Source organism: Butyrivibrio sp. FC2001 (genome assembly GCF_000424125.1).
Classification (GTDB): Bacteria; Bacillota; Clostridia; order Lachnospirales; family Lachnospiraceae; genus Butyrivibrio.
The window spans coordinates 57,672-115,342 of sequence record NZ_AUJH01000014.1; the positions used below are offsets into that span (position 1 = coordinate 57,672).

A 57,671-nucleotide genomic window follows, 5' to 3' on the forward strand; every position below is an offset into this window, starting at 1 on the left:
ATTAACATTATTATATATTTATGAGGGTTGTATGGGAAAAGATGATGTTATTGAAATTAATCTGGGTGAGTTGTTTGCAGTTCTGATCGGACGTGCCTGGCTTATCTTAAGCGCAGGAGTGTTCTTTGCATTACTGTGTCTTTTTGTCAGTAAATTCGTACTGACTCCTTTATATTCCTCAACTACAAAGATTTATATATTGAACAAGGAAGAGGGTGCTACGGTAACCTATTCGGATGTGCAGATTTCCACGCAGCTGACGCAGGATTATGCACAGCTGATTAAGAGCAGATATGTGCTCGAGGAGGTTATCCAGACACTTCACCTTGACATGGAATACGATGAGTTCAACGACCATGTATCTATCAGCACTCCTGATGATACCCGTATCGTTGCCATAACAGTCAGGGATTCGGATCCCATGATGGCTATGAAGGAAGCTAACTGCGTGCGAGAGGTTGCATCAAAGCACATTCAGAATGTTATGGATATTGATGCTATCAATATAGCAGAGCTTGCTAACATGCCTACAGAAAAGTATAGTCCCAGTCCCAAGAGATGGACTATGATAGGCGGAATCGCAGCAGTTGTGATTGTTTCAGCGGTGATAATCCTTAACTATCTTATGGATGATACCATTAAGTCCAGTGATGATATCGAGGCTTATCTTGGTCTTAGTACGTTGGCAATGATACCTTCCATAACGGATGAGCAGACCAGTAAGAAAAAGCATAGTAAGTCAAAGAGCAGGAATACTGCATAAATGGCATTTTTCAAAAGGTTACGTTAGATAGAAAAAATGCGACATGAGGGGAATATATGCAGCAGACTACATTACATTTTAGTGAATCCGAAAATAACTACCAGATAAAGGAAGCCTACAAGACGCTTCGAAGTAACGTCGAGTTCAGTGGACAAGACATGAGGGCAATCTCAATCACCAGTTGTACACCCGGTGAGGGTAAGTCCAGCGTGTCCATGGCACTTGCAAGAGCCTTTGCAGAGGCTGGAAAAAAGACAGTGCTTGTGGACGCTGACATGAGAAAGTCGGTCATGGTAGGACGATATAAGACAGGATCTGTAAGACTTGGGCTTACACACTGTCTGGTTGGTCGTGAAAAATTGTCAAATGTAATTTGTGAGACTGATACTCCAAATCTTTATGTTATCTTTTCAGGACCTATTCCTCCAAACCCCAGTGAGCTTTTGGGTGGACAGATTTTCAGCAAGATCCTGGACAATATGAAAAATGTATTTGATTACATAATCATCGACACACCGCCCCTTGGAAGTGTTATCGATGCCGCTGTTATCGCAAAGCAGTGCGACGGAACAGTTATGGTTATAGAGGACAACGCCATAAGCTACCGTTTTGCACAGAGGGTAAAGAGCCAGCTTGATAAGGCGGGAGCAAAGGTTATTGGTGCCGTTTTAAATAAGGTGGATATGACAGGCGGTGTTTATGGACACTACGGAAAGTATTATGGCAGATACTACGGCAGATATTATGGCAAGTACTACGGAAAGGATGATTCATCTGATAATGGAAGCATGACAGGTGGTAATCCCAAACGAGTTTTCCAACCACAGAAGGCTGCTGAGAGGCCGACTCCAAAGCCTGCATCAACAAAGGGTAATCTGGATGAGCTCGACTATATCGAGGGCGTTGTTAGAAAGGATTGAGTGAGCTTATAGTGAAAAGTAATATTCTGGCATTCTTTTTTACAATAGGTAGCATAGTGATGGCGGTTTTCATAGTCTGGTTTTATAACATGTCAGACAGGATTGAGCCCGAGATGAGATTCTCTGCGTATGATCTCACTTATAATGGGGAGACCAAGGAAGCGGATCTGTTAAACGGCGTAGTTGCCTATGATGCGGTGGATGGAGATATCACCGACCGTATAGTAGTTGAGAAGACTATTCTTAACGAAGAGCAGAGCGCTGCTGTGGTTTACTATGCTGTAAGCGATATGTCCGGTAATGTGACGAAGCAGTCCCGCGTTTTTAATGCGGATGTTGACAGTCTCAGAGGAACATACAATGAGTTTATGACAAATGCTCCGGATTACGAAGCTTTTGATGATGGTGAAGAGGGCTTTAATACTGAAGGCTTTAACACAGAGGGATTTACTCAGACCACTTTGTTTACGGAAGGTGAAAACACAGAAGGTGGTTCTAATTCTGAAGAAGGTAGTAGTGCGAACACTCAGGAGGGTGAATCGACAGGTAACTAATGTATGAGGAATCGTGTTAACAAAATCCTGCTTATATGGTGCATAGTGGTAACACTGATACTTGTCGGCCTTGGAGCTTTTGAAGTTACAAGGGTGGTTGGTAAGTCTGGCCTTTTTGCGAAAAATGCCAAGAGTGCGCCGGTTACCACAAGCACAGAAGTACTGACTCAGGCAGAGAATGCCATGCAGTGGCAGGATGACTGGATTAAGCATGATGGCGTTATATACGACTATAACGAGGACATCATGACGTTTCTGGTCATGGGAATTGATAAAACAGATGAAGAAGTGACTCCGGTGTATGGCGAGATCAATGGCGGACAGGCGGATGCACTTTTTTTGCTTGTTTTTAATCCACACGATAAGACCACGAAGGTTATCGGAATCAACAGAAATACCATGGCTGATGTGGAGATGTATGATGAGTATGGGAATTATGTGAATACCATCAAGGCGCAGATAGCAGTTCAACATGGCTTTGGGGATGGCGTTGAGGGATCATGTGATCTTGAGAAAAGAGCGGTTAGTAATCTTTTCTATCAGCTTCCAATCCATGGATACGCTGCAATAAATATGAGCGCAATACCAACAATAAATGATGAGGTGGGTGGTGTTGATGTGACACCGACCTTTGACTTTGCCAGTGGGGATTACGAGTTTAAGGCAGGAGAAACAGTTCATCTTGATGGTGATGCAGCTTTTGCGTTTTTGCAGAATAGAGATCTGGAACAAATCGGGTCTGCGGATAAAAGACTTGCCAGACAGAAAGTATACCTTACAGCGTTTATCAGGCAGGTAATTGAAACCACAAAGAGTCAGCCTACACTTGCAGTAGATATCTATAAGGCAATCAGTAAGCAGATGGTAACAGATGTATCAGTTGACCAACTTTCATACATAGCGTCAACAGTTGCAGGATATGATTTTAATGAGGACAGCTTAAAGCTCCTTAAGGGGGAGACGAGACTTGGCGAAAAATTTGAGGAATTTTATCCAGACCAGAATGAACTATATGAATTGTTTCTTGATACTTTTTATGAAAAAGTTGATGTGCAGGGGTAAAGGAAACAGATATATGTGTCGATATAAAGAATGGACAGCGTATAAGATGCTGAAAGGCGGGGGAATATTTCTGATTGGTATGACCATGGCGGCAGTTCTTGCGTCATGTGGAAATCAGGCTAAGTCGTCTAATTCCGGAAGCAGTGGAACTTCGGATAAAGAAATTATGCAGAAAATAGAAAATGCGCATGATCTTGTTGAAAGTAATCCTGACATTTTTGGGTGGATTATTATACCTGATACTGGAATAGATTATCCTTTAGCACAGAACCTTGATGGTGATGATACTTATTATGAGACGCATGATATTACCGGAAAAAAGAAAAGCAAAAAAGGCGGGATATATATTAAGTCATTTAACATGAATGATATGTGTGATTTTAACACTGTTATTTACGGGGCTACAACAAAAGATGGCGATATGTTTTCTGAGCTATGGAATTTTGCAGATGAAAATTTCTTTAACAAACATGACACATTGCTGATTGCGATTGAGGATAATATTCTGACTTACGAAGTATGGACTGCATATGCAAGAGATAATACTGATGTTATGCAGCAATATGATTTTACTGAAAAGACAGAGTGCCAGCAGTATCTTTATGACATGAAAAAAGATTGGACTTCTGCAACTAACATTCGTAGTGGATGGGAAGATGGTGTTACACCGGATAATTTCTTAGTGAGCCTTGTTACTGTGGATTCTGAACATCCTGATAAGCAATGGGTTGTGGTGGGCTGTCTTGTTGAAGATCAGAATGGTACGATTAATCGGGAAACGCTACAGTTTGATGAATAAAGCCAGGAAAAATCTGCAATATAGGTATATTAATCGTTATTAAGTGAAAATAAACTCAGTATTCATGCAGATTTTATGAATTTTTAATAGTTTATAGTTCGAATTTTTGATAATATTAATTTAGACTTTCTTATGATATTTGCGTCGTAAGATGCAGAAAGGGGAATTGCTATGAAAAAGATAATGGCTTTATTGTTGGCGGGGGCATTGATGATTTCTACATTGAAAATTTCAGCAGTGGCTGCTGTGAGACCTCCAAGGCCAGATTATATTCCATCAGCCGAAGCAGCTTCTTATTATGCAGGATATTTTGAAGGTGAGGTTGATGCTAAGGATCAGCATATTGCTGATTTAAAGAGGAATGTAACGGAGCTTTCCGGGATGGTTAGAGAACTATACAAAAAACTTGATGAGAAAACTAAAGTAGAAGTTACTGTTAAATATAAAAAAGGCTCAGACAGTAAACCAAAGGTTACGGTTAAAAGCGTTGGATCTTCATCAGGAGGGGGTGGCAATAATACACCGCAGCCAACTTATGTAAATACTGTACTAAATGCTCCAGGGTTGGATAAGGTTTGTCCTGTTGGACAAGGGGGAAAATTAATAATCAATGGAGTTAAGACCAGAGCAACCTTTGTAATGAGTGAAACAACAAGTGGAAAGGTTGCGTCAGCAAAGATTCTTGCTGCTGGTATCGGCGGTACTGTAAAAAATGTGGTCGAGACATATGCACCTGGTGTGCGTTTCAGCAAGGCACAGGTTAACTTCAATGTATATTGCGCAAAGAACGGAGATATATATAAGGTTTACCAAATGGGACCTAATGGTACTTGGCAGGAAGTTCAAGTGGATGAGGTTCGCGAGGGACACGTAATTTGTACAGTTTATAAAGCAGGAACATTTGCTTTTATAAAAATGAATTGATCTTCCAAGGATGATTAAGCAGAGTTATAGGATATAAGTTATAGCTCAAGGAAGGGCAAAAGCTCTGGATGTAAGTTTTGTTACATAAATCCTTTTTCGTAAAAGAGAAAGGTGCCAGCAGTATCGGCGTATGAGGGGAACAATATGAATGATAGCGCACTTATGAGGCAGGAGCAGGACATCTCTGTGGTGTCAGGCAGGAAGATTATTAGCTTAATTTATCAGGAGGTTTATGACCACAAAGCAAATATTTATAAGGGACTCAAGAGAGTCTTCGATGTGGTTGCAAGCAGTCTCGCCTTGATTGCGTTATCGCCCATTTTCCTGATTACGGCGATAGCAATTCTGTTAGAGGATGGTGGTCCGGTTTTCTTTACTCAGGAGAGGGCGGGAAAGGATTTAAAACCCTTTAAGATTTATAAGTTCCGCAGTATGTACAAAAATGCGGAGGCACAGTTTAAACGTATGCAGGCTCAAAATGAGCAGACAGGACATGCGTTCAAGATTAAGGATGATCCCAGAGTAACACGTGTTGGTAAGTTCATTCGTAAGTATTCAATTGATGAGCTTCCCCAGCTTATAAATATCATCAAGGGTGATATGAGTATTGTGGGACCAAGACCGATTCTACTTAGCCAGATGGAAGAGTGTAATGCTTATGAAAAGCAGCGCCTCATCGTAAAGCCCGGACTTACATGCTACTGGCAGGTAGGCGGACGCGCTAATATCAAGTGGGATGAGTGGGTTGAGCTTGATCTTAAGTACATTAAGGATATGAGCGTTACCACAGACATAAAACTTATTTTAAAAACTATTCCGGTTGTATTTGAATCGGAAGGCGCATATTGATAAAATAGTAATAGGCAGACTCCTCCGCAGTTCTTGCGGGGGAGTTTTTTTGATATAATAATCTGTAATGACATTGCATTTATTAAGCCTTCTCCTTGGGGAGAAGGTGTCAGCGAAGCTGACGGATGAGGGGAAAAACAGGAGGTTTCTATGAAAAATATTACATTGGGAAGTACAGGAATAACTGTTCCGCAGAATGGATTTGGAGCACTTCCGATCCAGAGAGTTACGCAGGAAGAGGCTGTTAAATTGCTTCGCAAAGCTTATGATGGTGGCATGCGATTTTTTGATACAGCGAGAGCATATAGTGACAGCGAGGAGAAAGTTGGAGCGGCCTTTGGAGATGGCTATGTAAAACGAGAAGATATCGTTATTGCAACCAAGACGGGTGCCAAGACACCGGAGGAGTTCTGGCAGCATCTTGAAACATCGCTGAAGAACCTGAGAACTGACTATATCGACATTTATCAGTTCCATCTTATGGGACAGTGCTGGAAGCCCGGAGACGGAACCGGTATGTATGAGTGCATGCTTGAAGCAAAGAAGCAGGGCAAGATAAAGCATATCGGAGGAACCGCTCACAAGATTGGAGTTGCAAAGGAATTGGCTGAATCAGGATTGTATGAGACAGTTCAGTATCCTATAAGTTACCTCGCTACTGATCAGGAGATAGAGCTGATTCATATATGTAACAAAAATAATGTGGGTGTTATCTGCATGAAGGGCCTGGCAGGTGGCCTTATAACCAACTCAAAGGCTGCTATGGCATTTGTTAATCAGTTTGAGGGAACTGTGCCGATTTGGGGAATCCAAAGAGAGTCAGAGCTGGATGAGTGGCTTTCATACATGGATAGCACACCTCAGATGGATGATGAGATAAAGGCGTTTATTGATGCTGAGAGAAAAGAGCTCATGGGCGATTTCTGCAGAGGATGTGGATATTGTATGCCTTGCACTGTTGGTATTCAGATAAATCAGTGTAATCGTATGTCACTGATGCTTCGCCGCGCTCCAAGTGATGCATGGCTCTCTGAGTACTGGCAGGGTGAGATGAATAAGATTGAGGAATGTGTAAGATGCGGTGCCTGCCTTAGTAAGTGCCCGTATGAGCTTCAGATTCCGGATCTCCTCAGAAAGAACCTTGAGGATTACAGAGAGGTTCTGGCTGGGAACAGGAAAGTAAAATAAGTAATAAGAGGTGTAAATTGGGAAGTAGTTCACTGGATTTTCTTAACATGATAAAGAACACTAAGGAGGTTGTTAGCGCAGTACCTGATAGTAGAGAAGAGATAGTAGCTGGTAGCAAGCTATTCGCTGTGATAGATACTGAGACCAACTGGAATAACGAAGTAATGTCGCTTGGCGTTGCTATAGCAGATGAGGATAGTCATCAATGTGTAGCTAAGAAATATTACATATTTGAACCGGAGTGTCTGATTGGCGGAATGTTCTCAAATGTGCTCTATAAGGGAAACATAAAAGCTGTTAAGTGCAGAAGAGATGATGCATTAGCTGACCTTAGCAGATATCTGGAAAATATGGGCGTAAGTAAAATCTTCGCATATAATGCAAGGTTTGATCACGGATTATTACCGGAGCTGGATGACTTTGAATGGTTCGATATCATGAGAATCGCAGCTTATAAACAGTATAATCACGCAATTCCGGAGGGCGCTCTGTGTTGCAAAACGGGAAGGCTAAAGAGTAACTATGGAGTAGAGCCTATACTCAGGATGCTTAGCGGAGATACGAGATACTGCGAGACACATAATGCAGTTAACGATGCTGTTGATGAACTCAGGATCGTAGAACTGCTGGGGCATGAGCTTTCAGTTTATGAATGTGGCAGGATTAATTGATGAAAAGCGGCTAATTTTTTAGAGTTAGCCGCTTTTACTATATATGGACGTTAATGTTTGATTCCGTTATCTTCTAAGAGCTTTGTAAGACGCGATATCTCTGCAGAAAGAGAAACTGATTCTGCAGTTAAAGTCTTGTTTTGCGCGGAAAGATTTTCTATTTGCCTTTCCTTTTCTTCAAGTTGTTCTTTTTGGTATTTTTCATGTGCAATAGCATCTTCTCTGGCGCGGCATTGTTCCTGAATAGCAAAATCGGAATTAGAAAGATATATAGACTCAGCTGCGGAGTCCATTGAAGGATTATCCTGTGTAATCATTTTGATTTCCTCCCAAGTTCTAGCCTTGAAAAGCTTAGCCCATTTGTCTATACCAAGGCGCTTATCGTTGTCAGTTGCTATGTTTGTATGATTTAATTCTATCACGTACAGATTGAAATTGTTAGTGTACAGATAGTTGTCTATTGCGTTTCTAACCTGGTATTTTGCAAAGAATTCAGGATGATCTTCAAATAAAGTAAAGTCAAGAAAACTTACGTGATAGACAGGCTTTATTGTATTGTAATCCTTTCCACGGGCAGCATTGTCAAAACGTCTGCAAAGATAGGCAAGAGAGCGATTGGTCCAGTTATCGTAATTGACAACCTGCATCTCAAGATTGATATAAGTGTTACCGTTTAGTAGTACAAGGATATCAAGCTGATACTCTTTATCGCTTATAGCTTTTCCGGGTTCAACGGAGTTCTCTATTTTTACATCTTCAATTACTGATAGTGGAAGGTCAAGCACAGAGCTAATAAGATTAATCAAAGTATTTTTATCTCTCTGTAAAACCATTCGAAACATATAGTCGTTGGTCATATTGTATTTTAGCTCTCCGGTGGCATTCATATATTGGTAATGCATATCGGAGGAGCTTTTTATATTACTAATTGGCATAAAATCTCCTTGTTAAAAACTTTTTCCTCATTATTGCGCGCAAAATAATAACATTGGAAAATACGAATGATTGAAAATCATTTCGGTGCATCAGGAATGATGCCAGAATAAAATAACACAACTAAAATAATAATGCAAGCATCTGATTACAAATTAATGACAATGCATGATTGTGGGCACTGTTACAGATATTTACTGACTTTTTGGGTGCATAGATACCTGATTTAGGTTCTTAAGATTTTCTTAAGGCACTTGCTTTCTATTTTGAAAAGTGATATTTTCGTTATCACGTCATTTCTTGACGTGGCTGCTGTTAGACAAACGGCAGATAATATCCCGGATATTTTTTATTTGTTACGTAACTGAAAAAGAAAAAACAGGAGGATAATTTTGTAAATGAATATTAAAGCAGTCAGAAGGCTAAAAAGAATGGCTGTAGCTATAGCTGTATCGGGGGCAGTTTTTCTGTGGACACCAACACCGGCTGGCACTGTGCATGCAGAAAATTGTGCACATGAAAACTATGAATGGGTCACATTGGTCAAACCGACATGCAGCAAAATGGGCAAAGACGTCAGAGTATGTCAGGATTGCGAAGAGATTCTGGAAACAGAATATATTGAAAAGAAAGAGCATAAGGGAAAGTGGGAACGAACAAAAGAGCCCACATGTGCTTCTGTAGGCATTAAGTCTTATATATGCAAGAACTGTAACGCAGTGATTGAAACAGAAGTAATACCAACAAAGAATCATAAGTTTGTGAGGATTGATACCATAGGTGCAACCTGCAAGGCTCCGAAGGTTATCAAAAAAGAATGTAGTACGTGCGGTCTTAAGACTACTGAGCAATCAGGCAATAAGCTAGATCACAAATATGGAAACTGGTCCATTAAGTCGATTAAAGTAAAAGGCAAAAATGTAAAGGTTACGCAGATTCGTACGTGCACAAGATGCAATGAAAGCAGCCAGATAGTGGCAGGTACATCTGCTGCATTATCAGGGAAGCACGGGAAAAACAATTATTTCTATAAGCTTACTAAGAGAAGTGGAAGGATTACAGTGCTTTGCGCGCAGTGCCACCAATCTGTTACAGGGAAAATATCAGGTGGAGTAATTAAGTTTACAAGACCCAAAAGAGATAATTCAAAACATACGGCAAAAGCATGGAAGGCATTGAAGAAATAATGCTGTTATCGGATATAGGATTATTGATGTTAAGTCAAATTATGTAAAAACATGAAAAGAGGATGAATTCTGTAATAATTGTTGGCACTCTTATAATAAGATTGATAATTTTAATGCTTGATTTTTTGGCTACTATGTCATATGGATTGACATCATTATACGTGATAATATTTTTTATACACTAGCTAGTTTTAATAATAGCCGGGAGGATACAGAATGAATACCGATGAAAAATTTGAAATTATATTAAACAAATTAGATACAATAGATAACAGACTCGATACAATGGATAACAGGCTTGATAGGATGGACAGCAGGCTTGATGCTATGGATGGTAAGATATCTGTTCTGGAAAAGGATATGAGTGATGTCAAAAGGGATGTTACAAGTATAAAACTCCAAATAGAAAATGAAATTGTTCCTAATACACAAAGAGTTGCTGAAGGCCATCAGGATTTACAAAGACACCTTGCGGAAGTGGTTACTTATAGGTCTGAATATGAAACACTTGTGCTTAGAGTGAATCATCTTGAAACAATAGTTGAAAATATTCAGAAGAAGATATGTTGAGTTCTATTTTTGTAGGAATGATATCTTGAGAAGGTCAAATAATGGCTTGTTTTCAATGACAAATGCCTATTTTTAGCGTATAATATCCCTATAGAGCACAAGGCTCTATGGGGATTTTTTCTTATGAGACACACCTGATGAGGCGGGTGTATAAACTTTATGAAAAGAGTTTATATGGGGAGCATGAATAACGATTAATTAGGCAGCAGCGCGTTGTGATGCTTCATGACGTGTATGCTGCTTTTTATATTACTTATACGTAGCTTTTCGTGGGAACAAGTAACCTAACGGTGCTTTTCTGGGGCATTAGATTTAATGATATAGTAGGACGATATGAAAGATATATTTTTAAATACAATATATTTTTTTGCAGAAAAAGGTAAAAAGATTGGGATAAACAGGGAGAAGATAAAGGCATGCTTTTTCCCACTTTATCGTTTCTTTTGCTGGATAGAATATAAGTGGTTTAATAATATCTATTTATATCATGTAGAAATTCCCGTTACCCAGCGATGTACATTAAAATGTAAAGACTGTAGTTTTATGATGCCGTATTTTGAGCATCCTAAGGACTACAAAGTAAATGATCTGCTTACATATATGGACAGGCTTTTTGAGTGTGTTGATACCATTCAGATCTTTAGAATTTTGGGTGGGGAACCGTTTGCCTATAGGGACTTGGATTCGATTATTATCAAGGCACTGAGTTGTCCCAAAGTCAGGACGGTTGATGTTGTGACAAACGGAACGTTAATACCTTCGGAAAAAGTATTAGCTGCAATGAAGAATAACAAGTTAACAGTTCAAATTAGTGATTATGGGGATATTTCCTATAAGAAAAACGAGTTACTAAAAATATGTGAAGAAAATGGGATAAAATGTGTTATTCGAAGTATGGCAGATAAAAACTGGTTCTCGGCGGGAGATTTGCATTTTAGGGGGAAAGTGGCGAAAGAACTTAAGATACAGCTTAAAAAATGTGGTGGTATATGCCGAAGCTTTCAGAATGGGAAACTGTATTTTTGTCCAAGAGCATCATTTGGGGCTCTGTTAGGAATACCTGATCCTAAAAAAGATTTTGTTGATTTTACAAAAAGTGGAGATGTAAAAGAGCTAAGAAGGCAAATATTCGAGTTAAATCAGAGAAAAGCTTTTTTGGCTTGTAATTACTGTGATGAGGGGACTGATAATTACAAACCGATCCCGCCAGCTTTGCAGATAGAAGAACAAACACAAATTACTAACTGGAAAAAGACAATTTCTAAGTAAATGCCATAAATAAAATGGCAAACAAGGGGATCTGATATGACAATAGTATATGTAAGTGATGACAATTATGCACACTTATTGGGAATATCTCTAACATCTCTTTATGAAAACAATAAGCTTGAGCGTACCTTGAACGTTTTCATTATTGATGACGGGATATCTCAAAATAACAAACAGAAAATCGTAAGAACAGCAGCACGTTATGATCGAGAAATAAAATTTTTTGATGTAGATATTTCATTATCGCTAAATAATATGGGAAAGTGGCCAAAGAATATTTTTTATCGCTTATTTTTTCTGTCCATTTTTGGAAATGAATTAAAGGATGATAGAATTTTATATTTGGATTGCGATACGATAGTTGTGGATAGAGTTGGGGAGCTTTGGGATATAGATATGAAAGGAAAAGCTTGTGCTGCAGTGTATGAATGTATGGGTAAGCGGCATAAGAAGAATTGTTGTTTGAAAGATGAATTGCCGTATTTTAACTCTGGAGTTTTACTAATTGACGTTAATAAATGGAAAGAGCAAGAACTTGAAGAAAAAGTTCAGAAAATTCTTTCTTTAAACTCAAAAACAAGAATGGAATATCCCGATGAAGGAATAATTAATTATCTTTTAATAGAAAATATTATGCCATTAAATCCGCGATATAATCTAACTACCATAAAATGCGTGTTTACATTTAAAGAACTGAAAATGTATAGAAAATCAAAGATTATGTACGCGGAAAATGATTATTATGAAGCTAAAGATAGACCATGTATAATTCATTACACGAGTAATTTTTTGGTAAGGAGGCCATGGCAAGAAGGTATGTTTTATGAACATCCACTAGCGCAAAAGTATTTGGAATATGAAGAGAAATCGGAGTGGAAAAGATCCTATATGTCTGAGGAACATTTAGGGTTAGGAAAATTAATACTAAGAAAGCTATTCAGAATTGATGGCATGTTGTGCGCGATTATTGCTGGATTTATTTATTCGTATATAAAACCATTACAATATGATATATTGAGTGTCCCTAAAAATGAGATATAGGTATTATGAGCATATATAATGCCTGCTTTGCGGAGTTACGACATGATTGTCTCAAAAAAAGAAGAATTATATAAGAAAAGTTTGGATGCGAAGTTGGTTTCTTTTGACATATTTGGCACGCTTATAACTAGAGATGTTGTTGATCCTAATGATATTTTCAAAATAGCAGGTGCTGATTTGCATAAAGGAATAGATACAGTTGAGAATAAGACTCATATTGAAAAATTATTCGAAATAGACATGTCGTTGGTTCATCCGAAAAATAATATGATAGATCTCTTAAAAAAAATAAGAACAGATGGCAAAACAGTCATTTTGACATCAGATATGTATTTGAATGAACAAATGATAGGCACTATTTTGGAGTATGTTGGAATTATTGCGAAGAATGATTATGACAGAATATTTGTGTCTAGTGAATACGGATGCACTAAAAAGGATGGTGGATTATTTAAAATAATCAAGGAGCAATATAAAGTTAATTATGGAGATATTTTGCATATTGGTGATGCCTTAAGAAGCGATTACTTGGTTCCAACTAAGTTGGGAATTAGTGCTATTTGGGTAAACGAAAAAAAATGGAGAATTCATTTCCATAGAAGCGTTGAAATTAATACTTTGAGTAGATTTATTTTAAACCATACCATAGGTAAAGGTTATGAGTATTCTTTGGGATATCGGTGTTATGGACCGCTTATGTATGGATTTTGTTTGTGGCTGGCAGAGAGGATAAAAGATTATAAAGGACAAATTTATTTTCTAGCTCGAGAGGGATACGTAATTTATAAAGCATTAGATATTATGGGATTTAAACGTAATAATATGCATTATATGTTGGTTTCGAGAAGAGGAATTACTGGGGCACTTTTGTGGACATGTAATAATGTTGATGAAATGGTGTATAGTTTGAGAATTGAAAAAAGTATTTCTTTAAAAAAAATAGCATCACTTTTGGACATAAGTGATTGTTTAGAAAAGGAAGATAATGGTGAAGAGTTACAAAAGATGATGTTTGCTAGTGCAGATGAAATATTAAGAGAACCAAAAGCTGTAGGCTTTATTTCTAAGTGTTTTCGTCAGATAAAAGATCGTTCATGGATACAGTATGAGTGTATGGAGCAATATTTCAAAACTATCGAATTTGATAAGCCAGATAACTGTACGGTCATTGACATAGGGTGGTCAGGAACGATGCAACATTATTTAAACAAGTATCTTCAAATAAAAAAAAGCAATAAGAAAATAAATGGTTTATACCTAGGAGTTCGTACAAATAAATATATTGGAGATGCTAAGGAGGGATTTCTATTTAATGGAGATAGTGTAAAAAAACAGAAGGAAATTTTTACATTTGTAGGCATGCTTGAATGTATTTTATCTGAGCAACATGGAAGTGTTAAGCGCTATTGGAAAATGGATGAATGTGATGAACCGGAACGATGCTGTTATGAATTTTTAGGTGATGATGCTAAGAAAATAGCTACAATTCAGGATGGTATCTTGAATTTTGTAAAAGATATGAATTTAAGTCCTATTAAACGCATCTTGAAGTTTGACTCGTTCTTATCATCATATAACGTGATTAAATATGGAAATCATCCATCAAAAGAAGATCTAGATTTCTATAGAAATCTTACTATCTGTGATGATTCTTATGGTTTGAATTCGGATTTTGGAATTAAGGAATGGACTATAGAGAACATTGGAAATAAATTGACAAATAGTATTTGGAAAATTGCCTATTTAAAATGTACATTTGGGAGGCTTTTTCCAGCTAAAGGACTTTATGATTTTCTATATTGGATTAGGCGTGATAGATGACAAAAAATGTATGTTTTAGATTAGGGGACATGTGCATATGAATGTGTATACTCATGTGTTGGTGATTATTGTATTACTAAGTTTTTTTGAAGTTCGAATTATTAATAATGAAAACAAAGTTCTTCTGAATATCAGCAGAGCAGTTTTGCCATGTGCTTTTTTGTGTTGTATGGCGGGAGTTAGATCTTTAAATGTTGGAAAGGATACATATCCCTATTCTCGTTTTTTTTTAGGTATGACATGGGAAAAAGTTCATGTGTTTGATCATAATTATTATTGGGCATATAATTTATGGGATTATGTATTAAGATATTTTACTGATAATGTATTTATTTTCAATATTTGTTGTGCAATTTTTATTTATATTGCACTTTATAACTTTATTCAGAATTATTCATGTGATGCAAGGGTATCGCTTTTTTTATTTATATCAATGGGGGTCTTTTTTACCTCAATGAATCAAGTCAGGCAGACAATGGCAACTGCATTGTTATTGTTTGGGTTCAAATATGCTGTTGAAAAAAATATATTTAAATCAATGCTGATTTGTTTTCTTGCTATTTTTGTACATAATGTCGCGGTTGTTATGATTCCAGTATATGCATTACTATGTTTAATTCCTCGTGTCAGTACAAAAACGGTTATGCTATTTTCACAGTTCTCTTTGGCGATAATACTACTATATAACAGGTTAATTAGTCTTTTTGTCAGCATTTTTCCAAAATATAAGAGCTACCTTAAATATGCAAGATTATTTGTAGAAAAGCGGAGCATATATAGATATGGTGATTTTTTATTAGCATTGTTTGTTCAGATAGTATTTGTGTGGGGGATATATAGAAGTAGAGCGAAAGAAGTTGCTATAAGTGAAAAAAATCATATAGAAGGAAATGCTGAGGGGAATAAAACTATAAAAGGTAATGACAAAGAATTTGGGAATATTCTTGCATGTATGAATGCATTATATTTATGCATGACATATTTGATATTGAATGGAGATATTTTTAATAGACTAAAATCAACATTTGTTTATTGGGTTTTACTAACAATTCCATACATTATAAAAAAATTTTTTAACGATAATAGATTATTAAAAATTATTGTATGCTTAGCTTCGATAGCATATATGTGGAGACTAGGTGTTCATGATGGAGATGGTATTATTCCATATAGCGTTTTCTTTGATTGGAAACGGATTACTTTTTTTAGCTAGTATGTTTTGGTGGTATTGAATATATTAAACCAAGGTGTATTACTGGTTATGAATTGCTAATAAAGAGTCAATAAATCGTGGTGGGGACATGAATATTCTGTATATTTCTGATGCGGACAATAAATATGGTGCGTCAAAGTCAATGCTATATACAATAAAGGGATTAAAACAACAATATGGCAATGATATAAAAATTTTTTTGTTGATACCATATCGATTACGTAATAACCGAAAAATGTATGAAGAATATTGCGAAGTGGTAATATGCAAAGTCTTTGGGCAATACTTCCAAAATAGACCATATAATAAATGGATATTTCCGATAAAACTTATTATAAAATTCTTGGAATATATCTTGGGCATAATCAACTTATCGTTGTTTCTAGATAAGGAAATTAGTTTCGAAGAAATTGATATAATACATAGTAATTCATCACGAGATGATACAGGAATTCGATTAGCAAGAAAGTATAATAAGCCATTGGTATGGCATATAAGAGAATATGGAGATAAAGATTTTAATTGCTTTTGTTTTAGAAATGATTACATAGATCTAATGAATGACAATAGAGCGACACTTGTCGCAGTATCAGAGGCTGTTCGTAAACACTGGATAAATAAAGGGATTAGTCCAAATAAGATTATTACAATTTATAATGGAATTGAGTTGACGGAATGTAAGGATTATGCCAATTTAGATAATTCAAAAATTAGAATATTGATGCTAGGGGGGATAAGCGATGCGAAATGCCAAAAACATCTTATAGAAGCAATTGCATTACTTGATGATTCAGCTAGAAAGCATATATCTATTGATATAATTGGAGATGGAAACAAGAAATATTTTACCGAGATAAAAAATCTTGTTAAGGTATATGGATTAAATTCTATTATTTCCTTTAAGGGGTACATTCCTAATCCAGAAAGATATATAAAACAGTATGATGTCGGAGTGATTTGTTCTAAATCAGAAGCTTTTGGAAGAGTAACAGTTGAATATATGATGAATGGATTATTAGTTATAGCTCCTGATAGCGGGGCAAATCAAGAGATTATTCAAGATGGAGTTGAAGGATTTATTTATAAGTGGGGAGATTATTCTGAGCTTGCATTGTGTATTGATAGAGCGATATCGGATAAAAATATATTATCAAGATATGGAAAGAATGCACATCATCGAGCAATGACCGAATTCTCATTAAAAAAATATATAGAAAAAATTTATAGCCTATATATGGAATTAGTTTAGTTTTGGCTTTTTATTATTGGCAATCAAATGATAATACAATGGTTTATTCAAAATACTGCATAGCGAAATGGTGCAGAAGGATTGTTTGCTCGTTTTTATTAAGTTCATCAACAGGGTCATTGAATTTTGTGATCGCATTATTGGGGTAATGGTTATTACATTTGGAGATTAACATTTTAGAATTTATGAAATATAAAGAAGAAATGTGCAATATATTACTGAGCATTCACAAAATCAAACTACCTCTTAAAACTTATATTTTTAGTGCATGATAAAAGGCATTAGTAGAAATATATATGTACTGAAAGTAAGTGATGATTCGCGGCTTTTGAATGATCAATAGTTAGTATCAGCAGTAATGCTACTGGTTTGGTATTCTGGAATTAAAGCAGAAATGATAGATAAATCCGCTTTTCTGGTATGTAGAGGAAAGAATTAATTATGATGTCTGATTTAAAATCTATGCTCAAACATTTCTTGGCAATTTCCATAGGGACTATTTTTAATATGATAATAGGGGTTGTTTCTGTGCCCATTATTACTAGATTAGTTGATACCGGTACTTATGGATCGCTATCTTTATTTAATTTGTATTCGGATATTTTGGTTATGGTGCTATGTTTAGGCCTTGATCAGGCTTATGTAAGGTTTTATTATGCGAAGGAAGGTGTTGGTTACAAAGCGTGTTTGTTAAAATATTGTTATAGCTTGTCTATTTTCGTTGCACTTATTGTATCAGCAATTTTTGTTTTTATTGTTTTTGTTTTGGGAATTACTATTGGCTTTTCTTTTTTTTTCATACTTTCCCTAGCTATATATGTTTTAATTGGACTCACTAGCAGATTTAGTTTTTTAACATTAAGATTAGAATATGATTCAAAAACATACTCGTTATTGAATGTGATACATAGATTTTTGTTTGCATTACTGGCAGTTGCCATATTATCACTAAGAACGAGGGAAAAGTTTGAAACATTGGTTTTATGCACTATTATATCTTTGCTTATACCAATGATTATTAGTATTTACTTAAAAAGAAATATTTGGATGTGTAAGAAAAATGATCAGGTAATAATTGGAAAAGAAGTATTGGCATATGGATTGCCATTTATTTTTTCAATTGGAATTGTAACCTTATTTAATGGAATAGATCGACTTACATTAAATGCATTTAGTGGAACCAAAGAGGTTGGAGTTTATGCGAGCGCTCAAGAATTATTGAAGGTTTTTGCTATTATACAAACTAGCTTCAATATAATATGGAAGCCATATGCTATGGAGCGTCACGAGAAGAAGCCTAAAGATAAAGATCATTATGCACAGATATTTGATTTTGCCTGTGCCTTGATGTTTCTCTTTGGGATTACTATTATTTTGGGCAAGGATTTTTTTGCATTGATTCTAGGAGAAAAATATAGAGAAGCAGCTTTCGTTATTCCTTGTTTATGCTTTTACCCGATGATGTATACGATTTCGGAGATTTCTTCGGTAGGAATAGATTTTTCAAAAAAAAGTTCAAATCATATATGGGTTGCAGCGATTTCTTGCATAGTGAATATAGTTGGAAACGCTGCTCTCGTTCCAATTTTAGGGGGGAAGGGGGCAGCAATTTCTACTGGGGTATCATATATTGTGTTTTTTTCTTTGAGAACATTTTTTTCTGTAAAGGCCTACGGGATGATATTTCGTTTACATAAAGTAACAATAGTCATTTTCCTTTCGTTTATGTATGCATTGTATAGCACATTTAATACGGTAAATATTTTTGGATTATTGGCGTATTGTCTGAATGTTTGTGTGATTCTGATTCTATATTGGAAACAGATAAGTCTTGCTTATTTACATGTTTTAGCGTTTATTGGGAGGGGGAAGTCGTGATAGTTCATATTTTTGTGTATGATAAATTTCATATTAGTTATATAAAAAAAATAAATAGTCTATTTGATAATCATACTTTTTTTGTTTACGATCCTCATAAAAAGAAGACAGGAGCAGAAAATGCTATAAAAAATGCATGTTATAGTTCTGATTTCAAATCAACTAAGAAATGGATATATAGTTTGGAGACAGCAATAGATCAAGCAGAGAGAGTTATATTTCATTCGATATTTAGCACAAGAATCCTGCTAAGTGCAGTAAAAAAAATACATGATAATAGTCAAAAATACTTCTGGGTTATCTGGGGCGGGGATTTATATAACGCTTATTGGAACAGAAATAATAGTCTGCCTATGATTTGTCGTGAATTTATACGAAGATATTTTATTAAAAGGATTGATTCTGTGGGTATAGTTAAAGGCGATTACAGATTTTTAAAAAAACACTATAAGACCAATGCGACATTCTATCTTGCTTCTTACACGTATGATTTACTTCCTTATAGTGAAAAAAAAAATCAAAATGAAATGACATCTATTTTATTAGCCAACTGCGCAAGTAATACATGTAGATATGAAGATATAATTATACGTCTTTCAAGGTTGAATACTAAGAACTATATTGTTTACTGCATTTTGTCATATCCAAATAACCAGGAATACATAGAAAAGATATGCAAAATGGGAAGAAAAATGCTTGAAGATAGGTTTATACCTGTTACAGAATTTATGGACTATAATGATTATATGAGATTTTTGGAAAAAATAGATATAGCAGTTTTTAATCATGATAGGCAGCAAGCATTAGGGAATATAGCTAGTCTTATATATTTGGGTAAAACAGTATTTATTAACCATGATAATTGTTGCGGTGAATTTTTTGAAGATATGGGAGCTGTTATCTTCCCTGTCGAAGAGCTATCTGAGAAGTGGATAAGCAAACCTTGCATGACAAAGGAAATTCGTAATTCAAATAAACAATGTATAGAAAATTTTTTTAGTGATGAAGAGTTCAAAAAAAGATGGGAGAGAATTTTTTATAAGAAAAAAGAAAATGTGTGATAATGTGAACTTCCGCGGTAATTAACAGTGATCTTCCATAGGATTTTCGACTAAAAGGAATTCCGCCTCGAAAAATGCACTTTGAAAATCGAAAAACTCGGTAACATGTGCATTTAAGCCCCGGTTTTTGTTGCTGGAAACAACTTCCTGTGGGAAATTATATTTAGTTGGAATTCTGACTAAAACTACAGGAGAAAAATACAAGTATCTGGATGCTTATGTGAAAGTGCCTGAGATAAAGGGCAAGATAACTTTCAGAAAAAATGGTAACACACCATATGTCGAGTTTGAGTATGACGGAATCTATAGCATGGAGAAGCAATATATGGATGTCAGGAGGAAAAATATTATCGAAGGGACATTTCCGTTGTAAATTTATGCAAGAAAGTTGCAATTGTAGGAAGTGCTCTGATACGGCACTTTCTTTTTCGAAAGTAGCAGGGAAAATGCATAGTTGTCATGCCCGGAGGACTTGATGAGATATATCCTAAGAGTAATGAGAGGCTTGCTGAATGGATCATTGAATGTGGTGGATGTTTGATTAGTGAGTATGAGCCTGGGATAAAACCTCAGAAGTATACTTTTGCAAAGCGTGACAGATTGCAAAGCGCTTTAAGTCAGGCTGTATTAGTTATTGAGGTTGAGTTAGAAAGCGGAACCATGCATACTGTTGATGCTGCATTAAGACAGGAACGTCGAATGGCTGTTTATGCTAATGAAATTGCATTTAGAACAGGGAATAAATTTGCTAAAGAAAAAGGTGCAGACTCTATTTTTGACGAACAATCGTTGAGGGAATTTTATATGAATTTAGAAAATGAGATAGTTTATGAGCAGATGACATTGAACCTATAAAATGTGCAACATTTTTTTTAGGAGGTGAAACTCTCTATGAAACTAACCACTGATCAGCAACGAGCTCTAAAAGTCATGCGTTCCGGCGTTAACGTTTTTCTATCTGGCGCATCTGGTACCGGAAAATCTTTTCTAATAAAACAATTCATGGAAGAAAATAAGAATAAGAACATTATCATCTGTGCGCCTAAAGGGATGGCGGCAGCAGGTGCAGGTGATGATACGCTGCACAGCGTGTTTGCGATTCCTAAGGGGATACTTAAGGTTGGTGACTATAACTCTAAGCCTGAGAAGGCCGTTATGGATGCTGACATCGTTATCATTGATGATATCAGTATGTGCAGGATTGACGTGTTTGAGTATGTGGTTAGGACACTTCTGAATATCAGGAAAAATCTGAAGCTTGAAGGTGACATGGATCACTATGAAAAGCAGATAATTTTGAGTGGGGATTTTTACAGAATGCCACCTGTGATAAATCGCGAGGACAAGCATGATTTCCTGGCTAACTGGGGATTTAAGAGAGGCGAGGATCGCTTCGCGTTTAATTCATCTTTGTGGGATGAGTTATCAAAGGTTAACATAATTTTGGGAGAACAGGTATAGCTCAAAGTACGATAGCGGATTGGAAAAGGAGGAAGACTAATCCGGCTGCTGATAAAATAATGCTGATTTGTGATGTGCTTAATATTTCACCATATGAATTATTGCAGGATTCCAAGAGGCTGAATGGTGGTTATGGATGGCTGCTTACCACTGTTCCAACAGGAGAAGCGCATTGGGTTGTTATTAAAACGGATAAAGATAACTTAGAGATTATCGAGATAATTATGAGGAAGAAAGCGGAGGATCATATTGAAACTTGTTTATGGGGAAGCGAGGAAGCGTAATTCAGAGAAGAGGTAACAAGCTCAAAGTTGCACTCTCGTAAAATAAATGCTAATCTATCAAAGCAATTCCTTTTTGAATGCCCGAAGAAGCACGTCAGAAAGGAGAAATATGCTATATAACAATTTTATCAATGACAAAGATTTAGAATTGGATCAGAGTCAGACAAACAGTGGAAGTACGCCATATGATGACGTCTTCCGTACCCTTGTAGTTGAGCACAAGGGGCTTCTTCTCAAACTGCTAAATGAGATGTTTGCAGATACTCATTATGTAGGTGATGAAGAAGTGAATTCACTCAACAATACTTATTTTGCAAACCGGAGTGATGGTAATCAAGACAAGATGATAACGGATTCTGCTGTGGAGATTATTGATCATAACGGTTACAGAAAGCTTTTTCATCTTGAGTGTCAGAGTGACAGCAAGGGGACTATGGTCCTTAGGATGTTTGAGTATGATGTGCAGATTGCAATAAAGGATGATAGTACCGTTGATGGGGCTAGTCTGATTGTTAACCTTCCTGCATCCGGCGTGCTTTATCTTAGGAGTAATTCTAATACATCGGATTATATGGATATTACTGTTAATGTTCCGAGCGGAGAATCTGCGAAGTACCAGGTGCCCATAATGAAACTTAAGGATTATTCTTGCAATGATATTATTGATAAGGAACTATATTTCCTTATTCCGTTTTATCTGTTTAACTTCGAAGATGACTTTGATAAAATAGAGTCACAGGATGAAACTTTCCTTAAAAATTTTAGAAAGCGTTACCGGGAGATTTATGATAAGCTTCGTGAAAAGCTAGAAAGCGGACAGATTGATGTTTTGACTCATCATTCTATTATAATGTTGTCAAAGAAAGTAATTGCTGCACTAACGGCGCAGCGGAAAATCGTAAAAGAGGAGGCCGAGAGAATTATGGGTGGACAGGTACTTGATTACGAGACGAAGGAACTGATTCGTACAGGAATAGAACAGGGAATAGAACAGGGAATAGAACAAGGAATGTCTAAGCAAAGTGCTGATGATATTCAAAAATTGAAGGCTTTCTTTCTGAAAACTAATCCTGGAATGACTGACCAAGAGGCTTTGGAAGAAGCAGAAAAAGTATTAAATAACTAAATCATTTTTCTTAAATGAGTTGCAGCCGGCAGTTTTGCCGGCTCTTTTAATAGGCGGCCAAAGGGATAGAATCAATTCTTTATTATGGGTAGCCCTTTTTTCTCATTACGGAAACATGTAATATAGTAATGTGCTCAACGAGATTTTGAGCACATTAGGGGGAACAATAATAAAGGAGAGACAGAGAGTATGAAAAAAGGATTAGTAGTTTTGCTATGCTTGACCATGGGGATTTCACTTTTTACTGTGGGGTGCGGAAAGGAAAAAGAAGTTATAGTTCCAGAGGAAATTGTAGAGGAATCTTCTGTCGTGTTAGAAGAAGAGAGTGAAGATGAAAAAGATGTAGATGAAAATGGTGTAGATGGAAAAAGTGAAGCTGAAGGTGATTCCGAAACTGATTCTGCAGTAGATATGGATGAGCTACAAAAGAATCTTGAAGCTGCAAAGGCTGAAGGTGACGCATATATTCAGGAGCTTGATACTAAGATTGAAGAGACTCTTTCCGGTTGCAATTTAAGTATTGATAATAAGGACTCATTTGATGAGACTGTAGCTAAGGAAATGCAGGTAGACGCAATCAATGGAATTTCTGTCGCCAAGATGGATGCAGGATTTGATAAGGATGTTCACTGGACATTACACCTTCATGAATCAAGTGTGAAAAATGATTTTCCTTCATATGATGAGCAGGATACTGTTTTCAAAATGACCGTTGCGGAGAATGAGAGCATTCAAATTAAAATCAGTTACACGATAAATGATGGATATGGCTTCAGCATAAATGTTTATAATCCGGAAAAAGATTATGTTGCATGGGTTAATATAACTGATAATACGGCGATGGTATCCGCGGAAGGTAACGTAGGTGATTTTAAGGATTTTTATAGTGACATAGACATAGGCGGCGGTGAAGCAGATGCAGTTGCAGATTATGACAATGTTCCGATAGATAACAGTATTCATAATTATGTTGGCTGCTTTATCTCTTCTATTGAGGGCTCCACTAACATGATTATTAAGGACAAGGATGGTAATAATGTTGCTCTTGTTACCTGTGAAGATAATTATAATGATTTTCATGATATACCAATTGTTGATTGGGAGGAGCTTTCAAAATGTGCCTCATGTGCTGATGGATTGAATTTCCAGGTCGGCTATGATGAGAATGGAAAGGTGATCTGTATAGGATAAAAGTGAATAGTTAATTGTCAGAATATAGAGCATCTTCACATAAAATCAAATGTGGAGATGCTTTTTCGTGGGAAAATTTATATAATATAGATAGATTCTACAGATTATACACTTGTTCATATTTCATCATAACGAAAGTAGGGGGTCGCTTATGAGGGATGGTTTAAATGTATTAACACATGATCAGCAGAGGGCAATGCAGGTTCTGAATTCCGGACTGAATGTGTTTTTGTCCGGGACAGCAGGTACCGGTAAGTCTTTTTTAATAAATGAGTTTATAAAAGGAAAGAAAAATAAAAACGTTATTCTTTGTGCGCCTACCGGGGAAGCTGCGGAGCGCAATGGAGAAGAGGACCTTCAAAAAATATTTGAGATGCCTGACAGGATTCTGAGGGTGGGCGAATATAATGTTGATCCCAGTCAAAGGCTCGACCAGGCAGACATAATTATTATTGATGATATAAACAGCTGCAGGGTTGATATGTTTGAGTATGCTATCAGGACGCTGCAGTTTATAGCTAATTTAAAAGAGCTGGCATCTTCATACGACCATGCCGATAAGCAGATAATTCTTGTGGGAGATTTTTACCGTCAGCCACCGAAGATAGCGGAAGAGTACAGATCACAGTTTATATCAGAGTGGGGAGTGAAGAGAGGCGAGGACCGCTTTGCCTTTAATTCGTCACTTTGGGATGAGCTGCTGTTGGCAAATGTGATTTTGAAGGCTCGTATAAAGAAGGACGAAGTGCCCGAATACATGGAAAGAGTCAACATCATCAAGACATGCTACGAAGCTGGTACGGATCTTTATATGTATGATCAGACTCTCAGAACTACAAAGGTTGTATTTGATTTCTACGAGGGTATTGCTATCAGGAATTATCCTAACGTTGACAGGTTAAGACAGGTCAACGCAAAGACGTATATTGACTGGAATGACGCCGAGGATGCTGAGCTCAGGGACGAGTGGGCCATGGGAGTTGGAATAGACGAGATAGCCAAGGCTCACGACAGGACTGTGGGAGCAATCAGATCCAGGCTTTTGAAGATTTCTTGATTTTTGATTTTGCTTGCAAGAATCAAGGAAATAGTGGAACAATATGGTTTGGACAATTTTATTTTGATGCTCTAAACTTACGCAAAGGACGTTAAACATTGAAATACACCACTATTACACCTGCAATTTTCATATCCCGCCCAAACCGCTTTATTGCCAGGGTTAATCTTGATGGTGAGGAGCTTGCTGTTCATGTGAAAAACACCGGGCGTTGCAAGGAACTCCTGATTCCGGGATGTAAAGTGCTCCTGGAGAAGGCTGCGAATCCCGAGAGAAAAACACCCTATGATCTTGTGGCGGTTGAGTATGATGGGTGCTTTATCAACATTGATTCCCAGGCGCCTAACGCTGTTGTTAGAGAGTGGCTCCTTAAGAGTGGTGAGTATGATCTTGTAAAGCCTGAGTATAAATTTGGAGATTCCCGCATCGATTTTTATATGGAAAAAGCTGGCGAGAAGTTTCTAATGGAGGTGAAGGGGTGTACACTTTTTAAAGATGGAGTCGGGTATTTTCCGGATGCTCCGACTGAGCGCGGAGCAAAACATTTGCGAGAGCTTGCAGGTGCGATAAAGGAAGGTTACAAAACAGCTGTCGCCTTCGTAATTCAGGGAGAGGGTATTAACGAAGTACGACCTAACGAAGAGACGGATCCTGAATTTACAGCCGCTTTTCATGAAGCAGTGGCAGCAGGGGTTAAGGTGATTTTCTACACTTGCAGAGTGACTGAAGATGAGATAGAGATTATTGGTTTGGGACCGAAGAGTACAATTTAATGGCTATTCTATAAGATAAGAGCAGATGGTTGACTTACCATCTGCTCTTAATTACATCTCCTTTGAGATATAGGTTTCCTTTTACATTTTCTTTAATCGGAGTTAGAAGGTTCTGCTTATTTAAATAAGTAATGTTTTGGCGAGAGCATTTAAGCTCGGCACATGAATCGCTGGTGTCGTAAAGGTTTTTCTGTACAAAAGAGATAAAATCCTTGTATTGTAATGGAATGGTCAATCCTTCTTTATATAGCTTCCATGCAGGAATATCAATGGAATCATTGAAGGTGGCATAATATCCACCGGTACCAAGCTTGCAGGAGTTGAATAATCGTTCGTTTGTAAGGATTTTTTCAATTTTGCTATTACCGGTAAATGATTGTAGGTCCACTTTTTTTACGGTCATATCAGTAAAAAAGCATAAGAGATGATAGCCTTCTAAGGCCACGATGTCTATCAGGTTTTTGAGTTGTCTTTGGCGTACATAGTCAGGAATAGATTCGATTTTTTTTATGTATAAAGCGTCCTGAGAACAGCGACCATCGGCAAGTTCCAATAATTTCATCTCATCATAGGACTTGAGCTTGTGATGAGTCAGGATTGATCCTATGTTTTGGCGGCCCCTTGGGATTACTCTTTCCTGAACCCATAAAAAGCTGATGTCTCTGGGGATGGTGTAGATACCTTTTTTGACAAAGCTTGTCAAAAGAAGTGGTGCTGTCCATTCATCCAACTCGTCACTCAGTTCTATAATGCAGGTCTTGTCTTTTTCGTAGTACAAAAGAATTCCTATAAATAGTTTCTCTGCTTCGTCATTGATTTCAAAGATTTTCATATATTTTGTACCTTTCAAAAATCATGTTCCAGGTCTTATCAATACGGGTTTCTGATATGATATCGTGAAGATCGCCGAAAATAATATCTTTATCTGATGCATGGAGTTTGTGTCGCAGTGGTTTATGCTTAGGGTCCATCAGCGAGAGATTATCAAGGCATGAAAAGCTGCCTATAAAATTGTTGCATGACTTATCTGCCAATATATCAAAGCTTTCTAAATCATCCTGCGTGTAACATGAATTAAGAAGTGACACACCATGGTCAAATAAAGGAGCTATTCTAAGTGTGTGCGCACGGGAATTTCTTAGGATTTCAATATTTGCTCCGTGTCTATCTCTATTCAGAATAATAAAATCGATGGCTATCATGGTGTCGATATAATTTTTCCATCCCTGACGAACGCAGAAATCATAATGGGATTCTCCTGGTTCGCAGTTTGTTCTGTAGTAATCATCTAAAGCTATTTTGCTTTCTCCTGCTTTTTTGAAATCTGTAGAAGCACAGAGATATGTGTTAAAAATGCTGTCTTCAATTTCTATATCAGCATTGATGAGTTCATATGGCAGATGCTCCACGCCAAATATATCAAGCAACCTATCCACTATAATTTCATTTACACATTCATATCCGATGACGCCTTTTACGGAATCAAAATTGGACAGCTTATAGTATTTTTTTTCACCATCAAGAGTAGAGGTGGCCTTAAGGAAAGTACCTGCTGTGCCGCTTGAACTCCTTACATGAGACCATTGAAGATATGTGAGATTCTGTTTTTCTTTGATGATTGTAGCCATAGTATCACCTCATGATCTGTATTTGACGTACGTCAAATATATATGCATAGTATATCAGCTTTATTTGACGAGCGTCAAATGAAATATAAATTAAAGAAATAAAAGTGCCTATATCCCGATGCAATTCCATCCCAGCAAAACATAATGGATACTAACCATCAAAATAATGGTAAAAATTGCTTTACACACCATCATTTTGATGGTTTAATTGTGTTATGAAGACAATAAATTATGTAACTCCGAATTCAATAAAGGCAGAGGATATCAAGGCTCTAAGGGCAAAGCTTAAAATGACGCAGAAAGAATTTGCCCTTTTTTGTAATGTGTCAAAGCCGACTGTAGAACGCTGGGAGATGTCTGATAAAGATATAACCGGTCCAGTGACACTTTTGGCACAGATAGTGTTGCGACATCCGGAGATTGCGGAGGAGCTGGCGCTGCCTGAGAAGAAGTGTCCTATGAGGTTGTGGTATTACTACCTGAATACAGTGTGTACAATTATAGATGTTGACACAATAAATCAGAGAGTAGAAATAAAGAATTACACAGATAATCTGATTTTCCGGGCGTTTGGAAGGAATGAGCATCCGACGTTTGAGGATTATGAACAATTTCTGAGGTCTAGATGTTTTCCGGAAGAACGTGACAAGATGAAGCTTATGCTAAGGGAATTGGATATTCCGTTTTATGATCCTCTAATGATAATTGAGAAGACAAACGGTCGTATGGCAGAGGACGATTTTTGGATAAAGATTGAGAGATAGTATGATAGAACTTTTTGAGAAGGATAAAAAGGATTTTAATAGGAAATCTTCTAAGGGGAACCAGATAAAATGGGAGAAGGATGATATCTGGTACAAGGCTGATTATACAGGCTATGAGGGCTTGGCTGAGTATGTCATTTCGCACCTTTTGATGAAAAGTAGCCTTGATGAAGATGAATTTGTGGTATATGAGCAGGAAGAGATTAGATATAAGACACAGACATATATGGGTGTCTCATGTAGAGATTTCCTTAGGAAGGGAGAACAGTTAATTACCTTAGAGCGTCTTTTTCAGAATGTTTATGGGACCGGAGCTAACAGTATGATATATAGCGTGTCTGAGCATGAGGACAGGTAATATATGAGCAGATGAGAAAGTATAAGTATTTATTCAGGTGAATAAACCAGGGAGGAAAAGTTTTTATGTGGGGAAAAGGTCAATTAAGAAGAACAGCTATCGTTTCGCTTATTTTTCTTGTAATGCTGTGTGGGGTTAAGGTAGACACTCACGCTGCGGGTACGACTACTTACAAAGTCACGGGTAAGTATGATCAGACATCGGCAAGGAGTATGCTTTCGACCATAAATGCTTATCGTACAGGAGGCAAGGCCTGGATTCGTGATACCAGCAATAATAAGAAGTCTCTTGGTAAGCTTAATGCGTTACAGTGGGATTATAATTTGGAAATAATCGCAATGCAGAGAGCGATGGAAATATCTGTCAGAGCAGATTTGGATCATAAAAGACCTAATAACACCTCTTACTATACATATACTTATAACGGAACAAAGACTAATGGAGAGAATATATATGGCATAAGTAGGGCTTCAGGTGCCCAGGAAGCTTATGAACAGTGGATGGAGGAAAATGAACCGTACTCTGGTCAGGGGCACAGAAGAAACATGCTTAATTCAGGGTATACTTCTATTGGAATAGCTCATGTTGTAAGAAACGGACATCATTTCTGGGTACAGGAATTTGGACATTCAAATTCTAATGCTTCAAAAACGAATGCTGTAAACGATTATAAGACGCTTTCAATTGAGGTATTGAATGGCTTTCTGCATTTATATCTTCGTGACGCTGACGATTGGGACAGCATTGAAATAATGTATGGCGAGACCTTTGATCTTGGGGAAATAACCGAGTATATAACTGCTGAAACAACAACAGAAGGCTTAGACATTGATTTTCCTATTGAACCGTTAGAGCCTCCGATAGCAACAAGGAGACCAACAAATTGGACAGTGACCAATAGTAAGATTGCTGCTGTGTCCGGTAACAAGCTTACTGCTAATAAGATTGGAACTACTAGTATTACTACCAAGTCAGCCCTTGGAAAAACCTTGAGCATGCCGCTTACAGTAACTGCATGCAGAATCGGTTATACCTCAATAAATCTTGATAAGTACGACTATGAATACACCGGAAAACCGATAACACCAAACATAAAAATCACATACGCCGGTAAGACCTTAAAGCAGGGCACGGACTATACTGTTTCATATAGTAATAACATCAATCCAGGAACTGCGAAAGCTACTATCACAGGAAAAGGGAATTTTACAGGAACTACTACCAGGTCGTTTTATATAAGGAAAAAGGCAAGTGACATAGAGCCTCAGAATCCATCAGAAGGAGAAGGTGGTTCAGAAAATGTCTGGGAGGAAAGCAAGGATACAGAAGAAAAACAGCCTGAGAATCAAACAGCAGATAAGCTTTTAGATGACGGAAAATCCTGTATAATAGGCAATGTAATATATGTTATAAATGGAAATGACGCAGAGGTAAGCGGATGCACAGGGGATATTGCATCATATGCTGCGCCTAAATATGTGACGATTTCAGGGAGAGAATATCGCGTATCTTCTATAGGAAGCGACGCCTTTAAGAAGATTAAAACCTTGAAAAAGGTTGACCTGTCAAAATCAGAAATCGAAACAATTGGATCGGGAGCTTTTTCAGGGGACAGCAATCTCAAAAATATAAAGCTGAACGCTTCTGCGCTTAAGAAGGTCAATAAGAACGCATTCAAAAAAATATCCTCAAAGGCTAAATGTACAATTAAGGCCAAGGATAAAAAGGCTTACGATAAGCTTGTTAAGAAGGTTAAAAAAGCCGGAATGAAAAAAGGCACATTTAAAATGAAGAAATAAATACATGGGAAGGAAGTATGAAAAAATGAGAAAATTACTTGTAGTAATCGACATGCAGAAGGATTTTGTTGATGGGGCACTTGGAACAAAGGAAGCAGTAAGCATAGTTCCAAACGTTATTGAGAAGATCAAAACCTATGATAAAAAGGATGTTTTCTTTACAAGAGATACTCATCAGGCAAATTACATGCAGACCCAGGAAGGTAAGAATCTTCCGGTGGAGCACTGTATAGAAGGAACGGAAGGCTGGGAGATTGATGCAAATATCAGGCCTCTTTCAGAAGGAACAACCATAGTTGATAAGCCTACCTTCGGAAGCACAAAGCTTGCCCGTATGATTAAGGACATTGCAGATAAGGAAGATATTGAGATTGAACTTGTCGGACTTTGCACAGACATTTGCGTGGTTTCCAATGCACTTATGCTCAAGGCTACAATGCCTGAGGTGTCAATAAGCGTAGATGCATCCTGCTGTGCGGGTGTAACACCTGATAAGCATGGCGCGGCGCTTGAGACAATGAGATCATGTCAGATATATGTGAAGAATGATTAAAATGTCTCTGAAGAAATCTCTATCGGAAAACGGCAGCAATAATGTTTAAAGATGGAAAGAAAATGAGGCTATATGTATGGCTAAGTGTAAGGTGTGCTACAGACACTGCGAAATTGAAGAGGGCGGGCTTGGTTTTTGCAAGGTGAGGACTGCTGCAGACGGAGTGGTGGTTCCTGTTAACTATGGGAAAATCACCAGCATAGCACTTGATCCTATTGAGAAGAAGCCCCTGGCTAGATTTATGCCGGGAAGCAAGATCATTTCGGTTGGCTCCTTTGGCTGTAACCTGCGCTGTCCGTTTTGCCAGAACTATGAGATATCCTGGTCGGATGAGGCGTATAGCTTTAATGACAGGGCAGAGTATCTGCCTCCGGAGGCGCTTTCTGAGCTTGCACTTAGCTATCGCGGTCGGGGTAATGTGGGAGTTGCCTTTACCTATAACGAGCCTCTTGTGGGGTACGAGTATGTAAGGGATGCTGCGAAGCTTGTCCATGAAAATGGAATGGTGAACGTTCTTGTATCTAATGGTATGGCGAGTCTTGAAGTGCTTGAGGCGATCATTCCCTACATCGACGCCATGAATATAGATTTAAAGAGCTTTACGGATTCCTATTACGAGGATTTCATCAAGGGCAACAGACAGATGGTGATGGAGTTCATCGAGGAAGCGGCAAAGCATTGCCACATTGAGCTGACAACTCTGATCATTCCAGGCGAAAATGATTCCGATGAGGAAATGCGGGAGCTTTCAGGCTGGATCGCATCATTAAAAGGATCTGATGGCAAAAATATAGGACAGGAAATCCCTCTTCATATTTCAAGATTTTTTCCAAGATTCCATCTGACTGACAGGGATGCCACGGATGTTGGTCTCATCTACCACCTGGTTGATGTGGCACGAGAAAATCTTAAGTATGTTTATACCGGAAATTGCTAGAGCCAGGGAACAGAACTACAAAATCATTTGCGAGCCCTACAGGGCTTAGCACACTTAATAAAAATATTACATTTATTTTATACATAACATTATCAGGATATCGTATAATTATTTATGATGATAGAATTGCAATGACTGTCGGGGATTTTCAGCATTGCATGATATATATTCAGAGCGTTTGAGAAAGGTGGCGCTATGAGGGGAGTATACGATTATCAGATTTACAAGGCAATGCGTGTGGGCAGAAGACTGCTCGCATGCATTGCTGTGTTTTTAATGATAGTCAGCTTTTCAGGGGATACCATCGTTGCTGAAACAAAGACTGAGACTGAAAATGCCATGCGACTAACGGGTGGCAGTGGAACCATAAGTGTCACAGGTAACAACGGTAAGAAGGATAAAGTCACATCCAAGATGAGACTTTCAAACGGAAGCACCGTTGCCACGGCCTCAAGGAGCTACGCTTATGTAAGTCTTGACAGCACGAAAACCATAAAGCTGGACGCCTTGACCAAGGCAGAGGTTAGAAAGAGAGACACCAGATATGCCGTTCTCCTTAACTCCGGCAATCTGTTTTTCAACGTAACTTCTCCACTTACAGAAACGGAAACCTTCAATATAAGAACCTCAAATATGAACATGACAATAAAGGGCACATGTGCACAGGTTGAGGTGATTGATTCCAGACATACAAGGGTATGCCTTTTAGAGGGAAGTCTTCACTGCAAGCTTACAAGCCTTAGAACAGGTGAGAGCAAAACGCTCATAATGCTGGCAGGACAGGCAGCCGATTTTTATCTAAATGGCGAGAGCCAGAACGACTGTAAGATCGTAACGGAGGAGATTACAGCAGATGCCATAAGGGGCTTCGTACTTGCAGAGCTGTACAGGGATAAAAATCTCGCAGCCAAGGTTTATCAGCAGAGCGGACTGGACTTCAGAAGCTTGACCCAGTCTGATGTAGATGCAAGACTTCGAAAGGACCAGAATAAGGCCGGAACCAGCGCAGCAAAGGCCAAGGATAATTCCAAGAGAGCCATGCACATGGACTTTTTGGAGGATCATGAGGAAGGAAAGGTTATATATACCACAGAAGGTGATGTGACCATAATTCCGGAAAATCTTTGTCTGGAGCGATTTAAAGGACCGGGCTGTCCCGGAACACCTCCGGCATCTGGCTCAAATAATGACCAGAATAATAACTCCGGTTCAAACGATCAGAACAATAACCAGAATAAAGATCATGGCAAAAAGACTGAGCGCATCTCGGGAGAGATGAGAAATTATAATGATGAAAAGTGGGAGATTAAGATTCCCAGTCCGAATGCGAACACGGTAATAAGAAATTACTTTGATGACCTGTAAACATGATACTGCCGGGTATTGTCACGATACCCGGCAGTACTTGTCACGAAAAGTTTTCTATGAGGGAGATAAGAGAATTACATTCCTTTATCTTATGGTCTTATATTAGGACCAAAATCGTAAGGAAAAGTGTCGGGTTTGTGATTTATTTGTGAAATGTAAAAAGGCAGTATAATGCATCATTGAAACCACTAAAGATGTTTGTTACTCTTATACTGTAAAACGTTTTAATGAGGGGAACATTATGAAGTATGCGTTTACAACATTTGCACTGATAGTGACGTTGCTGGGCGGCTTTATATTCGGTGCATATTATATGTATAGAAAGAATAATCCGCTTCCCGCTGAGCAGGTGAATGAGGCGCCATCTGAAGAAGAGGCGCTTGATAACTCTGAATATTACGACAGCGACGGCAATTGGATTTTTAAATATAACACAGAACAGAGCGGCTATGGCGGCAGCGGTGCATTGGTAGCCGGCGGCGACGCATCTGAGAACATCGATTATCGCATAACAGGAACTAATTTCGTATATGAGGATGACGGCTTGTATTCCGGTTTTCATGCGGTAGTTACAATAGAGAATATAGGAAAAAGTAATCTGTATCTCGGTACAGAATCAGTTTTCGATATTGAGGACAGAAACCTTGAGGTAGTTGATTCCTATGACTATGTCCGCGCAGTGCCGGATGTAATAGCACCCGGTGAAAAGGGATATTTCTACGTGCCCTACGGACAGATCAAGACCCGAGAGGACAGTGTGACCATAGAAGAGGGCGATCTCTCAGGCGACACACCAAATCCCGGCGAGGCGAACAGCGTAGAAGGCAATTTTGACGGCGAAGATGTAAATTCAATAGATATAGAAGAGCTTGAAAAGGCACTTGAGGAAGAGGGACTTACCACTTCATCAATAAAGGTGGAGGAGCCCGTACTTATGGCGGCTGCCAAAGAAAATGGCAAGACCTCTACAAGTGAAGCCGGAGAGCAGAGCGGTGGTACAGAGCTTCTGCCTTCGGATGAGAGTGGAGAAGAAGCTTCAAAGCCTGCAGAGGGCGAAGCTGACAGCAGCGCAGAGAAAAGTGCTGATACTGAAAAAGCACCCACAGAGGGTGAGGCGCCTGCAGAAGGAGAAGAGGTTTCATCCGGTGATGCCACTTCCCCTCAGGAAATCATCAATTCAGTAGTAGGAACTGAAGAGGAGAAGAAGAAAGAAAAGGTTAATTATCCCGGACTTTCTCTTTACAGAGTGCATGAGTACTTTATCATGCCTAATCTTGACGTCAAAAAATGCGCCAATGATCCTCGTTCGGACTTTGATATTTCCAACATTATGTATGGAAGTAACACCAGCGGATATTTCACCTTATCGGCTGACGTATCCAATTCCACAGATAAAAATGTGGATTATATCCCTGTAACAGTTGTGGCTCTCGATCGCAGAGGCAATGCCATAGCAGTTGGCAAGGATTCAATTACAGACTTTTATTCAGGAGCAACCAGGAGCTTTGGCGTAAGCTATATCCTTACAAGAGAACAGCGCTCTAACATTGTACAGTGCGTTGTTTACGCCAGAGAGGCCGTTAGTAAATAGACATGATATCAAATTTTTTACAGGATAATGAGGCCCTGATCAGACTGATTATGTCTGATATTCAGGGCATGACCAAATATATACATATTGGCGTTGGAATAGCTCTGGTCTACGGAGTACTCTATCTGATATATGTAATTTTTTGTAAGATCACGAAAAGAGAGAGGAAGCTCAGCGCATGGCATGCAATATCTGTATTTGCATTGCTTATATATCTGACAGCCATTCTTTTTATAGTGTTTATGAGCAGAGAGGCGGGGCAGTACGATGGAGTTAATCTTCATCTGTGGTCCTCATGGGGCATAACGACCCGCAGAAAAGCACTTTTCATAGAAAACATCATTATGTTTATTCCGATGGGGATACTGCTTCCCTCAGCATTTAAAACGTTCAGGAATCCTTTTGTGTGCATTTTTAGCTGTGCGGTGATGTCCTGCTTCATTGAACAGACGCAGTTTATCTTTAAGCTTGGCTTTGCTGAGCTTGATGATGTGGTGACAAACACGCTTGGAGGCGCAATTGGCTGGATAATTTGGGGCATTTTATGGTTTATTTGCCTGATTATTCACGGTATATTCCACAAAAATAAGTAATATTTTCGTAACAAAAACTTGACGAATGCGTAAAAATGGGTTAATATTCCGAACTATGAGGGAGCATAACAGGCTCCCTTCTTTCAGATTTTCATTTATCTTTGTAACCTTATAAACTTGTTTGGCATAGGAATCACGGAGTAACTAATATTTTTATGAATAGAACAGGTCGCAGGAAGACAAGAAATAGAAAACATAAGCAATTAATAAGAATAGTTCTGGCTATATCAATTCTCCTTATGATTGTACTGATCACAGCGTATACTGTGCAAATACTGGACAATCAGACGACAGCTATGGCTAAATCGGATGTCGAGATGGTCAAGGTAGAGAATAAAGCCGGCGCAGATGTTTCTAAGGCTCAGACTGCCAAGGTGACAAAGACTGTCAGCAAGCCTACCACTTCAAGTGAGAATACCTACAAAGCTGACAATCTATTAAAAGACGATTCCACCACAACCGACTATAAAATAACCGTTTATGAAACCGCTAAGAGCTTCTATTCCAATGAGCGTGTCAACGTAAGAAGCGGCGCAGGAACAGAGTTCGAGAGACTTGGAGTAATTAAGAGAGATACCAAGATGACAGTACTTGGTCAGACAGATAATGGCTGGTATCAGGTATCCTTCAAGGATGAAGTAGGATATATCAAAATGGACTACCTTCAGGAGAAGGAGCCCGGTGTTGAATATATTTTCGCAGGTGATTCACGTACAGTTCAGATGAGCCGTGCCGTTAAAAAGGGTGAGTACCAGTGGATCGCCAAGGTTGGAGAGGGCTATTCATTTTTCTCAAATGAAGCTGTTCCACAGATCGATGCATATGTGGGAGACGGAAGCGTGATCATCATCAATTATGGTGTGAACGATCTCTACAATGCAGATAAGTATATCAATCTTATTAATAAGAAGATTGATACATGGATTTCAGCAGGTGCTACAGTTTACTACGCTGCTGTTACTCCGGTAGGTAATTATCCTACGATCACCAACACTGATATAGAGAGCTTCAATGCCGCTATGAGAAAAGGCCTTGATAGCAGGGTTGGATGGCTTGATGGCTATTCATTCCTTCAGAACAACGGATTCTCAACTGGCGACGGACTTCATTATAATGATGCTACTTACCAGTCACTTTATACCTATTATGTGAATCAGGTAGCTGCAGCTAAGGAAACAGCATAAATTATCCCTAAGACCCGGAGTAATATCCGGGTCCTATTTATTTAAATCTGTGTTATACTATCCAAAGAAAAAAGTATTTGTGAGGCGGTAAAGATGGTATCTATCAGGGATGTGGCAAAGGAAGCAGGGGTTGCCATTTCAACAGTTTCAAAGGTCTTAAATAATTATCCAAATGTAAGTGAAGCAACGAAGAAGAAGGTTATGGAGGCGGTTGAGCGCCTTAACTTTGTGCCTAACCAGGTGGCAGCAGCTCTTTCCTCCAAGCGTTCAGGAAGAATCGCGCTTCTTCTTAAACTCAATATGAAAACTCAGGCCATCGACGAGATCGACATGCAGTACATTTCGGGAGCCCTTGGCATGGCACAGGAAAAGCAGCTGGACTGCATTACCGTTTTCTATTCCATGATAGAGCATATGAGTCATGAAGAGATGACAAGATACTTCGCATCACAGAACATAAGCGGAATCGTAATCTTCGGAATGAACAATGACGATAAGGTTCTGCATCAGCTTATCTCATCGCAGAACTTCAAGATAGTTGTAGTTGATGGCAATATCTTAAATGAAAGCACATCTGTTGTGGGCATCGACCACTATCAGGCCCAGATCGATGTGGCTGAGAAGACCATCAAGGAAAACACAGGAAATAAGATACTCTACATAGCCGGTATGAGAAACAGCTATGTTACAGAGGAAAAGATAAGAGCCATGGAAGATCTCTCCAAAAGGATGAAGCTCAAGCTCTTTATAAGGAACGGAGATTTCTCAGAATTAAAGGCAAGAAACATAGCGCTTCGCTATGCTAAGAATAAGGAAATAGTAGTCTGCGGATCAGATCTTATGGCTATTGGTGCCATGAAGGCTCTTATGGATATGGATATTTTCCGTCCCGTCTGCGGTTTTGATGGAATCATCCTTATGGGCTACGTCGGAAAACAGATGAACACAGTTAAGCAGAACTTCGCAGAGGTTGCAGCCGAGAGTGTAAGAGAACTGAACAGATTACTCAACGGATCATCCGGAAGAAAGGTGCGATTGCCGCATACTTTAGTAAGGATGAAATATGAGGACATCATCTGTTAAGCCTGCGTTGCAGGCTTATTTTTTTATACTTGCGGAAAACGTTTTCATGTGTTATGATATATGCAGTTCATGAGAAAACGTTTTCTGCGAAATTGGCAGAACCTAAGTTTTTACATTTTTTGAAAGGAAGGATGGAATGAGTCAGCACACTAATTTACAGCAGGATGTACTGGTAACAAACATGGAGGAAGCACTCCTTACTATATCTAAAGAGAAATTTGGCAAGGAGATCAAGGATCTTAGCAACAGGGAGACATATGTAGTTCTTCTTGATTATGCTAACCGCCTTATGGATGTTGCACAGATTGAGGGTGGAGAGAAGAAGATTTATTACATCTCAATGGAGTTCCTTATCGGTAAGCTCCTTTCTAACAACCTTATCAACCTCAGAGTTTATGATAAGGTAAATGAGATTTTGGAGAAGAACGGTAAGCACCTCGCTGAGATTGAAGAGTGTGAGCCGGAGCCTTCACTTGGTAACGGTGGTCTTGGAAGACTTGCAGCTTGCTTCCTTGATTCAATCGCTACACTTGGTCTTGCAGGAGAGGGTATCGGACTTAACTATCACTTTGGACTTTTCCGTCAGGTGTTTAAGGACAACCTTCAGACAGCTGAGAAGGATTCATGGATCGAGAACGAGTCATGGCTTGAGAAGACAGATACTACTTTCGAGGTAGCATTTGGTAAGAAGAAGGTAGTTTCAAGACTTTACAACATGAACGTTGTTGGTTATGACACTGGTGTTAACAAGCTCAGACTTTTCGATATTGAGACTATTGACGAGAGCCTTGTTAAGAAGGGCATCACATTTGATAAGGAAGAGATCGCTAAGAACCTTACACTTTTCCTCTATCCCGATGATTCAGATGAGGCTGGTAACCTTCTTAGAATTTACCAGGAGTATTTCCTTGTAAGTAACGCTGCACAGCTTATCTTAAGAGAGCAGAAGGAGCGTCAGTATGACCTTCGCGAGCTCAATAAGCACGCAGTAATCCAGATCAATGATACACACCCGACAATGATCATCCCTGAGCTTATCAGAATCCTCGTTGAGGATAAGGCATTCACAATGGATGAGGCTATTGATGTTGTATCCAAGACCTGCGCATACACTAACCACACAATCCTTGCAGAGGCACTTGAGACATGGCCTCTTAAGTATCTTGAGAAGGTTGTACCTCAGCTTGTTCCTTATATTAAGGAGCTTGATAAGAGAATCCGTGCTAAGGTTAAGGATCCTGCAGTTCAGATCATTGATAAGGATAAGAAGGTGCACATGGCATTTATCGACATCCACTATGGATTCTCTGTAAATGGTGTTGCAGCTATCCACACAGATATTCTTAAAGATACAGAGCTTAACGATTTTTATAAGCTTTATCCTGAAAAGTTCAACAACAAGACAAACGGCGTAACCTTCAGAAGATGGCTTATGTCCTGTAACCATCCTCTCACAGAGTTCCTCTCTGAGACGATTGGTGATGGCTTTAAGAAGGATGCAGATAAGCTTGAGGATCTCCTTAAGTATGTGAACGATCAGGCTGTTCTTGATAAGATTGAAGACATCAAGATGCAGAAGAAGAAAGAGCTCGCTGCATATCTCAAGAAGCACGAGGGTGTTGAAGTAGATCCTAACTCTATCTTCGATATCCAGGTTAAGAGACTTCACGAGTACAAGCGTCAGCAGATGAATGCTCTTTATATCATCCACAAATACCTTGAGATCAAGGGTGGTAAGAAGCCTGTTCGTCCTCTTACATTTATCTTTGGTGCAAAGGCAGCTCCTGCGTATGTAATCGCTCAGGATATTATTCACCTGCTTCTTTGCCTCCAGGAGATTGTTAAGAACGATCCCGATGTATCACCTTACATGAAGGTTATCATGGTAGAGAACTACAACGTTACTTACGCTGAGAAGCTTATCCCTGCATGTGATGTTTCAGAGCAGATCTCACTTGCTTCCAAGGAGGCTTCAGGAACAAGTAACATGAAGTTCATGCTTAACGGTGCAGTTACTCTTGGTACAGATGACGGTGCTAACGTAGAGATTCACAACCTTGTTGGCGATGATAACATCTATATCTTCGGTATCAGTGCTGATGAAGTTATCGCTCACTACAAGAAGGCTGACTACGTTTCTAAGGATTACTATAAGAAGAGCAAGGTTATCAAGGAGGCTGTTGATTTCATCACATCCAAGCAGTGCCTTGCAGTTGGACATAAGACTAACCTTAAGCGCCTTCAGGACGAGCTCCTTAATAAGGACTGGTTCATGACACTTATCGACCTTGAGGATTATATCCGTGAAAAGGATCTCATTTTCGCTGATTATGAGAACCGCGACAAGTGGAAGAAGATGATGCTTACAAACATCGCTAAGGCTGGATTCTTCTCATCCGACAGAACAATCGAAGAGTACAACAGAGATATCTGGAAGCTTTAAATATGTTACCCGCCTCAAATCTGAGGCGGGATTTTTATTGAGAAAATGTGTTAAAATAGGCGATGTGATTAAGGGGAACTATTGTTAAGGAGGAATTTGGGTTTTGAAAAAAGTTTTTGCTACAGGTATTTTTAGTCGTTCATTTTCATTGTTGATGGCGGTCATGTTTTTCATGGCAACGCCTGTCACATCTTATGCCGGAGGTTCTGATCCGGTCTATGATTCCATGACTCAAAAGTCTGAGTCCATGAGTGATTTCATGAAAAAGGCAAACAGATATTATGGACATATTTTGGCGGATACATCTTCGCCGGAATCTAAGAGAGTTCTTTCAATGGGAGCGGTTTACCTTTCAAGTGGAGAGATACTTCCTGACAAATTCACTGTTTATTTTGGGAAAATCAAGCTTTTTGCATATTCGCTTTCCAAAAGAAAGTGGATTGTCATTGATTCACATCCATATCCATGCGGAATTCGTATCTATACTCTTCCATGGGAGAATTCAAAATCAAAAAAATGTAACAGTATAACCTACACTGATAGCTATGCAAAGGTAGATCTGACAAAAGAGGAGATGAACAACTGCGTTCTCCATTTCTGGGGAAAGACTGCGTCAATCGATAAGTCTGATTATCTATTCTATGCCTGCGCTTTTGATTTTTGGACTGACGAAGCTGCCGCCGGGAAATTTACTGCAACAAGTGGAATAGATACCAAGAACAGCGATGGATCTAAAACAATAGTACAGTTGTATTCATCAAGAGGGCTCACGACTGAGACTATCAGGAAGACGCAGTGGGGGCACACTGTTCCAAACGATGTATATTCGGAATACAACACATCTTCTCTTAACGCGCTGTTTGAGAGCGGACAGCTTGAGCCTGGACTTTATACAGGAAAAGAGCCTAAGGGAACAGTACCTGTTGATCCCTACATGAAAAAGACAAAGATCAAGGATGTGACCACAGGCAGATCATCACTAAAGCTCAAGTGGAAAAAGGTTAAATCCGGGATTGACGGTTATGAAATCCAGTACAGTGATAATAAGAAATTTAAGAATAGAACGGGTTCGATTTTAATTAGTAAAGCGTCTGCAACTTCAAAGAAGTTCAAACATATAAAATATGGAAAGAAATTCTATATACGCATGCGCACCTATAAGAATGTCGGAAAACAGAAGGTGTATTCCAAGTGGAGTAAGAAAGCTTCGGCAAAGCTTAATGGGTGAAAAGTAAATAAATGAAACAAGACAACTTAATAACACCAAAGTACAAGGATACTACCTTCAGGATGTTGTTTAATGACAAGAAGGTACTTCTTTCTTTGTACAATGCGCTTAATGGTACAGATTATGATAATCCGGATGACATGATTATCAATACCATAGGCGATAGCACATTTATGAAGGTAAAAAATGATGTATCCTTTATCTTCAATTACGAGCTGGGAATTTTTGAGCACCAGTCAACACCATGTCCCAATATGCCATTAAGGGATTTATTCTATGTAGCAAAGCTCTTAAAAAGCATAACTCAGAAAGATGACCTATATAGGTCGAAGCTTATTAAGATTCCATCGCCCAAATTTTTTGTATTCTATAATGGAACAGAGCCTATGGAGGATAAAAAGGTTTATAAACTATCCGAGCAGTTTGAAAAGCATGAAGAATCTCCGGATCTTGAGCTTATAGTTACTCTTATTAATGTCAATGAGGGACATAATCCTGAACTTATGGCAGCGTGTGAGACGTTAAAAAATTATAGTATTTTTGTAGCTATCGTGAGAAAATATATAAAAGAGATTCCTATGGAAACAGAAGATACCGATGAGCCTATAAAGGATGCTATTGAGAAGGCAATCGATGAATGTATAAATCGAGGCATTTTAAAGGACTTCTTTGAAAAACGCAGAAAAGAGGTAGTGGAAATGGAAATGTGGGATTACGATGAAGAGCTTCACTATAAGACTATCGCTCAGGAAAAATATGAGGATGGCGTCGAAAATGCTATGGATATGCTTAACTGGCTTCTTGAACAGGGAAGAGAAGTAGACATGAAAAAAGCTATCTCGGATAAAGAATTCATGAAAAAAATGTTTGAGGAATACTCTGAGGCTAAGAAGGCATCTATATGCTGATGATATCGTAGCTAAATGAAATAAGGAGTTTGTAAAGGACAGTTGTAGAGGTTTCAGCTGTCTTTTTCCTTATGAAAACTCGCTGGAACTTATGGATTGAACAGTAAAAAGGTTAATTCGGAGGGACGCCAGTTATGAAAATAATAAGAGCAAAAGACTATAATGATATGTCCAGAAAGGCAGCCAACATTATATCTGCGCAGGTTATCATGAAGCCTGATTCTGTGCTTGGTCTTGCGACAGGTGCAACACCGGTCGGGACCTATAAGCAACTCATTGACTGGTACAATAAAGGGGACATCGATTTTTCAGAGGTTACAACAATTAACCTCGATGAATACAGGGGGCTTCCTAAAACTCATAAGCAGAGCTACTGGCACTTTATGCATGAAAATTTCTTCAATCATGTAAATGTACCGGAGAATAATATTCACGTTCCGGATGGCAGTAATTTAAACAGTGAAGAGGCCTGCGAGGAGTATGAGGAAATTATCAGAAAAGCAGGTGGAATAGACTTACAGCTCCTTGGTATTGGTACTGATGGCCATATCGGATTTAACGAGCCCGGGGAGGCCTTCGAGCTTTTGACCCACTGCGTTGATCTTACTCAGAGTACCATCGATTCAAACCAGAAATTCTTTGGTGACGAGGAAATGCCAAGACAGGCCTACACCATGGGAATAAAGTCAATCATGCAGGCAAGGAAGGTTCTTATGGTGGTTAACGGCGAAAGTAAGGCTGACATCATAGAGCGCGCACTTTTTGGAAGGGTGACTCCGGAGGTTCCCGCTTCAGTTCTTCAGATGCATCCTGACTTTACGATCATTGGGGACGAAGCAGCTTTTTCAAAAATCTGAGATAGATGGGCTAGGCGCATATACGCGTTAGAGTATAGAGGCGAAAGATGAAAATTACAGGTGCAAAGGTATTTACAGAAAATCATATTTTTACGGAAAAGGATATCTGCGTTCAGGACGGTCGTATTGCAGACATCTCCGCGGATAGCGAGACTTTCGATGGCACGGGATTAATGGCGATTCCGGGACTCGTGGATATTCATTTTCATGGAGCAGTTGGACACGATTTTTGTGACGGCGATGCAGAGGGTCTTAAGGAGATAGCAGAGTATGAAGCAAAAAGCGGCATCCTGGCAATCTGTCCCGCTACCATGACAATGAGTGAGGAGACCTTAAGTAAGGCAGTCACTGTTGCAAAGGAGTATGCACAAAAAAACAGTGAGCATGATGACAAGGCGGACCTTGTGGGAATAAACATGGAGGGACCCTTTATCAGCCCTGACAAGGTGGGAGCACAGAACCCGGAATTTCTTAAGCTCCCGGATGCAGAGATGTTTAAGCGGCTTATGAAGGACAGCGGAGATTTAATTAAGCTTGTGGATATTGCACCTGAATTATCCGGAAGTATGGAGTTTATCAAGACTCTTTCAGATGAGGTGAATATCTCAATTGCCCATACCTGCACTGATTATGAGACAGCTATAGAGGCTTTCGATGCAGGTGCAAGACATTTGACACATCTGTTTAATGCGATGCCTGGATTAAATCACAGACTCCCGGGACCAATAGCTGCAGGCATAGAGAAAAGAGCAGAAGCTGAGCTTATAGCAGATGGAATTCATGTCCATCCCGCCATGGTGAGGTTTGCGTTTAATGCTTTTTTGCAGGATAAGATGATTCTTATTTCAGACAGCATGGAGGCCACAGGACTTCCGGATGGCGAGTATCAGCTTGGAGGACAGAAGGTCACTGTATGTGGAAATAAGGCAACTCTTACGGAGAAGCCCGATGTCATAGCAGGCTCCGTAACCAATCTTTTTAACTGTATGAAGAATGCGGTACAGAATATGGGAATTCCTGTAGAGAGAGCTGTAAGGGCAGCAACTGAGAATCCTGCGAAGGCCATTGGAATTGATGCTGATTACGGAAGCCTTAAGAAGGGCTGCTATGCAAATATTCTTTTAGTGGATGATGAGCTTAACATAAAGTATGTGTTTAAAAAAGGAAAATTACTAAAGTGATGTCTAATTGCATAGTCATTACAAAGAATGTGTTATAATTTGTATAAACAATTTTTCATTATTCAAATTAAGGAGGAATAGTAATGGCACGAAAAGTAGTTTTGGCAGGAGCATGTAGAACACCAATCGGTGTTATGGGTGGAGCACTTAAGGATATCACCGCTCCTGAACTGGGTACTATCGTAATCAAGGAAGCACTTAAGCGCTCAGGAGTTAAGCCTGAGCAGGTTGATGAAGTATATATGGGCTGTGTTATCCAGGCCGGAACAGGTCAGAATGTAGCACGCCAGGCAGCAGTTAACGCAGGTATCCCGGTTGAGGTTCCTGCAACAACGATCAACGTACTTTGCGGATCAGGTCTTCACTGTGTAAACCTTGCAGCAAAGCTTATCTCCATGGGTGATGCAGACATCATCGTTGCAGGTGGTACAGAGAGCATGTCACGTGCACCTTATGCACTTCAGAATGCAAGATTCGGTTACAGAATGAATAACGGTGAGCTCATTGATACAATGATCAAGGACGCTCTTACAGATGCATTCGGCGGATTCCACATGGGTATCACAGCAGAGAATATCTGCGAGCAGTGGGGACTTACAAGAGAAGAGCTTGATGAGTTTGCAGCTAACAGCCAGCAGAAGTGCGAGAAGGCTCAGGCTGATGGCAAGTTCGATGAGGAGATCGTTCCTGTTCCTGTTAAGGTTAAGAAGGAAACAGTTATGTTTGCGAAGGATGAAGGCCCCAGAGCAGGCGTTACAAAGGAAAATATTTCAAAGCTTCGTCCTGCATTCAAGCCTGACGGAATGGTTACAGCAGCTAACTCTTCAGGTATCAACGACGGTGCTGCAGCTATCGTTGTTATGAGTGAAGAGAAGGCTAAGGAACTCGGAATCAAGCCCATGGCTACATGGATTGCAGGTGAGCTTGCAGGTGTTGAGCCCCGCATCATGGGTATCGGCCCTGTTGCTGCTACCAAGAAGACAATGGCTAAGGCCGGCTACCAGATTTCCGACTTCGATCTTATCGAGGCTAACGAAGCTTTCGCAGCTCAGTCAGTTGCAGTTGGTAAGGAGCTTGGCTTCGATCTTAGTAAGCTCAATGTAAACGGTGGAGCAATCGCTCTTGGACACCCGGTAGGATGCTCAGGCTGCCGTATCCTTGTAACTCTTCTTTATGAGATGCAGAGACGCGATGCCAAGAAGGGACTTGCTACTCTCTGCGTAGGTGGCGGAATGGGTGCCGCTGCGATAGTAGAGCGTGACTAAGGTGATCACTTAGCGAGGTCCTTTCGAACTTCATTATATTGCGAGGTTATATGAACGTTAATCTTGGAAAAGGCTTCGGCCCACTTGATTTTGATGAAAATGGAAAAATGTTTTCTATTTTTCCTGAAGACCTGCCATACATAGATGATGGCTTTGACGGAGATGGCGCAGACTTTACTGTTTATGTAGATGCTGAGCTTGTTGAAGCTGTTTGCAATTCAGGGCTGGACTTCGATGATTTTCTGCGGGCCGATGAGGAAGAGCGTCGGGCGATGCTGGAGGACGTAGGACTTAATCCGAATGATTTTGAGCTGGACTTTGACAGAGATGTAAGAGACAGGCTTGAAGCAGAAGGATACTTCGATTCGGAGTATGACTACGATGATCTTGATGATGAAGAAGGATCAGAGGATGACGATTACGACTTCGAAGAAGATGATGACGAGGACGATGATGAGGACTCGGATGAATTCGATGAAGATGATTTCGAAGAAGGGGACTACGACGAGAACCTCGATGAAGAGTTCGACGAAGGAGAAGATGACGACTTCGATGAGGACGACTTTGAAGACGGCTTCGGAGATGACAGTGATCAGGGAGATGCTTTTTTCGGAAAGCTTGGTCACTAATATCTAAATTTATGACGCAGGAGGGTAGATACCTTCCTGCGTTTTTTCTTATAGGAAAATAATTCGGATAGAAATAGTTGTCTGGAAATAAAACAGGAACAACTAAACGACGGAAATAAGCAGAAATAGTTGTCCGAGCAAATAATCGGAACAACTAAACGGCGGAAATAAGCTGAAATAGTTGTCTGGAAGTAAAACAGGAACAACTAAACGGCGGAAACAAGCAGAAATAGTTGTCCGGAAATAAAACAGGAACAACTAAACGGCGGAAGTAAGCTGAAATAGTTGTCCGGAAGTAAAACAGGAACAACTAAACGGCGGAAGTAAGCTGAAATAGTTGTCCGGAAATAAAACAGAAACAACTAAACGGCGGAAGCAAGCTAGAATAGTTGTCCGAGCAAATAATCGGAACAACTAAACGACGGAAACAAGCAGAAATAGTTGTTTTGAAAAATGATAGGAACAACTAAGTCTTCGATTATTGCTGTAATAGTTGTCATAATAATTATTTTTTGTGATAGCTGTAAATCAATAATGAAAATATAAAGTGCTAATCTCAAAAAAAAATAAAAATAATGCTTGCACAGTTTGTTAGCCTATGCTAATATAACTGTGTTAGCAAAAGCTAACTTATATGACATACATAGTCATAAGAAATCTCCTACCTGAAAAACCCCACGTCTTGCCAACGTGGGGTTTTCTTAAAATATTTTATGAAGCCCGAACGGGCGACTTAATAATAATTCTGAAATCATGCTGTTTATATGTAGAACAGAGTACAGATTTTTATTGATATAGCTTCAGTGAAGTTCATACTCCTTCATTATGCCTCTAACAGCATATTCAAGTTCAGGCAGGAGTTCATCAAGAGGCTGAGGCTGCTTATAGATTATTGAGCTGTAGCCTGCGGAGCCTACCATTTCAACAATGAGAAACATCATAAGCTCCGGGTTTCGATATTTTATCTCGGATGCTTCGAACATCTCTGTGATGATCTGAAGGAAATCAGTCTCGGAGTCATCTTTGTTGTTGGCCATGGCTTCCTTAAACAGAGCCCAGCTTAAGTCCTTATAGATAAGAGTAAGCAGCATGTGATTGTTTGATAGCTCGATGAGGATGTGCTTCATCATAAAGATGATCTTGTCCTCTACAGTGTGAAGGTTTTCCTTAAGAAGTGCCTGATAAGCAACAGCAAAAAGCTGGTTCGATTTTCGCGCAATCAAACGATTCCTTATATCATACTTGTCCTTGAAATATAGATAGAAGGTTCCCTTCGCAACGCCGGCTTTCTTAACAATATCAGAGATCGACGTTTGGTTGATTCCCTGCGAGGTGAACAACTCAAAGGAGGTGTTAAGCAAAGAATCCAGTTTCAATTTTTTATTTTCATCCCATTTTCCCATAGCTTTATCCTAACACAAAAATGTTAAAAAACAAATATTGACCAACGGTCATAATTGGAGTATAACATAGTTAAAGAAAAATGACCAACAGTCATAAAACGATATTGCGAGGAAAAGGTTATGAAATTTTTATCAAAAGCAATAGTAAAGGCCAGGTTCATAATCCTGATTGCCAGCATAGCACTGATGATTCCGTGCGTCGCAGGTATGGCAGCTACCAGAGTTAATTACGACATTCTCTCTTACCTGCCGGGTGAGATCGAGACCATGAAGGGCCAGGACATCCTCATGGATCAGTTCGGAACCGGAGCATATTCGCTTTTTGTAGTTGAGGGGATGGCTGACAAGGACATCGCTGATCTGAAATCCAGGATCGAGACAGTCGACCACGTAAAGAAGGTAGTCTGGTATGACACCTTCATGGATTATTCCATACCGAAGGAGATGCTTCCCGATGAGGTGACACAGGCTCTTGGAACCGGAGATGCACAGATGATGTTCATCATATTTGATGACACGACCTCCGGTGATGGCACCATGGAGGCTATAACCGAGATAAGGAAGATTGCTAATGAAAAGTGCTTCCTCTCAGGTATGGCAGCAATCGTTCTTGATACCAAGAACCTGACAGAGAAGGAAACACCTATATATGTAGGAATGGCAGTTTTGCTTGCAGTCATTGTTCTTTCACTGACAATGGATTCCTACCTGATACCATTCTTCTTCCTGGCGAGCATAGGCATAGCGATCATGTTCAACATGGGAACGAACATCTTCCTGGGTGAGATTTCCTTCCTTACAAAATCGCTGAGTGCAGTGCTTCAGTTGGGGGTAACGTTGGATTATTCGATTTTCCTGTGGCACAGCTATCAGGAGGAACTTGAGAAGACCGGAAGAGAGGATAAGAAGAATGCAATGGCAAATGCCATCTGCGCAACCTTCCAGTCGGTAATAGGTTCATCGATTACAACAATCGCAGGCTTTGTGGCTCTTTGCTTTATGAGCTTCACCATTGGACTTGATCTTGGAATAGTAATGGCCAAGGGTGTTATCTTCGGAGTTATCGCCTGTGTAACGGTTCTTCCTTCAATGATCCTTATATTCGACAACATCATTGAAAAGACCAAACATAAGCCGATTATGCCTGAGTTTGTGAAGACTCCGAGATGGATTTCAAAGCATGCTATTTTGTTCGGAGTAATTTTTATATGTCTTCTTCCTCCGGCAATTTGGGGATACAGACATGCAGCAGTTTACTACGATCTGTCTGAGACGCTTCCCGATAAGCTCTCAAGCAGACAGGCCATGATAGAGCTTGAAAAGAATTTTGAGACCAATACTACTTATATGATTCTTGCTGATGCAAACCTTGATACCGCAACGATGCAGGGAATGCTTAATGAGCTTAAGGGCGTGGATGGAGTTGATGCCGTACTTGGAGTGGACTCATTAGTTGGGCCCACACTTCCCAAGGACATGATTCCGGATAAGATTCGCAGCGAGCTTTCAAGTGATGATTATCAGATGCTGATGATCACAAGCCAGTATAAGACAGCATCTGACGAAGTAAACGCACAGATAGATGCAGTCAATGCAATAGTTAAAAAGTACAGCCCCACAGCAATGGTTGTAGGTGAGGCTCCCTGTACAAAGGATCTGATCACGATAACCGATAAGGATTTCAAGACAGTAAGTATTGTATCAATAGGTTGCGTATTCCTTATCATAGCGCTGGTAATGAAATCAATATCACTTCCTTTCATACTGGTAGCGGTTATCGAGTTTGCGATTTTCATAAACATGGGAATTCCCGGATTTACAGGAACTGTTATTCCCTTCATATCTTCAGTTGTTATCGGAACAATTCAGCTCGGTGCGACAGTTGACTATGCGATCCTGATGACAACACGTTACTGCAAGGAGAGAAAGGACGGACAGAGTAAAAAGCAGGCAACGCGAATTGCTCTTTCAACCAGCATGAAGTCAGTAATTGTAAGTGCACTTAGCTTCTTTGCAGCAACCTTCGGCGTAGGACTGGTATCCAGCGTCGACATGATCGGATCACTGTGCTTCCTTATGGCAAGAGGTGCGCTGATCAGTATGGCTGTAGTTATCCTGGTGCTTCCTTCAATGTATATGATCTTTGATGGTCTGATCATAAGATCCACATGGGGAATGCGTGACTGCCTGAGAGCGGATAAGGAAAGAAAGGCTGCTAAGGTGGCTTCAATAGGACACGCCGTTTGACAATAGCAGAAAAACAGAGCTGATTAACATAAATCTAAATTAAGAGGTGAATTGGTATGTATAAGAAAAATTTACTTAAAGCTACATCAGTTTTAACAGCATTCGCACTTGCCTTCTCTACAATGACAGGCTGCGGACTTTTCAATAAGAATAATACAGAGACTGCGGATGCTAAAGTGGAGAATCCCGAGGCAGAGGCACTTGAGAAGACAATGACAGAGACAGCCTTTGCAGGTAACAGAGTTAATTCTGACAGCGGAAAAGAAGAGACTGTTTACGTTATGACTGATGCCAACGGTGCTGTGGATGAAGTCGTAGTAAGTAACTGGTTAAAGAATGCCAGCGGAGGTAAGACTCTTACAGATAAGACAAATCTTAAAGACATCGTCAACGTAAAGGGTGAAGAAACCTACACAGATAATGGCGACGGAACAGTTACATGGGATGCCGAGGGCTCAGATATCTACTATCAGGGAACACCCACTGAGGAGGTTCCGGTAGGCGTTAAGGTAACCTATGAGCTCGATGGTAAGCAGATGAAGGCTGAGGACATCGCAGGAAAAAGCGGTAACGTCAAGATCAGATTCGATTACACAGACAGCCTGAAAAGAAAAGTTGATATCGACGGTGAGAAGCAGGACGTTGAGGTTCCCTTCACAATGATTTCCGGAACAATGCTGGATAGTGAGAAATTCGCCAACGTAAAGGTATCAAACGGTAAGGTTATATCAGATGCAAACAACTATGTAGTTGTAGGCGTGGCTCTTCCCGGCTTGAAGGAGTCCCTTGATATCGATGAGAAGAAGCTTGAGGAAAAGCTCGAGGAGAATGATATAGATAAAGAGGATATCGAGATTCCTGATTATGTGGAGATCACAGCAGACGTGCAGGATTTTGAGCTTCCCATGACGATCACCATGGCAAGCGCCAACGCTGTATCAGACCTTGGCCTTAACAAGATTTATGATTCGGAAAAGCTTGATACCGTAAACGATGACATGGACAAGCTTTCAGATGCATCTACACAGCTCCGTGACGGTTCAGGTGAGCTTGCAGACGGAACACAGAAGTTTGAGGACGGCACCGGAGAGCTCTATGACGGCACATCTGATCTTAAGGATGGAACAAAAGAGCTCAAGGACGGCACAAAGCAGTTAAAGGATGGTACCGGAGAGCTTAAGGATGGTGCTGAACAGCTTAAGGACGGTTCAGGTCAGCTTAAGGATGGCACAGGAGAACTTGATACTGGTGCAGGACAGCTTAAGGACGGTGCATCTACACTCAGCACAGGAATAGGAACCTATACAGATGGTGTGGGCCAAATTGCAAAGGGGGCCAAGAGCCTTGATGATGGTGTTACAAAACTCAAGGATGGTGCATCAACTCTTACAGGCGGACTTACATCTGCCAAGGATGGTGCTAAGAGCGTATCCGAGGGGGCAGCTCAGCTCAGCACAGGTATCGATACAGCAGCAAATACAGTAAAGCAGCAGATGGAGGCAGTTAAGTCAGCATCTGATACATTCTATAAGGAGTTTGCAGCAGTTATCAATTACGCTGCAAGTAATGCAGGAGCAACAAGCACAGCTTCAGTTAACAGCAGTATTTCAGCAAGTGATTCCGCAACATTGAATTCACTTCTGCAGACAGCTTCCGAAAAGCTCGCAGGACTTTACACCATGGACACAGTAAGCGGACTTGATGTTGTGGCTGTTGATACACCTGTGATCATCGAGAATAACAATGATTCAGATGATGCACAGACAGAGGACTCATCAGAAAAGAAGACAGCTTTTGATGAGCAGGAGAATCAGGACGAGCAGGAGAATCAGGACGAGCAGGAGAATCAGGACGAGCAGACTTCTAAGGATGAGAGTACTCCTTCAGAAGAGCAGAATAATAACGAGACACCTTCTGAGGATAATCAGGATGCACAGGAAGCACCCCAGGAGGAGCAGAACAACGAGGCACCCCAGGATGATCAGAGTGCTCCTTCAGAAGATACAGTTGACACTCAGGATACAGAGAAAACCTCTGATGAAGAGCAACCGGTATCAGATGGAAATGAGGCTCCCAGCGCTGACGATGGCGTAACACTTGGAGATGAGCCTGATGCAGCGGTAGATGGCAGCTTTGATGATTTTGCAAGTGACGGTGACTGGGCATACATTGAGAAGAACACCGGAATATCACATGCACAGTGGACTCAGATGTACAATGTGGCTAAGGCTACAATAGAGAGCCAGTCAGATCAGAACGCATTTGCAGCAACACTTAAGGCTATGTGCGATCAGATCAAGGATGAGATGAATAAGGGTGATGTTGATGCAGGAAAAGCTCAGGCTGCATACACAGAGGCTATGACCTATAAGGGACAGGCTGAGAAAGAGGCAGCAGAGGCAGCAGCTCTTGGAGAACAGGCTAAGGAAGCAGGCGCAGCAGCAAAGCAGGTAGCAGCCGAGGGAGATAAGCCAACTGCAGAAAGTAAATCTGCAGAGGCTGAAGCTCTTGCAACACAGGCAAAAGAAAAGGGCGCAGCAGCTCAGAGTGATGGCGCTAAGGCACAGGAGAAGGGTGCTGAAGCACAGAATGAAAAGGCATTGGCTACAGACCACTACACAGCAGCAGTTACAAAGGTAGCTCAGGCACTTACACAGACCAAGAATGCTACGCAGTATACAACAACAATTTATATGACCTACAGAACTCTTGCTACATCAGCAGGAACACTTGATGCTCTTTACAACGGAACAGGAAACGGTGGCCTTAAGGATATTCAGGCAGGCGCTTCAAAGCTTGCTACAGGTGCAAACTCACTTTACGATGGCATGAAGAAGCTTGATAATGGTGGTTCTACACTTGCAAATGGAATCGGTACACTTAAGGATGGCTCCAAGAAGCTCAAGGAAGGTGCTGATAAGCTTGAGTCCAACAGCAGCGCACTTAAGGATGGCGGAAGCAAGCTTGCAGATGGTGCATCCAAGCTCGCAGAAGGAACAACCAAGCTTAAGGACGGTGCAGGTAAGCTCGATGAAGGTGTCGGAAAGCTTTATGACGGCACAGTCAAGCTCGATGATGGTGCAGTTAAACTCGATGATGGTGCAGGTAAGCTTGATGATGGCGCAGGAAAACTTAAGGATGGCGCTAAGGAGCTTAAGGACGGCGCTGTAGAGCTTAACGATGGCGCAAGAAAGCTTGCAGATGGAATGGTTGAGTTTGATGAGGATGGAATACAGAAGATAACAGGAATTGTGGATGATGATGTACTTTCAGTAACAGACAGACTTAAGGCAGTCGATGAAGCATCACAGAGTTATACATCATTCTCCGGTGCAAACGATGATGAACCCAGTTCAGTACAGTTCATAATCAGAACAGCTCCGGTTAAGGCAGAGTAAACCCTCATCCGGCACTACGTGCCACCTTCTCCCAGAGGGAGAAGGCAAAAAAATAAAGCCTTCCCCCTTGGGGGAAGGTGTCAGCGAAGCTGACGGATGAGGGAAAAAGGGACATGACACAATGTCATGTCCCTTTAATTTTACTTACACGCATCAATCGCAAGCTTGATTGCGCCCATGATTCCCTGGTCATCATTGAGACTTGCAGGAACGATGTAGTTGTCGAGATCTTCAAGCTCATTGGTTACGATATATCCATTAAGGAGTTCCTTGAACTTAGCTCTTATCATCGGGAAGAGCTGTTCCTGATGCATTACGCCTCCGCCGAGGATGATCTTCTTGGGGCTTAAGGTTACTACGTAGGTAACGAGCGCTGTAGCAATATACTCAGCCTCGATCTCCCAGACTTCTTTTTTATCAACGAGCTGATCAGCGCTTACACCCCAGCGGGCCTTCAGCGAAGGACCGGATGCAAGACCCTCTAAGCAGTTCCTGTGGTAAGGGCATACACATTTTCCGGGATCGCCTTCTACAATAGGAAGAAGGAGGTGGCCGAGTTCAGGATGAAGCATTCCGTGAAGAAGCTTTCCGTTAGACATTACGCCGCCGCCAACGCCTGTTCCGATTGTGAGATAGAGCGCATCGGAAAGACCCTTTGCACAACCCCAGGTTATTTCACCAAGGAGTGAGCCGTTAACGTCTGTGTCGAATCCAACAGGAATGCCGAGCGCTTCCTTCGCTGCATTCACGATGTTGTAGCCTGACCATGCAAGCTTAGGAGTTGTGGTTATGCTTCCATAGGTCTCAGAATCTTCATTTAAATCGATAGGACCAAAACATGCAATGCCGAGGGCTTTGATATCTTTTCCCTTAAAATACTCAAATATCTGTGGCATTGTGGTTTCGGGTGTTTCTGTAGGAAATTTTACCTGCTCTAAAATTTCACCGTTTTCATTGCCGATTGCGCAAACCATCTTGGTTCCGCCGGCTTCTAGTGCTCCGTATAACATATTGTCCTCCAAATAAAAATTTTTTTGCTATTTCTACATTAAAACAAACGGAGAAAAAATCAAGATATAAAATTAACGTAAAAATCTGAATGTCTAAATGGAATAATTCTTTCAATTAATGTAAAATAAATGCACTATGGATTTATTTGAATACGCACGCGAAAAAAGCATGAGTTCGGAGTCACCGCTTGCCGCAAGGATGCGCCCCAAGACCCTCGATGAGGTGGTTGGGCAGCAGCATATCATTGGTAAGGACAAGCTCCTTTATCGTGCCATAAAGGCTGACAAGATCAGCTCAATTATACTGTACGGCCCGCCAGGAACCGGTAAAACTACACTGGCTAAAGTTATCGCCAATACAACCAAGGCGGATTTTACACAGCTTAATGCCACAGTTGCAGGAAAAAAGGACATGGAGGAAGTGGTTGCCAAGGCAAAGCAGAATCTTGGCGGCTACGGAAGAAAGACAATCCTTTTTATAGACGAGATACACCGTTTCAACAAGGGGCAGCAGGATTATCTTTTGCCATTTGTTGAGGATGGCACTGTTATCCTGATCGGAGCCACCACGGAGAATCCCTATTTTGAGGTCAACGGCGCTCTTATTTCAAGATCAGTTATCTTCGAGCTTAAGCCGCTATCAGTAGAGGATGTGAAGACTCTGATGAGAAGAGCCATAACCGATACTGTTAACGGAATGGGCTCCTATGACGCGGTTTTGGAGCCTGATGCAGAGGAGTTTCTGGCTGATATAGCAGGTGGAGATGCCAGACATGCCCTTAATGCCATTGAGCTTGGCGTTATGACCACAGATAGAAGTGAAGACGGCAAGATCCACATCACAAGAGAGGTTGCGGAGGAATGCATACAGAAGAGAGTAGCCAGATATGATAAGGACGGCGACAATCACTACGATACGATTTCGGCCTTTATAAAAAGTATGAGAGGCTCTGACCCCGATGCGGCTGTTTACTATCTTGCAAGAATGCTCAATGCCGGAGAGGATCCGAAGTTCATCGCAAGGAGAATGGTTATCTGTGCCTCTGAGGATGTCGGAAATGCTGACCCTCAGGCACTTCAGGTGGCGGTGGCTGCTTTTCTTGCAACAGAGAGGATAGGTATGCCGGAGTGTCAGATCAATCTCTCACAGGCAGCCAGTTATATAGCAACTGCGCCTAAGAGTAACGCAGCAGTGGAGGCGATTTTCAGCGCTATGGATACAGTGAAAAATACAGGCAATCTTCCCATTCCTACGCACCTTCAGGATGCACATTATAAGTCCGCTGCAAAGCTTGGACACGGAATAGGGTATAAATATGCTCACGACTATCCGAATAACTATGTGGAGCAGCAGTATCTGCCCTATGAGCTCAATGGCAAAGAGTTCTACAGCCCTTCGGGCAACGGTTATGAGGTGAAGATTAAGGAGCATATGAAGTTCCTCAAGGAACAGGCTAAGAAGCAGGAGGATTAATTATTAATTCGTTTTTGAAAAAAATTAAGGCTATTTTTGAATCTTTAAAGGATATGGTATTAGCCAGACCTAAAGTAATAGGCATTGTTTGCAGCATTGTGGCAGTGCTTTCTTTAGTGGTGGCGGTATGCTGTGTATCAGGAGTTTTTGATAATAAAAATAAAAAGCCGCAGGTGGTATCTGAGGAAAATCCTAAGGAAGATAAAGCAGAGACTCCCAAGGAAAAGAGCTACCTGGACGATGATGCATTAAAGGCCATCATAGATTCAGGTGACAGGGTTAAGAAGGCTCTGGATGAGAGACCTGCCACGGTGGATGTGCCAGACGAGGAGCTTACTGACTATGTGAGCCTCGATGAATGTGTGATCGGTGAAAGCGGTCAGGTGGAGGTCATCGCGTCTGCGGAGGCGATCCCGGCTTCAGATGATAAGTACTATTATCTTTTTGATGCGGCAACCTATGAGGATGATTTTGATGCAGATGCAGAGCCCATCGCGAGAACCTATAAAAATACCGAGATAAAGCTTCGCGCCGGTGTTAAAAAGGGTGAGGCAGGATCAAGACTTTACAGGAAGTTCATCGTTGCGGTGATGAAGGATGACGAATATAAAAGTGTGTCCCATGCAAGCTACATCACCAATCCCGAGGCGGTTGCATCCTATAATTACAGCGGAATGCAGCAGAGCTCCAAGAAGGGACTTCTTGTTGATCCCTCAAGGCTTCATGAGGTTGGGGACCTTGGCGTCAACTATGCGACCTACAATATTCCGCTGAACAGGCTTCTTGCCACAAGCGGAGATGGCTCAATTGCATATAACTACAACGGAGTTACATATTATTTCAACGGAAGGATAATTCAGGAATACGATTATCTTTTCACCAATCTGAACTCAATGGGCGTGGATATTGCTGCGATCATATTAAATGATGTATCGCCATCCACTTTTCCTGAGGTGACTCATCCAGATGCAAGAGGAGGCTCCACAGCCCCTTACTATATGTTCAATGCAACGGATGAGAGCGGTGTGAACGCAGTTGCGGCTATAGGGTCATTCCTTGCAAACAGATACTCAGGATCAGGTCACGGCAACGTTGCCATGTGGATAATCGGCAATGAGGTCAATGCAAGAAAAGAGTGGAACTACATGGCTCAGACAGACCTTTCCACCTACACGGCAGCCTATGCAAGAGCCTTCAGAGTTTTCTATAATGCGATAAAAAGCACAAACTCAGGAGCACATGTGTACATTTCCCTGGATCAGCAGTGGGATAGAAATATGAAGGGCAATCCAGATTATGACGGAAGGGATATGCTGGATACTTTTGCTTCATCCCTTAGGAGCTATGGTGATATCGGCTGGGGACTTGCCCAGCACCCTTACACAGTGCCGCTGTACAACGTGGATTTCTGGAATGGGCACAAGCTTGTGACAGATTCTGCGGATACATCTTTTATTACTATGAAAAATATAAAGGTTCTCACTGATTACATGAACAGTGAGGCTATGCTTTATAATGGGAATGTCAGATCCATCATCTTAAGTGAAGTCGGGTATACTTCATCTAAGGGTGATACGCTTCAGGCAGCGGCTATTGCCTATGCCTACAGCAAGGTTGCGGCAAACAGCAGCCTTCATGCCATCATGTTTTCCAGACAGACCGATGCGCCTGAGGAGATTGCTCATGATGGTCTCGCCATGGGACTTTGTACCACAGGCGGCGGACATAAATATTCTTATGATGTGTTTAAATATATGGACACGGATAAGCGAGAGGAGTATATTTCTTTTGCAAGATCAATTGTGGGGGTAAACTTTTAATTATCAAGAGGTTTTTATGAGTTCACAATACCTTACTTTATATAAAATGATAGTGCTTTACATGCTCAGAAAATCCGAAGGGCGCCTTAGTAAGGCACAGATATAT

Annotated in this window: 53 protein-coding genes (1 of these 53 only partly in view); 48 read left to right on the forward strand and 5 right to left on the reverse strand. The window is 40.1% G+C overall.

Translation table 11 applies throughout. The features are described 5' to 3' along the window. Positions 1 to 31: 31 nt before the first annotated feature. The 9 genes from G601_RS0108335 (at position 32) to G601_RS22505 (ending at position 7,730) form a co-directional block, all read left to right on the forward strand. On the forward strand, positions 32 to 763 hold the full coding sequence (locus G601_RS0108335; protein ID WP_035785724.1) for a YveK family protein: 732 nt from the start codon (positions 32 to 34) through the stop codon (positions 761 to 763). A gap of 56 nt (positions 764 to 819) precedes the next feature. Continuing rightward, on the forward strand, positions 820 to 1,683 hold the full coding sequence (locus G601_RS0108340; RefSeq protein ID WP_026491303.1) for a polysaccharide biosynthesis tyrosine autokinase: 864 nt from the start codon (positions 820 to 822) through the stop codon (positions 1,681 to 1,683). A gap of 89 nt (positions 1,684 to 1,772) precedes the next feature. After that, the gene (locus G601_RS0108345; RefSeq protein ID WP_196812510.1) at positions 1,773 to 2,237 is read left to right on the forward strand and encodes a hypothetical protein; all 465 of its coding nucleotides are present in this window, start codon (positions 1,773 to 1,775) and stop codon (positions 2,235 to 2,237) included. 3 nt (positions 2,238 to 2,240) lie between these two features. Next, on the forward strand, positions 2,241 to 3,299 hold the full coding sequence (locus G601_RS0108350; protein WP_026665059.1) for an LCP family protein: 1,059 nt from the start codon (positions 2,241 to 2,243) through the stop codon (positions 3,297 to 3,299). Then, positions 3,274 to 4,098 carry a class B sortase gene (locus G601_RS24880; protein ID WP_196808849.1) on the forward strand — a complete coding sequence of 275 codons (825 nt, stop codon included), beginning with the start codon at positions 3,274 to 3,276 and terminating at the stop codon, positions 4,096 to 4,098. The genes G601_RS0108350 and G601_RS24880 overlap by 26 nt, the downstream gene beginning before the upstream one ends. Before the next feature lie 171 nt (positions 4,099 to 4,269). Continuing rightward, positions 4,270 to 5,022: a hypothetical protein gene (locus tag G601_RS0108360; protein ID WP_155834492.1), complete on the forward strand. Its 753-nt coding sequence runs from the start codon at positions 4,270 to 4,272 to the stop codon at positions 5,020 to 5,022. A gap of 144 nt (positions 5,023 to 5,166) precedes the next feature. Next, the gene (locus G601_RS0108365; RefSeq protein WP_081673451.1) at positions 5,167 to 5,871 is read left to right on the forward strand and encodes a sugar transferase; all 705 of its coding nucleotides are present in this window, start codon (positions 5,167 to 5,169) and stop codon (positions 5,869 to 5,871) included. A 150-nt stretch (positions 5,872 to 6,021) separates the two neighbouring features. Further along, positions 6,022 to 7,059: an aldo/keto reductase gene (locus G601_RS0108370; RefSeq protein WP_026665061.1), complete on the forward strand. Its 1,038-nt coding sequence runs from the start codon at positions 6,022 to 6,024 to the stop codon at positions 7,057 to 7,059. 17 nt (positions 7,060 to 7,076) lie between these two features. Further along, entirely contained in the window at positions 7,077 to 7,730 is a 654-nt protein-coding gene (locus G601_RS22505; RefSeq protein WP_242834397.1) for a hypothetical protein, read from the forward strand. A 50-nt stretch (positions 7,731 to 7,780) separates the two neighbouring features. Here G601_RS22505 and G601_RS0108380 read toward each other — a convergent pair whose 3' ends face one another. Beyond that, positions 7,781 to 8,665 carry an Rpn family recombination-promoting nuclease/putative transposase gene (locus G601_RS0108380; RefSeq protein ID WP_026665062.1) on the reverse strand — a complete coding sequence of 295 codons (885 nt, stop codon included), beginning with the start codon at positions 8,663 to 8,665 and terminating at the stop codon, positions 7,781 to 7,783. Between the two features lie 396 nt (positions 8,666 to 9,061). Here G601_RS0108380 and G601_RS0108385 point away from each other — a divergent pair, with 396 nt between their 5' ends. The 17 genes from G601_RS0108385 to sfsA all read left to right on the forward strand — a co-directional run bounded on the left by G601_RS0108385 (position 9,062) and on the right by sfsA (position 25,844). Next, positions 9,062 to 9,850: a hypothetical protein gene (locus G601_RS0108385; RefSeq protein ID WP_026665063.1), complete on the forward strand. Its 789-nt coding sequence runs from the start codon at positions 9,062 to 9,064 to the stop codon at positions 9,848 to 9,850. Between the two features lie 216 nt (positions 9,851 to 10,066). Next, entirely contained in the window at positions 10,067 to 10,420 is a 354-nt protein-coding gene (locus G601_RS24885; RefSeq protein WP_051205683.1) for a hypothetical protein, read from the forward strand. 333 nt (positions 10,421 to 10,753) lie between these two features. After that, on the forward strand, positions 10,754 to 11,689 hold the full coding sequence (locus G601_RS0108395; protein ID WP_026665064.1) for a radical SAM protein: 936 nt from the start codon (positions 10,754 to 10,756) through the stop codon (positions 11,687 to 11,689). Positions 11,690 to 11,725: 36 nt separating this feature from the next. After that, complete coding sequence (locus tag G601_RS0108400) at positions 11,726 to 12,730, forward strand: glycosyltransferase family 8 protein (RefSeq protein WP_026665065.1); 1,005 nt, start codon at positions 11,726 to 11,728, stop codon at positions 12,728 to 12,730. A gap of 42 nt (positions 12,731 to 12,772) precedes the next feature. Beyond that, complete coding sequence (locus tag G601_RS0108405; RefSeq protein WP_026665066.1) at positions 12,773 to 14,551, forward strand: hypothetical protein; 1,779 nt, start codon at positions 12,773 to 12,775, stop codon at positions 14,549 to 14,551. A 37-nt stretch (positions 14,552 to 14,588) separates the two neighbouring features. After that, positions 14,589 to 15,764, forward strand: a complete 1,176-nt coding sequence (locus G601_RS0108410) for an EpsG family protein (protein ID WP_026665067.1) — start codon at positions 14,589 to 14,591, stop codon at positions 15,762 to 15,764. 88 nt (positions 15,765 to 15,852) lie between these two features. Beyond that, positions 15,853 to 17,013: a glycosyltransferase family 4 protein gene (locus tag G601_RS0108415; protein WP_026665068.1), complete on the forward strand. Its 1,161-nt coding sequence runs from the start codon at positions 15,853 to 15,855 to the stop codon at positions 17,011 to 17,013. A gap of 441 nt (positions 17,014 to 17,454) precedes the next feature. Continuing rightward, positions 17,455 to 18,891: a lipopolysaccharide biosynthesis protein gene (locus tag G601_RS22515; protein ID WP_051205684.1), complete on the forward strand. Its 1,437-nt coding sequence runs from the start codon at positions 17,455 to 17,457 to the stop codon at positions 18,889 to 18,891. After that, entirely contained in the window at positions 18,888 to 19,952 is a 1,065-nt protein-coding gene (locus G601_RS0108425; RefSeq protein WP_026665069.1) for a TDP-N-acetylfucosamine:lipid II N-acetylfucosaminyltransferase, read from the forward strand. The genes G601_RS22515 and G601_RS0108425 overlap by 4 nt, the downstream gene beginning before the upstream one ends. Positions 19,953 to 20,082: 130 nt before the next feature. Further along, positions 20,083 to 20,325 (forward strand): hypothetical protein, encoded by a 243-nt coding sequence (locus tag G601_RS26625; RefSeq protein ID WP_207638033.1) that lies wholly within the window; start codon positions 20,083 to 20,085, stop codon positions 20,323 to 20,325. Between the two features lie 77 nt (positions 20,326 to 20,402). Beyond that, on the forward strand, positions 20,403 to 20,807 hold the full coding sequence (locus tag G601_RS22520; protein ID WP_255346193.1) for a DNA-processing protein DprA: 405 nt from the start codon (positions 20,403 to 20,405) through the stop codon (positions 20,805 to 20,807). A 36-nt stretch (positions 20,808 to 20,843) separates the two neighbouring features. After that, positions 20,844 to 21,413 (forward strand): AAA family ATPase, encoded by a 570-nt coding sequence (locus tag G601_RS0108440; protein WP_026665070.1) that lies wholly within the window; start codon positions 20,844 to 20,846, stop codon positions 21,411 to 21,413. A gap of 59 nt (positions 21,414 to 21,472) precedes the next feature. Then, a complete protein-coding gene (locus tag G601_RS0108445; RefSeq protein ID WP_026665071.1) occupies positions 21,473 to 21,697 on the forward strand; it encodes a hypothetical protein in 225 nt (74 codons plus the stop codon). 109 nt (positions 21,698 to 21,806) lie between these two features. Next, a complete protein-coding gene (locus G601_RS22525) occupies positions 21,807 to 22,823 on the forward strand; it encodes a hypothetical protein (protein WP_051205686.1) in 1,017 nt (338 codons plus the stop codon). A gap of 189 nt (positions 22,824 to 23,012) precedes the next feature. Continuing rightward, entirely contained in the window at positions 23,013 to 24,014 is a 1,002-nt protein-coding gene (locus G601_RS0108455) for a hypothetical protein (protein WP_026665072.1), read from the forward strand. A 151-nt stretch (positions 24,015 to 24,165) separates the two neighbouring features. Continuing rightward, positions 24,166 to 25,071: an AAA family ATPase gene (locus G601_RS0108460; protein ID WP_026665073.1), complete on the forward strand. Its 906-nt coding sequence runs from the start codon at positions 24,166 to 24,168 to the stop codon at positions 25,069 to 25,071. A gap of 98 nt (positions 25,072 to 25,169) precedes the next feature. Next, positions 25,170 to 25,844, forward strand: coding sequence for a DNA/RNA nuclease SfsA (gene sfsA / locus G601_RS0108465; protein ID WP_026665074.1), 675 nt, complete (start codon positions 25,170 to 25,172; stop codon positions 25,842 to 25,844). A 34-nt stretch (positions 25,845 to 25,878) separates the two neighbouring features. Here sfsA and G601_RS22530 read toward each other — a convergent pair whose 3' ends face one another. Beyond that, positions 25,879 to 26,676: a hypothetical protein gene (locus G601_RS22530; protein ID WP_035790520.1), complete on the reverse strand. Its 798-nt coding sequence runs from the start codon at positions 26,674 to 26,676 to the stop codon at positions 25,879 to 25,881. Continuing rightward, entirely contained in the window at positions 26,663 to 27,472 is an 810-nt protein-coding gene (locus G601_RS0108475) for a hypothetical protein (RefSeq protein ID WP_026665076.1), read from the reverse strand. The genes G601_RS22530 and G601_RS0108475 overlap by 14 nt, the downstream gene beginning before the upstream one ends. A 215-nt stretch (positions 27,473 to 27,687) precedes the next feature. On the opposite strand from G601_RS0108475, the gene G601_RS0108480 reads away from it, so the two are divergent. The 17 genes from G601_RS0108480 to G601_RS24900 all read left to right on the forward strand — a co-directional run bounded on the left by G601_RS0108480 (position 27,688) and on the right by G601_RS24900 (position 46,213). Beyond that, on the forward strand, positions 27,688 to 28,236 hold the full coding sequence (locus G601_RS0108480; protein WP_026665077.1) for a helix-turn-helix domain-containing protein: 549 nt from the start codon (positions 27,688 to 27,690) through the stop codon (positions 28,234 to 28,236). Between the two features lies 1 nt (position 28,237). After that, positions 28,238 to 28,594, forward strand: a complete 357-nt coding sequence (locus tag G601_RS22535) for a hypothetical protein (protein ID WP_035790553.1) — start codon at positions 28,238 to 28,240, stop codon at positions 28,592 to 28,594. Positions 28,595 to 28,659: 65 nt separating this feature from the next. Then, positions 28,660 to 30,393, forward strand: coding sequence for a CAP domain-containing protein (locus tag G601_RS0108490; RefSeq protein WP_026665078.1), 1,734 nt, complete (start codon positions 28,660 to 28,662; stop codon positions 30,391 to 30,393). 25 nt (positions 30,394 to 30,418) lie between these two features. Beyond that, on the forward strand, positions 30,419 to 30,946 hold the full coding sequence (locus tag G601_RS0108495; protein ID WP_026665079.1) for a cysteine hydrolase family protein: 528 nt from the start codon (positions 30,419 to 30,421) through the stop codon (positions 30,944 to 30,946). A 76-nt stretch (positions 30,947 to 31,022) separates the two neighbouring features. Continuing rightward, a complete protein-coding gene (gene amrS / locus G601_RS0108500; RefSeq protein WP_026665080.1) occupies positions 31,023 to 31,883 on the forward strand; it encodes an AmmeMemoRadiSam system radical SAM enzyme in 861 nt (286 codons plus the stop codon). 195 nt (positions 31,884 to 32,078) lie between these two features. Continuing rightward, a complete protein-coding gene (locus G601_RS0108505) occupies positions 32,079 to 33,248 on the forward strand; it encodes a FecR domain-containing protein (protein WP_026665081.1) in 1,170 nt (389 codons plus the stop codon). A 244-nt stretch (positions 33,249 to 33,492) separates the two neighbouring features. Then, on the forward strand, positions 33,493 to 34,842 hold the full coding sequence (locus G601_RS0108510) for an FxLYD domain-containing protein (RefSeq protein WP_026665082.1): 1,350 nt from the start codon (positions 33,493 to 33,495) through the stop codon (positions 34,840 to 34,842). A 2-nt stretch (positions 34,843 to 34,844) separates the two neighbouring features. Beyond that, positions 34,845 to 35,435, forward strand: a complete 591-nt coding sequence (locus G601_RS24890; protein ID WP_051205687.1) for a VanZ family protein — start codon at positions 34,845 to 34,847, stop codon at positions 35,433 to 35,435. A 155-nt stretch (positions 35,436 to 35,590) separates the two neighbouring features. Then, a complete protein-coding gene (locus G601_RS24895; protein WP_051205688.1) occupies positions 35,591 to 36,619 on the forward strand; it encodes an SGNH/GDSL hydrolase family protein in 1,029 nt (342 codons plus the stop codon). Between the two features lie 93 nt (positions 36,620 to 36,712). Beyond that, positions 36,713 to 37,702: a LacI family DNA-binding transcriptional regulator gene (locus G601_RS0108525; protein ID WP_026665083.1), complete on the forward strand. Its 990-nt coding sequence runs from the start codon at positions 36,713 to 36,715 to the stop codon at positions 37,700 to 37,702. A gap of 136 nt (positions 37,703 to 37,838) precedes the next feature. Then, positions 37,839 to 40,145, forward strand: a complete 2,307-nt coding sequence (locus tag G601_RS0108530; protein ID WP_081673454.1) for a glycogen/starch/alpha-glucan phosphorylase — start codon at positions 37,839 to 37,841, stop codon at positions 40,143 to 40,145. 103 nt (positions 40,146 to 40,248) lie between these two features. Continuing rightward, positions 40,249 to 41,373, forward strand: coding sequence for a fibronectin type III domain-containing protein (locus G601_RS0108535; RefSeq protein ID WP_026665084.1), 1,125 nt, complete (start codon positions 40,249 to 40,251; stop codon positions 41,371 to 41,373). A gap of 11 nt (positions 41,374 to 41,384) precedes the next feature. After that, positions 41,385 to 42,281 (forward strand): hypothetical protein, encoded by an 897-nt coding sequence (locus G601_RS22550; protein ID WP_035790522.1) that lies wholly within the window; start codon positions 41,385 to 41,387, stop codon positions 42,279 to 42,281. A gap of 134 nt (positions 42,282 to 42,415) precedes the next feature. After that, the gene (gene nagB, locus G601_RS0108545) at positions 42,416 to 43,138 is read left to right on the forward strand and encodes a glucosamine-6-phosphate deaminase (RefSeq protein ID WP_026665085.1); all 723 of its coding nucleotides are present in this window, start codon (positions 42,416 to 42,418) and stop codon (positions 43,136 to 43,138) included. 47 nt (positions 43,139 to 43,185) lie between these two features. Beyond that, positions 43,186 to 44,319 (forward strand): N-acetylglucosamine-6-phosphate deacetylase, encoded by a 1,134-nt coding sequence (gene nagA / locus G601_RS0108550; protein ID WP_026665086.1) that lies wholly within the window; start codon positions 43,186 to 43,188, stop codon positions 44,317 to 44,319. 83 nt (positions 44,320 to 44,402) lie between these two features. Then, positions 44,403 to 45,584, forward strand: coding sequence for an acetyl-CoA C-acetyltransferase (locus tag G601_RS0108555; RefSeq protein ID WP_026491260.1), 1,182 nt, complete (start codon positions 44,403 to 44,405; stop codon positions 45,582 to 45,584). Between the two features lie 50 nt (positions 45,585 to 45,634). After that, the gene (locus G601_RS24900; protein ID WP_051200713.1) at positions 45,635 to 46,213 is read left to right on the forward strand and encodes a hypothetical protein; all 579 of its coding nucleotides are present in this window, start codon (positions 45,635 to 45,637) and stop codon (positions 46,211 to 46,213) included. Between the two features lie 800 nt (positions 46,214 to 47,013). Here the strand turns inward: G601_RS24900 and G601_RS0108565 are convergent. Beyond that, the gene (locus tag G601_RS0108565) at positions 47,014 to 47,616 is read right to left on the reverse strand and encodes a TetR/AcrR family transcriptional regulator (protein ID WP_026665087.1); all 603 of its coding nucleotides are present in this window, start codon (positions 47,614 to 47,616) and stop codon (positions 47,014 to 47,016) included. A gap of 120 nt (positions 47,617 to 47,736) precedes the next feature. Here G601_RS0108565 and G601_RS0108570 point away from each other — a divergent pair, with 120 nt between their 5' ends. Further along, entirely contained in the window at positions 47,737 to 49,863 is a 2,127-nt protein-coding gene (locus tag G601_RS0108570; RefSeq protein WP_026665088.1) for an efflux RND transporter permease subunit, read from the forward strand. 56 nt (positions 49,864 to 49,919) lie between these two features. Further along, positions 49,920 to 53,261, forward strand: a complete 3,342-nt coding sequence (locus G601_RS24905) for a hypothetical protein (protein WP_051205690.1) — start codon at positions 49,920 to 49,922, stop codon at positions 53,259 to 53,261. A 140-nt stretch (positions 53,262 to 53,401) separates the two neighbouring features. Here G601_RS24905 and G601_RS0108580 read toward each other — a convergent pair whose 3' ends face one another. Next, positions 53,402 to 54,271 (reverse strand): ROK family protein, encoded by an 870-nt coding sequence (locus tag G601_RS0108580; RefSeq protein WP_026665089.1) that lies wholly within the window; start codon positions 54,269 to 54,271, stop codon positions 53,402 to 53,404. A gap of 136 nt (positions 54,272 to 54,407) precedes the next feature. On the opposite strand from G601_RS0108580, the gene G601_RS0108585 reads away from it, so the two are divergent. The 3 genes in view from G601_RS0108585 to G601_RS0108595 are tightly spaced (at most 16 nt apart) and all read left to right on the forward strand, a layout consistent with a single transcriptional unit that may run on beyond the window. Continuing rightward, positions 54,408 to 55,745, forward strand: coding sequence for a replication-associated recombination protein A (locus G601_RS0108585; protein WP_026491256.1), 1,338 nt, complete (start codon positions 54,408 to 54,410; stop codon positions 55,743 to 55,745). A 14-nt stretch (positions 55,746 to 55,759) separates the two neighbouring features. Then, positions 55,760 to 57,565, forward strand: coding sequence for a DUF5722 domain-containing protein (locus G601_RS22565; RefSeq protein ID WP_051205691.1), 1,806 nt, complete (start codon positions 55,760 to 55,762; stop codon positions 57,563 to 57,565). 16 nt (positions 57,566 to 57,581) lie between these two features. Next, positions 57,582 to 57,671, forward strand: partial view of a DUF4364 family protein gene (locus tag G601_RS0108595; RefSeq protein ID WP_026491255.1) — the beginning only. 426 nt of this gene lie beyond the right edge of the window; the window shows 90 of its 516 coding nt (coding positions 1-90); its start codon is at positions 57,582 to 57,584; the stop codon falls past the right edge of the window.

What these genes read in the sequence shown, in the direction of transcription:
- G601_RS0108350 (WP_026665059.1), top strand. Translation starts at nt 2,241, where the DNA reads ATGAGGAATCGTGTTAACAAAATCCTGCTTATATGGTGCATAGTGGTA.
- G601_RS0108475 (WP_026665076.1), bottom strand. Translation starts at nt 27,472, where the DNA reads ATGGCTACAATCATCAAAGAAAAACAGAATCTCACATATCTTCAATGG.
- G601_RS0108410 (WP_026665067.1), top strand. Translation starts at nt 14,589, where the DNA reads ATGAATGTGTATACTCATGTGTTGGTGATTATTGTATTACTAAGTTTT.
- G601_RS0108365 (WP_081673451.1), top strand. Translation starts at nt 5,167, where the DNA reads ATGAATGATAGCGCACTTATGAGGCAGGAGCAGGACATCTCTGTGGTG.
- G601_RS0108570 (WP_026665088.1), top strand. Translation starts at nt 47,737, where the DNA reads ATGAAATTTTTATCAAAAGCAATAGTAAAGGCCAGGTTCATAATCCTG.
- G601_RS0108335 (WP_035785724.1), top strand. Translation starts at nt 32, where the DNA reads ATGGGAAAAGATGATGTTATTGAAATTAATCTGGGTGAGTTGTTTGCA.
- G601_RS0108480 (WP_026665077.1), top strand. Translation starts at nt 27,688, where the DNA reads ATGAAGACAATAAATTATGTAACTCCGAATTCAATAAAGGCAGAGGAT.
- nagB (WP_026665085.1), top strand. Translation starts at nt 42,416, where the DNA reads ATGAAAATAATAAGAGCAAAAGACTATAATGATATGTCCAGAAAGGCA.
- G601_RS0108490 (WP_026665078.1), top strand. Translation starts at nt 28,660, where the DNA reads ATGTGGGGAAAAGGTCAATTAAGAAGAACAGCTATCGTTTCGCTTATT.
- G601_RS0108455 (WP_026665072.1), top strand. Translation starts at nt 23,013, where the DNA reads ATGAAAAAAGGATTAGTAGTTTTGCTATGCTTGACCATGGGGATTTCA.
- G601_RS24905 (WP_051205690.1), top strand. Translation starts at nt 49,920, where the DNA reads ATGTATAAGAAAAATTTACTTAAAGCTACATCAGTTTTAACAGCATTC.
- G601_RS0108405 (WP_026665066.1), top strand. Translation starts at nt 12,773, where the DNA reads ATGATTGTCTCAAAAAAAGAAGAATTATATAAGAAAAGTTTGGATGCG.
- G601_RS0108505 (WP_026665081.1), top strand. Translation starts at nt 32,079, where the DNA reads ATGAGGGGAGTATACGATTATCAGATTTACAAGGCAATGCGTGTGGGC.
- G601_RS0108380 (WP_026665062.1), bottom strand. Translation starts at nt 8,665, where the DNA reads ATGCCAATTAGTAATATAAAAAGCTCCTCCGATATGCATTACCAATAT.
- G601_RS0108340 (WP_026491303.1), top strand. Translation starts at nt 820, where the DNA reads ATGCAGCAGACTACATTACATTTTAGTGAATCCGAAAATAACTACCAG.
- G601_RS22515 (WP_051205684.1), top strand. Translation starts at nt 17,455, where the DNA reads ATGATGTCTGATTTAAAATCTATGCTCAAACATTTCTTGGCAATTTCC.
- G601_RS24890 (WP_051205687.1), top strand. Translation starts at nt 34,845, where the DNA reads ATGATATCAAATTTTTTACAGGATAATGAGGCCCTGATCAGACTGATT.
- G601_RS0108360 (WP_155834492.1), top strand. Translation starts at nt 4,270, where the DNA reads ATGAAAAAGATAATGGCTTTATTGTTGGCGGGGGCATTGATGATTTCT.
- G601_RS0108510 (WP_026665082.1), top strand. Translation starts at nt 33,493, where the DNA reads ATGAAGTATGCGTTTACAACATTTGCACTGATAGTGACGTTGCTGGGC.
- G601_RS0108460 (WP_026665073.1), top strand. Translation starts at nt 24,166, where the DNA reads ATGAGGGATGGTTTAAATGTATTAACACATGATCAGCAGAGGGCAATG.
- G601_RS0108345 (WP_196812510.1), top strand. Translation starts at nt 1,773, where the DNA reads ATGTCAGACAGGATTGAGCCCGAGATGAGATTCTCTGCGTATGATCTC.
- G601_RS0108495 (WP_026665079.1), top strand. Translation starts at nt 30,419, where the DNA reads ATGAGAAAATTACTTGTAGTAATCGACATGCAGAAGGATTTTGTTGAT.
- G601_RS0108565 (WP_026665087.1), bottom strand. Translation starts at nt 47,616, where the DNA reads ATGGGAAAATGGGATGAAAATAAAAAATTGAAACTGGATTCTTTGCTT.
- G601_RS0108440 (WP_026665070.1), top strand. Translation starts at nt 20,844, where the DNA reads ATGAAACTAACCACTGATCAGCAACGAGCTCTAAAAGTCATGCGTTCC.
- G601_RS0108370 (WP_026665061.1), top strand. Translation starts at nt 6,022, where the DNA reads ATGAAAAATATTACATTGGGAAGTACAGGAATAACTGTTCCGCAGAAT.
- G601_RS0108555 (WP_026491260.1), top strand. Translation starts at nt 44,403, where the DNA reads ATGGCACGAAAAGTAGTTTTGGCAGGAGCATGTAGAACACCAATCGGT.
- G601_RS0108585 (WP_026491256.1), top strand. Translation starts at nt 54,408, where the DNA reads ATGGATTTATTTGAATACGCACGCGAAAAAAGCATGAGTTCGGAGTCA.
- G601_RS0108530 (WP_081673454.1), top strand. Translation starts at nt 37,839, where the DNA reads ATGAGTCAGCACACTAATTTACAGCAGGATGTACTGGTAACAAACATG.
- G601_RS24900 (WP_051200713.1), top strand. Translation starts at nt 45,635, where the DNA reads ATGAACGTTAATCTTGGAAAAGGCTTCGGCCCACTTGATTTTGATGAA.
- G601_RS0108525 (WP_026665083.1), top strand. Translation starts at nt 36,713, where the DNA reads ATGGTATCTATCAGGGATGTGGCAAAGGAAGCAGGGGTTGCCATTTCA.
- G601_RS0108445 (WP_026665071.1), top strand. Translation starts at nt 21,473, where the DNA reads ATGCTGATTTGTGATGTGCTTAATATTTCACCATATGAATTATTGCAG.
- G601_RS0108415 (WP_026665068.1), top strand. Translation starts at nt 15,853, where the DNA reads ATGAATATTCTGTATATTTCTGATGCGGACAATAAATATGGTGCGTCA.
- G601_RS0108400 (WP_026665065.1), top strand. Translation starts at nt 11,726, where the DNA reads ATGACAATAGTATATGTAAGTGATGACAATTATGCACACTTATTGGGA.
- G601_RS22530 (WP_035790520.1), bottom strand. Translation starts at nt 26,676, where the DNA reads ATGAAAATCTTTGAAATCAATGACGAAGCAGAGAAACTATTTATAGGA.
- nagA (WP_026665086.1), top strand. Translation starts at nt 43,186, where the DNA reads ATGAAAATTACAGGTGCAAAGGTATTTACAGAAAATCATATTTTTACG.
- G601_RS0108580 (WP_026665089.1), bottom strand. Translation starts at nt 54,271, where the DNA reads ATGTTATACGGAGCACTAGAAGCCGGCGGAACCAAGATGGTTTGCGCA.
- G601_RS22535 (WP_035790553.1), top strand. Translation starts at nt 28,238, where the DNA reads ATGATAGAACTTTTTGAGAAGGATAAAAAGGATTTTAATAGGAAATCT.
- G601_RS24895 (WP_051205688.1), top strand. Translation starts at nt 35,591, where the DNA reads ATGAATAGAACAGGTCGCAGGAAGACAAGAAATAGAAAACATAAGCAA.
- amrS (WP_026665080.1), top strand. Translation starts at nt 31,023, where the DNA reads ATGGCTAAGTGTAAGGTGTGCTACAGACACTGCGAAATTGAAGAGGGC.
- G601_RS24885 (WP_051205683.1), top strand. Translation starts at nt 10,067, where the DNA reads ATGAATACCGATGAAAAATTTGAAATTATATTAAACAAATTAGATACA.
- G601_RS22550 (WP_035790522.1), top strand. Translation starts at nt 41,385, where the DNA reads ATGAAACAAGACAACTTAATAACACCAAAGTACAAGGATACTACCTTC.
- G601_RS0108395 (WP_026665064.1), top strand. Translation starts at nt 10,754, where the DNA reads ATGAAAGATATATTTTTAAATACAATATATTTTTTTGCAGAAAAAGGT.
- G601_RS22525 (WP_051205686.1), top strand. Translation starts at nt 21,807, where the DNA reads ATGCTATATAACAATTTTATCAATGACAAAGATTTAGAATTGGATCAG.
- G601_RS24880 (WP_196808849.1), top strand. Translation starts at nt 3,274, where the DNA reads ATGAAAAAGTTGATGTGCAGGGGTAAAGGAAACAGATATATGTGTCGA.
- G601_RS0108385 (WP_026665063.1), top strand. Translation starts at nt 9,062, where the DNA reads ATGAATATTAAAGCAGTCAGAAGGCTAAAAAGAATGGCTGTAGCTATA.